The organism is Nitrincola lacisaponensis, from assembly GCF_000691225.1.
Classification (GTDB): Bacteria; Pseudomonadota; Gammaproteobacteria; order Pseudomonadales; family Balneatricaceae; genus Nitrincola; species Nitrincola lacisaponensis.
This window is the reverse complement of sequence record NZ_JMSZ01000032.1, coordinates 460,459-518,129: the sequence shown is the minus strand read 5'-3', so window position 1 is coordinate 518,129 and position 57,671 is coordinate 460,459. Positions and strand designations below refer to the sequence as shown.

40 protein-coding genes and 1 tRNA gene (2 of these 41 only partly in view) are annotated in these 57,671 nt (G+C 51.8%); 18 read left to right on the top strand and 23 right to left on the bottom strand.

Features of this window, described 5'->3' with window-relative positions; all coding sequences use genetic code 11:
* The 5 genes from ADINL_RS12405 to ADINL_RS12385 all read right to left on the bottom strand — a co-directional run.
* Positions 1 to 4,886 carry the beginning of a VCBS domain-containing protein gene (locus ADINL_RS12405; RefSeq protein ID WP_036548339.1) on the bottom strand. Its footprint begins 13,588 nt before the window's first position, so only the first 4,886 of its 18,474 coding nucleotides appear in the window; it begins with the start codon at positions 4,884 to 4,886; its stop codon lies beyond the left edge, outside the window.
* 55 nt (positions 4,887 to 4,941) lie between these two features.
* Positions 4,942 to 7,407, bottom strand: a complete 2,466-nt coding sequence (locus ADINL_RS12400) for a TolC family outer membrane protein (protein WP_036548338.1) — start codon at positions 7,405 to 7,407, stop codon at positions 4,942 to 4,944.
* A gap of 298 nt (positions 7,408 to 7,705) precedes the next feature.
* A complete protein-coding gene (locus tag ADINL_RS12395; protein ID WP_084154503.1) occupies positions 7,706 to 9,808 on the bottom strand; it encodes a PAS domain S-box protein in 2,103 nt (700 codons plus the stop codon).
* Entirely contained in the window at positions 9,795 to 10,502 is a 708-nt protein-coding gene (locus tag ADINL_RS12390; protein ID WP_036548334.1) for a response regulator transcription factor, read from the bottom strand. The genes ADINL_RS12395 and ADINL_RS12390 overlap by 14 nt, the downstream gene beginning before the upstream one ends.
* 43 nt (positions 10,503 to 10,545) lie before the next feature.
* Positions 10,546 to 11,376, bottom strand: coding sequence for a CvfB family protein (locus ADINL_RS12385; protein WP_036548332.1), 831 nt, complete (start codon positions 11,374 to 11,376; stop codon positions 10,546 to 10,548).
* A gap of 155 nt (positions 11,377 to 11,531) precedes the next feature.
* On the opposite strand from ADINL_RS12385, the gene ADINL_RS12380 reads away from it, so the two are divergent.
* From ADINL_RS12380 to ADINL_RS12365, 4 genes are all read left to right on the top strand, one after another.
* Complete coding sequence (locus ADINL_RS12380; RefSeq protein ID WP_036548852.1) at positions 11,532 to 12,323, top strand: ABC transporter ATP-binding protein; 792 nt, start codon at positions 11,532 to 11,534, stop codon at positions 12,321 to 12,323.
* A 39-nt stretch (positions 12,324 to 12,362) separates the two neighbouring features.
* Positions 12,363 to 13,124: an ABC transporter substrate-binding protein gene (locus ADINL_RS12375; protein WP_036548330.1), complete on the top strand. Its 762-nt coding sequence runs from the start codon at positions 12,363 to 12,365 to the stop codon at positions 13,122 to 13,124.
* 83 nt (positions 13,125 to 13,207) lie between these two features.
* The gene (locus tag ADINL_RS12370) at positions 13,208 to 13,882 is read left to right on the top strand and encodes an ABC transporter permease (protein ID WP_036548327.1); all 675 of its coding nucleotides are present in this window, start codon (positions 13,208 to 13,210) and stop codon (positions 13,880 to 13,882) included.
* Positions 13,882 to 14,694: an ABC transporter permease gene (locus ADINL_RS12365; protein ID WP_338036395.1), complete on the top strand. Its 813-nt coding sequence runs from the start codon at positions 13,882 to 13,884 to the stop codon at positions 14,692 to 14,694. Before ADINL_RS12370 ends, ADINL_RS12365 begins: the two co-directional genes overlap by 1 nt.
* Here the strand turns inward: ADINL_RS12365 and ADINL_RS12360 are convergent.
* The 5 genes from ADINL_RS12360 to ppsA all read right to left on the bottom strand — a co-directional run bounded on the left by ADINL_RS12360 (position 14,691) and on the right by ppsA (position 21,548).
* Positions 14,691 to 14,978, bottom strand: a complete 288-nt coding sequence (locus ADINL_RS12360) for a hypothetical protein (RefSeq protein WP_036548324.1) — start codon at positions 14,976 to 14,978, stop codon at positions 14,691 to 14,693. The two genes, ADINL_RS12365 and ADINL_RS12360, sit on opposite strands and share 4 nt — an antisense overlap.
* Positions 14,979 to 14,999: 21 nt before the next feature.
* On the bottom strand, positions 15,000 to 16,823 hold the full coding sequence (locus ADINL_RS12355; protein ID WP_036548321.1) for a Na/Pi cotransporter family protein: 1,824 nt from the start codon (positions 16,821 to 16,823) through the stop codon (positions 15,000 to 15,002).
* Between the two features lie 113 nt (positions 16,824 to 16,936).
* Positions 16,937 to 18,277, bottom strand: coding sequence for an AmpG family muropeptide MFS transporter (locus ADINL_RS12350; RefSeq protein WP_239644384.1), 1,341 nt, complete (start codon positions 18,275 to 18,277; stop codon positions 16,937 to 16,939).
* Positions 18,274 to 19,062, bottom strand: a complete 789-nt coding sequence (locus ADINL_RS12345) for a hypothetical protein (protein WP_036548318.1) — start codon at positions 19,060 to 19,062, stop codon at positions 18,274 to 18,276. Before ADINL_RS12345 ends, ADINL_RS12350 begins: the two co-directional genes overlap by 4 nt.
* A gap of 116 nt (positions 19,063 to 19,178) precedes the next feature.
* Entirely contained in the window at positions 19,179 to 21,548 is a 2,370-nt protein-coding gene (gene ppsA / locus ADINL_RS12340) for a phosphoenolpyruvate synthase (RefSeq protein ID WP_036548315.1), read from the bottom strand.
* 173 nt (positions 21,549 to 21,721) lie between these two features.
* On the opposite strand from ppsA, the gene ppsR reads away from it, so the two are divergent.
* The gene (ppsR, locus tag ADINL_RS12335) at positions 21,722 to 22,543 is read left to right on the top strand and encodes a posphoenolpyruvate synthetase regulatory kinase/phosphorylase PpsR (RefSeq protein WP_036548312.1); all 822 of its coding nucleotides are present in this window, start codon (positions 21,722 to 21,724) and stop codon (positions 22,541 to 22,543) included.
* On the opposite strand, the gene ADINL_RS12330 is transcribed toward ppsR, so the two are convergent.
* Both ADINL_RS12330 and ADINL_RS12325 read right to left on the bottom strand, forming a co-directional pair.
* Complete coding sequence (locus ADINL_RS12330; RefSeq protein ID WP_152547674.1) at positions 22,540 to 23,928, bottom strand: sigma-54-dependent transcriptional regulator; 1,389 nt, start codon at positions 23,926 to 23,928, stop codon at positions 22,540 to 22,542. The two genes, ppsR and ADINL_RS12330, sit on opposite strands and share 4 nt — an antisense overlap.
* Positions 23,925 to 25,526: a sensor histidine kinase gene (locus ADINL_RS12325; protein WP_051632778.1), complete on the bottom strand. Its 1,602-nt coding sequence runs from the start codon at positions 25,524 to 25,526 to the stop codon at positions 23,925 to 23,927. The genes ADINL_RS12330 and ADINL_RS12325 overlap by 4 nt, the downstream gene beginning before the upstream one ends.
* A gap of 175 nt (positions 25,527 to 25,701) precedes the next feature.
* On the opposite strand from ADINL_RS12325, the gene pilB reads away from it, so the two are divergent.
* Genes pilB through ADINL_RS12310 form a run of 3 tightly spaced genes read left to right on the top strand, consistent with a single transcriptional unit; the run spans position 25,702 to position 29,525 of the window.
* Complete coding sequence (pilB, locus tag ADINL_RS12320; protein ID WP_036548310.1) at positions 25,702 to 27,420, top strand: type IV-A pilus assembly ATPase PilB; 1,719 nt, start codon at positions 25,702 to 25,704, stop codon at positions 27,418 to 27,420.
* Between the two features lie 17 nt (positions 27,421 to 27,437).
* Positions 27,438 to 28,673 carry a type II secretion system F family protein gene (locus ADINL_RS12315; protein WP_036548307.1) on the top strand — a complete coding sequence of 412 codons (1,236 nt, stop codon included), beginning with the start codon at positions 27,438 to 27,440 and terminating at the stop codon, positions 28,671 to 28,673.
* A 3-nt stretch (positions 28,674 to 28,676) separates the two neighbouring features.
* Complete coding sequence (locus tag ADINL_RS12310; RefSeq protein WP_036548304.1) at positions 28,677 to 29,525, top strand: prepilin peptidase; 849 nt, start codon at positions 28,677 to 28,679, stop codon at positions 29,523 to 29,525.
* A 26-nt stretch (positions 29,526 to 29,551) separates the two neighbouring features.
* Here the strand turns inward: ADINL_RS12310 and ADINL_RS12305 are convergent, their stop codons facing one another.
* From ADINL_RS12305 to ADINL_RS12295, 3 genes are all read right to left on the bottom strand, one after another.
* Entirely contained in the window at positions 29,552 to 30,619 is a 1,068-nt protein-coding gene (locus tag ADINL_RS12305; protein WP_036548300.1) for an ABC transporter ATP-binding protein, read from the bottom strand.
* On the bottom strand, positions 30,616 to 32,307 hold the full coding sequence (locus ADINL_RS12300; protein WP_084154502.1) for an ABC transporter permease: 1,692 nt from the start codon (positions 32,305 to 32,307) through the stop codon (positions 30,616 to 30,618). The genes ADINL_RS12305 and ADINL_RS12300 overlap by 4 nt, the downstream gene beginning before the upstream one ends.
* A 136-nt stretch (positions 32,308 to 32,443) precedes the next feature.
* Complete coding sequence (locus ADINL_RS12295; protein ID WP_036548834.1) at positions 32,444 to 33,481, bottom strand: extracellular solute-binding protein; 1,038 nt, start codon at positions 33,479 to 33,481, stop codon at positions 32,444 to 32,446.
* A 208-nt stretch (positions 33,482 to 33,689) separates the two neighbouring features.
* On the opposite strand from ADINL_RS12295, the gene ADINL_RS12290 reads away from it, so the two are divergent.
* Complete coding sequence (locus ADINL_RS12290; protein ID WP_051632776.1) at positions 33,690 to 34,844, top strand: DUF3095 family protein; 1,155 nt, start codon at positions 33,690 to 33,692, stop codon at positions 34,842 to 34,844.
* On the opposite strand, the gene ADINL_RS12285 is transcribed toward ADINL_RS12290, so the two are convergent.
* Both ADINL_RS12285 and ADINL_RS12280 read right to left on the bottom strand, forming a co-directional pair.
* Complete coding sequence (locus ADINL_RS12285; RefSeq protein ID WP_036548298.1) at positions 34,806 to 35,576, bottom strand: 3',5'-cyclic-nucleotide phosphodiesterase; 771 nt, start codon at positions 35,574 to 35,576, stop codon at positions 34,806 to 34,808. The two genes, ADINL_RS12290 and ADINL_RS12285, sit on opposite strands and share 39 nt — an antisense overlap.
* Positions 35,573 to 37,228, bottom strand: a complete 1,656-nt coding sequence (locus tag ADINL_RS12280; protein WP_036548296.1) for an HD family phosphohydrolase — start codon at positions 37,226 to 37,228, stop codon at positions 35,573 to 35,575. Before ADINL_RS12280 ends, ADINL_RS12285 begins: the two co-directional genes overlap by 4 nt.
* Before the next feature lie 205 nt (positions 37,229 to 37,433).
* Between ADINL_RS12280 and ADINL_RS12275 the strand changes: the two genes are divergently transcribed.
* Positions 37,434 to 39,665, top strand: a complete 2,232-nt coding sequence (locus ADINL_RS12275) for an NADP-dependent isocitrate dehydrogenase (RefSeq protein WP_036548294.1) — start codon at positions 37,434 to 37,436, stop codon at positions 39,663 to 39,665.
* A 47-nt stretch (positions 39,666 to 39,712) separates the two neighbouring features.
* Here ADINL_RS12275 and ADINL_RS12270 read toward each other — a convergent pair whose 3' ends face one another.
* On the bottom strand, positions 39,713 to 43,096 hold the full coding sequence (locus tag ADINL_RS12270) for a mechanosensitive ion channel domain-containing protein (RefSeq protein WP_051632775.1): 3,384 nt from the start codon (positions 43,094 to 43,096) through the stop codon (positions 39,713 to 39,715).
* Positions 43,097 to 43,201: 105 nt separating this feature from the next.
* Here ADINL_RS12270 and ADINL_RS12265 point away from each other — a divergent pair, with 105 nt between their 5' ends.
* Positions 43,202 to 44,239 (top strand): NADP(H)-dependent aldo-keto reductase, encoded by a 1,038-nt coding sequence (locus ADINL_RS12265; protein WP_036548291.1) that lies wholly within the window; start codon positions 43,202 to 43,204, stop codon positions 44,237 to 44,239.
* A 54-nt stretch (positions 44,240 to 44,293) separates the two neighbouring features.
* On the opposite strand, the gene ADINL_RS12260 is transcribed toward ADINL_RS12265, so the two are convergent.
* Complete coding sequence (locus tag ADINL_RS12260; protein WP_036548288.1) at positions 44,294 to 45,169, bottom strand: DMT family transporter; 876 nt, start codon at positions 45,167 to 45,169, stop codon at positions 44,294 to 44,296.
* A 100-nt stretch (positions 45,170 to 45,269) separates the two neighbouring features.
* Here ADINL_RS12260 and ADINL_RS12255 point away from each other — a divergent pair, with 100 nt between their 5' ends.
* Positions 45,270 to 45,701: a DUF3617 domain-containing protein gene (locus ADINL_RS12255; protein ID WP_036548285.1), complete on the top strand. Its 432-nt coding sequence runs from the start codon at positions 45,270 to 45,272 to the stop codon at positions 45,699 to 45,701.
* 66 nt (positions 45,702 to 45,767) lie between these two features.
* On the opposite strand, the gene ADINL_RS12250 is transcribed toward ADINL_RS12255, so the two are convergent.
* The 3 genes from ADINL_RS12250 to ADINL_RS12240 all read right to left on the bottom strand — a co-directional run bounded on the left by ADINL_RS12250 (position 45,768) and on the right by ADINL_RS12240 (position 48,623).
* The gene (locus tag ADINL_RS12250) at positions 45,768 to 46,958 is read right to left on the bottom strand and encodes an MFS transporter (RefSeq protein ID WP_036548282.1); all 1,191 of its coding nucleotides are present in this window, start codon (positions 46,956 to 46,958) and stop codon (positions 45,768 to 45,770) included.
* 388 nt (positions 46,959 to 47,346) lie between these two features.
* Positions 47,347 to 47,423: transfer RNA gene (locus ADINL_RS12245), tRNA-Pro, on the bottom strand.
* Between the two features lie 60 nt (positions 47,424 to 47,483).
* The gene (locus tag ADINL_RS12240) at positions 47,484 to 48,623 is read right to left on the bottom strand and encodes a PQQ-dependent sugar dehydrogenase (RefSeq protein ID WP_051632773.1); all 1,140 of its coding nucleotides are present in this window, start codon (positions 48,621 to 48,623) and stop codon (positions 47,484 to 47,486) included.
* Between the two features lie 122 nt (positions 48,624 to 48,745).
* Between ADINL_RS12240 and ADINL_RS12235 the strand changes: the two genes are divergently transcribed.
* The 5 genes from ADINL_RS12235 to ADINL_RS12215 all read left to right on the top strand — a co-directional run bounded on the left by ADINL_RS12235 (position 48,746) and on the right by ADINL_RS12215 (position 54,775).
* Positions 48,746 to 49,753 carry a DctP family TRAP transporter solute-binding subunit gene (locus ADINL_RS12235; RefSeq protein WP_036548272.1) on the top strand — a complete coding sequence of 336 codons (1,008 nt, stop codon included), beginning with the start codon at positions 48,746 to 48,748 and terminating at the stop codon, positions 49,751 to 49,753.
* 83 nt (positions 49,754 to 49,836) lie between these two features.
* On the top strand, positions 49,837 to 50,322 hold the full coding sequence (locus tag ADINL_RS12230; RefSeq protein WP_036548269.1) for a TRAP transporter small permease: 486 nt from the start codon (positions 49,837 to 49,839) through the stop codon (positions 50,320 to 50,322).
* Positions 50,319 to 51,623, top strand: a complete 1,305-nt coding sequence (locus tag ADINL_RS12225) for a TRAP transporter large permease (protein ID WP_036548266.1) — start codon at positions 50,319 to 50,321, stop codon at positions 51,621 to 51,623. Before ADINL_RS12230 ends, ADINL_RS12225 begins: the two co-directional genes overlap by 4 nt.
* Before the next feature lie 19 nt (positions 51,624 to 51,642).
* Positions 51,643 to 52,590, top strand: a complete 948-nt coding sequence (locus ADINL_RS12220) for a DMT family transporter (protein WP_152547673.1) — start codon at positions 51,643 to 51,645, stop codon at positions 52,588 to 52,590.
* An 85-nt stretch (positions 52,591 to 52,675) separates the two neighbouring features.
* On the top strand, positions 52,676 to 54,775 hold the full coding sequence (locus ADINL_RS12215) for a diguanylate cyclase domain-containing protein (protein WP_051632772.1): 2,100 nt from the start codon (positions 52,676 to 52,678) through the stop codon (positions 54,773 to 54,775).
* Between the two features lie 26 nt (positions 54,776 to 54,801).
* On the opposite strand, the gene ADINL_RS12210 is transcribed toward ADINL_RS12215, so the two are convergent.
* A complete protein-coding gene (locus ADINL_RS12210) occupies positions 54,802 to 56,925 on the bottom strand; it encodes a methyl-accepting chemotaxis protein (protein ID WP_036548265.1) in 2,124 nt (707 codons plus the stop codon).
* A gap of 63 nt (positions 56,926 to 56,988) precedes the next feature.
* On the opposite strand from ADINL_RS12210, the gene ADINL_RS12205 reads away from it, so the two are divergent.
* Positions 56,989 to 57,671 carry the 5' portion of an urea carboxylase-associated family protein gene (locus tag ADINL_RS12205; RefSeq protein WP_036548263.1) on the top strand. It continues 175 nt past the right edge of the window, so only the first 683 of its 858 coding nucleotides appear in the window; it begins with the start codon at positions 56,989 to 56,991; its stop codon lies off the right edge, out of view.

Sequence of the window (57,671 nt, the reverse complement as noted above, 5' to 3'; positions counted from 1 at the left end):
ACTTTCAGAGCCAGACTGGGGTTGCGACCCTCAGCATTGATTTCACTGTCCGACAGCACCTGACCATCGACACGAATAAATGCACTGACACTGCTATTGATATAGCCGGTCTGAGAGGTCACTGACACCTGTGAACCGGCAGTTGAAGCAAATCCATCATTGGCTGGCTGTGCCGCAACAATATCTGCCAACGTAAACTGAGCACCGTCGATATTAAAGCCAAGCGACAAGGTTTGGTCCACAAGAGCCGGATTCTCAATACTACCGGTTGCAGAACCAGTTACAGGCCCGGCAGCGACGAGTGAAATGGCCTGAGGGCGACTCAAATCAAATCCCAGTGAGCCGGTAAAAAAGCTCTCATGAGTGAGGTCCATCCAGGCATCACTGCTAAAGTCCGTCATGCCTCCAGCGTTTTCATCCAGCAACAGCTGAACTGCATCAATCTGGATACCGGAACCAATAAACAGATCCATCCAGAGCGTTTGAGTGGCCAAATCAAAACGTGGATTGATCGTGAATTCAGCGAAGTCTGTCGTCAGGGTATTATTCAACAAGCGGTGCGTTGCTTGCTGAAAACGATCCATCAGCACATACCAGTCAGAAAATGCAGGCCGGGACTGAGTCTGCATGGAGTCGCCGGTCTTCTGAAAACCTGCCAGCGTCAAATCAGCATAGCCTGTTGTAAAGTCAGATGCTGACAGGATGCGGGTTTTATTAATGGCCAGTGTATCTATATTCTGTCCGGACAGTTGACCGCCAAAGCGTACATCAAACGTATATCCCTGACCGGCAACCACAGATACCTCAACAGCATCCGGACTCAGGTCTTCATATACCTTGACCAGCATCTGGTAAAGTGTATCAGCCAGATCACTGGCCAGTTGACTGGCGGTTTTAAGAGAGCCGGATGCAGTTAAATCCAGCACATCAGACTCGAGAGGCTGACCCGCCAGATTCAGCAACAGCTGCAGACTGCCACCCGCCACATTGGCAAATGTCAGGCGCTGAATTTCATCCAGCTTACCTTCCGGGGTTGTCCCGACTCTGCCCTCTTGCAGGTTACTGACAAACACCTGGACACCAGGCTGGGAACGCAGTTCGCTGATATCAGCAGAAAAATTTCCCAGAGCTTTACCCGCACTGACATCCAGAATATTAGCGGCAATAAAAAAGGACTGAATGCCATCATTGGTCGTCCCTTGCTGGGCCAGTTCAACGGTCAGATACACCTGATCCTGATGTTCTGTATCCAGTTCACGGTAAGCATCATTAATGGCTTTATTGAGCGCCAGCGCAATACGATCACTCCAGGTACCAGGCCCTTCCAGACTGATGGATGCTGTCTCAAATGCCTGGCCATCATAGGCAAAGCTGATTTTGAACTGACCACCCGCAACATGTATCAACTGCATCTGATACACCGCTGGCTGTACCGGCGTATCCTCATCAACATCCAGCGCTGCTGCCTGTTCTTCAGCAAATTGCACACCCATGGAAGGTGCTATCTGTAACCGCTCAAAGGTGCCCGTTTGGGTTTGCGAGATTACCAGACGTCCATACGTCAGCCCATCGACACGATCCAGGTCTCGTGCCGAGACCTCCAGCAAACCACCTGCTTTGGCATTTGCAGAAAACTCAATCTCGAGAGGTACAACATCCTGACCGGACAGTGCACCGGTAAAGGTAATTTGCCAGTTACGCGCTTCACCCGTAACCTGTACGTTACCCTTACCCACTTCTGGCAGGTTCTCAAGTACACGCTGTAACTCTATGGCACTGCTAAAGCTGGAAATATCAGCTGACCAGCTACCCTCACCCAAGCGTACACGGAAATCACCACCACTGGTGTGTAACCGAAGCTGCTGTTGAGCATTGGTATAACGTCCAGACTGGAATATGCCACCTTTGACCAATTCCGTTACCACTGCAACGGGCAGTAAGGCTGTGACGGGCACTCCCTGCTCCATCACCTGCCAACCCAGCAAGGAATTGGCAGCCTGTGAAATTTTTTGGTCAATCAAACTGGCCAATTGGTTAATATGCGTAAACTGACTGGTTTCACTCGCCAGTACAGTTATGGTAACGACGGAGAGAGCGGACTGCCCTGGCAATTGTAATTGCAAATCAAAAGAAAGATTCTCAGGCAGGCGTGGCGAAACGGCCTGACTAGCCAGAATTTCCTGCCGCGCGGCTTGCAGCCCTTCATTGAACAACGCCGCAAGTCCTTCACTAAAGTCCAGCGTCTGCCCGAGATTCACATTGGTAAACGGCAGCAACCCGTCAAACTCACCTGAATCACGCAAGGACTCCAGATAAAGCACCACATCCGAGAGCATATCCATGAGCTGTTGCGGTTCAAGGCTGCTCAGTGCACTCAAGGCAGTAAAGTTGGTGATGCTGGTATCTGGCGTGTAACTGGCAATCGCTGCCCAGTCTGTTGCCAGTCCGTTATTGAAACTGATCGTCACACCGGGAACACCCCCTGCCAGGGTTTCCAGCGAGACACCAAACAGATCACCGCTCAGCGTCATCGTCAGACCAGCTGTTACCTCAGTTGTGGATGTATCGGCGGTAACAGAACTCCCATCGACAGTCACAGTCACCCGGCCGGAGTCAAACTCCAGCTCGCCAGTGGCAACTACCGGCAAAGCGCCCAGCAATGCTGGCGCATGGAAAGTGCCATCGGGCGCCTTCACCTGCAACTCAAGCTTGTTGAGCGCAAACATGGCTGAAGACGTCGTAATCCGATGATCAAAGGTGAGATCCATCAGGGCATTCAGGGCAATACCCTGCCCATCACCCCAGGCAAAGCCAAGGTTGGCAAGGGCATCACCAAAGCTGAGTTGTGCCAGAAACTCACGGCTCAGCGCAAAATCCAGCCCTAATGCCAGCTCAGTGCCATCAGTGTTCAGGCCGCCAGTGACAGTAAACAACGAATCACTGAAATCACTTGAGATTAAAGCCTGCAGGCTACTGTAGGCACCACGGCCGTATAAATAGCCTTCAATTTCCTGAATCAAGCCACTATAGGTGGCACCCGCCTGAGCAAAATACTGTTGCAATACCGTGGTAAATTCACCACCCGGCTGGTAATACCCCAGTTGGACGATATCACCCAGGGTTCGACCATCCTCAGTGATCATCAACGACAGGAGTGACTGGTCCACCAGTGGCAATTGCAAGGATAGAGCTTCAAGCTGATCCAGTTGAGTAGCCACCTCTGCCCAATCCGCCAGCAGAGACTGAAGTTGTGTCTGAATGGCAGCATCACTCAAGCTGGCATCACGGTAAAAATTGAAACTCAGTGCATCCTCAGCCAATACCCCCTGCAACGCCAAATAGGCCTGAGCCCCAAAGGCTGCCTCCTGCGAGACACCACTCAAGGCAAAGCGCCCCTGGGCATCAGCAGTCACATGACGCTGAATCAGAGAGTCAACATACTCAGAATTGGTAATCTGGCGAGTGTTATCCAGATTATTGGGGTCCTGCAGGGTGAAGCTGGCACCCAGGTTCAGGCTAAAGCCGCCCTCACCCGTCATCTGCGTGCCAAGGTGTAGCTGCTCTGCCCGGATAAAACCTTCAGGCGCTACACCTGGATCTGTATTCATGCGAATACCGGCTTCAAGCACCATCTGCAGACGTGTCACCGCCTCAGCATTGATAGCATCCAGCGTATAACCCGCTGGCGTCAGCGAAACTGTATGCGATGAATCCCGCTGCAAGTCGGCCGTCAAGCGCAGGCCGTAGATGGGCATCGCCGGGTTGCTGGCATCAACAGTCAGCGCCCCTTGTACTCCATCAATCAGCAACAGGCTGCTATTGCTATTCAGATAGCTGATCAGGCCAGAGAGAGTATGTGAGCTTCCTTCGCCAAAATACGCATTGGCTTTATCGTGCAGATCAAAGTCTGCTCCACTCAAACTCAGCAGATCAAGAATACGGGTACTGGTGAGCCCGGCGATATCGGCATGGATTAACGCATCAGTGAGCGCCCGGTTACCTAATGCATCCAGGTTTTCCAACGCCTGCAAAAGTACAGTCTTGGTTTCATCTGTAAAGGTCAGATCGGCCAGTAGTGCGTCATAGACCGTGTGGCCTGCACTGAAGAGCGCCTGGGTTTCAATGACGCCCGTGGTGTATTCAAATACCCAGTTACCGCCCAGTGATTCAGCACCGGTCATATCATCTGACGCAGCGACATCCGCACCTGTCAATGCCGCAATGCGCTCAACAAATGCGCGCCCTGTTTCACCTTCAGCAACGGAGCAACCGTAGAATAACAGATCAGCACCTTCGGCCAGCGCCGACTGCCAACCTGAAAGCGCCTCGGCATAAGCATCGAGGGACGTATTATCCAGCGTGGTATTGCCCAGCTGCACACTGGCGGCCTCACCATGGGAGATAATATGTATCGCTTTCAGGTTTGAATACTGCGTCAGCCACTGCGTGATCTGCTGTACGCCGTCTGCACCGGCATCCAGATACACAACTTCAACATGCGACTGCTCATCACCACGCTGCCCCAGAGCCTGTTCAATCAGGGATTCAGGTTGCTCAACAGCTGTGTCAATAAAGATCAGCTCATGAATCAGACTTTCCTGCTGCAAACCACCGAGAGAGTAGTCGGCCAACAGATCAGCTTCAGCCTGATGCTGCAGGTTAATCACTGAATCCTGAGGATCCTGAGATGTCGGAGGGATTACCAGCAGATCACCGGACAGCATAAAGCGCTGTTCCAGCAGCTCCACTTCAGTGGCAGGCATACGCTGAGTATTCACCCGCTGGGTATCCAGCGAGCGCTTGATCAGGCTATGCCACTGTTGCAGTGCCCGGTGCTTCCAGGATTTACCAGCCGCATGGTGCAGATAGCGTGCTGCGCTTCCCATGTTGTTACCCCCCAGCGATTCGAATCGCTTTTATATCGACGTATCACGCAGCAGCTCAGTGCTGCTCCAATAGACGATCAAGATCGGCCAGATCCTGGCGACTGAGCGTACCCACTGACTGCTTCAATACCAGTCGATTTATCAAATAGTCGTAACGAGACTGCAAAAAGTCGCGCCGTGCCGCGTAGTAGTTCTGATAGGCATCCAGAACCGCGACTGTTGACTCCAAGCCAGCCTGAAAGCCTCTCATCCGTGTGGCCAGCCTGACCTCTTGTGCTAGAACACCCTCACGCAAAGCGGCCAGCATTTCCGCACTGCTGGTGACTCCATTGAACGCGGAGCGAACCGTGCGCTCAGTACGACGATATTCTTGTTCTGCTTCATAGCCGGATTGCTCATAACGTGCCGTCGCCTCTCGTACCAGTGAGGAGGTACGTCCGCCGGTAAAGATCGGCACATTCACACGAACACCTATCTCATAGTTACTCACTGTTTGACGGCTGTCACTGTATAGCGTTTTGTCAGCATCCTGATAACCGGTCGATGCAAACAGATCCACGGTTGGCAGATGATCAGCGCGCTGGCGGCGGATCTGATCACCCGCGATCTGCTCGGCCATACGACGAGATTGCAACGACAGATTCTGGTCCAGAGCAGCACTGATCCATGGCTCAACCTGAGCCGGAAATGGTGGAGCAGCACGAAAATCTGCACTGAAACTATGAAGGCTGTCGACTTCGGCACCTATGATCTCTTTAACTGCCAGTTGAGCATCATCCAGACGATTCTGAGCTTCGATCATGCGCGCACGGGTCAACGCAGTCAGACTCTGAGCCTCATTCAAGTCACTGCGACTGGCAAGACCACTACGGAAACTGATTTCTGTCTGACGGAACTGAGTTGCTATCGCCTCATGCTCTGCCTTTGCCACTTCAAGACCATCTTGTGCCGACAATACATTCAAGTAGGCCTCGGCAATACGCATAATCAAAGCCTGCTCAGCTGCCAGCAAAGCCAACTCGGCCTGCTGTACAGCCTTCTCCGCCTGACTCAGACCGATCAGACTGGAAGGACGATAAATGGGCTGAGTCAGAGTCAGCGAAGCATTTTGTGCCGACAATGAAGTGCGTTCTTCCGGAATAGACCCTGAACTCAGTACATTCTGGTTCTGTGCCGAATACTGATAAGAAAAACTGACTTGCGGAAGATATTCTGAGCGAGCCTGCGGTATTAACTCTTGAGTCGCACGAAACTCTGCCCGGGCGGCCTGATAGGCCGGGTCTTGCGACATTGCCTGATCCAACGCCCCCATCAAAGAAAAGCGCTGCCCTGGTTCAAGAGCCATCAAGGCACTGCCATCCCGGTATTCAGCACCTGAGAGGGTGACTGAGCCAATTGTCAGGGAAGGCTGAACACTGAAATCAAAGCGTGGCAGATGACGTAAGGTATCGCGTTCAAAATAGGCAATACCCTGTAGATCATCCGGGTAGTCACCTTCCGAAAGTACCCGACTGGCTTCAGGCAAAGACACCAGCGTACCAAACTCGTAATTGTCACGATGTGCAACGGTCTGACGTGATAGCTGCTCTGCATAACCAGGATGCAGGGTGAGTTCAATTCGTGCGGATCCCAGGCGCGTTTCACCATAACGGATGCGCTGAACATAGTTGGCATCAGGAGCAAAATCAAAAACGGCTTGCTCCACAGCTTCAGGACTGACCCCCGGAAAGTCCACCATCAGGCGTCCGGGGGCTTCAAGAAAATAGCTGTTTACACGTGATTCACCCACACGTCCTATAATCAGGTTCAACCCTCGCCCAGCATCCTGAGTCAGTTCCAGACGATCAAGTTGATCCGTTGCCAGTAATGAACGCTCGGACACGACTCCATCCGGGACCAGCAACAGATGAATTCGGCTACGCTGTGTTTGAGGATCAATACTGGTATGAGCGTCCACGAGGTCCATGGGAACCTGAGTGCTAAACACCAGGCGAGAATGCCCGTTAGGGGTGCCCTGAACATCTGGCATTCCAAGCAATGCGGGCATTTGCAGGTTCGCCTGACGCAAGTAATGACGTGGATCAACTCCCGGCAATTCAATGATCAATTGATTCGGGTTCTGTTCAAAGCCAACCTCGGTAATCAGATCATGATGACCGGTAAATGTCAGCTCGATTAATCCGCCACGTGAATCAGCACGAATCGAATCCAGCAATGCAGCTGGTGCAATCCGATCATCACGATTGGCAAACACCATTTCCCAATTGACCAACCCCACAACTGACAGACTCAATGTTTCATCAATCAGGTAAACTGGGCGCGCCAGATCAATAATCAGATGAGAGCGTTCCCCCAGCGTCTGCAAACTGGCTGAATGATAGAGGCTATGCTGCTGAACCAGACGTTCTCCGGTTTGACGCCACTCCTGCAGGTCTGCACGTTCTGTCAACGCAATAAACAAACGCTGACCATTTTCCTGCAGGTAGGCACCAGCCATTTCACCCGCTCTAGCGCTGAGCATCAGTCGGTGGTAATCCTGCTGCACACTTGTCAACGAGTCGGTTGGGACAGGCTCTGCTGCTGACAGGCTGGCACCAAGCGCTATAGAGACAGCACCAACGAGCAACAATCTTGCCAGGCGGCATGCTCGGGCTTGAGGGTACGTTCCCTTCCCACACATCAACATTCAACAGACCCTCGACTACGCGGACAAATTTTTATCTCTTTATTATAGAGTTGGCCACACAGACAAGTCCTGAACAATAAATGAATCAGAAATGAACAATTAGAATAGCTGTTTGATTTATAAGCTCACAAAACTAAACAGGGAGCTTCAATGTAAAACAGGCCCCTGCTGCTTCCTTATTGCAGACAGAAACCTCTCCACCATGCAACCGGATAATCTGATCTACGAGGTAAAGACCTAACCCAAGTCCGGGATTCAACTCTGGATCACATCGGTAGTACTTACCAAAGATACGTGCCCGGTCACGCTCAGCAACACCCTGTCCCTGATCAGTCACACTGATACAGATATATCCTTGCACATCCAGATAAGCGCTCAGCAATATATCGCTCTGTTCAGGTGAAAATTTGACCGCATTATCAAGCAGATTATTAATACAGATACTGAGCAGTTCTCGATCAGCCTGAATACGACGAGATTCAGCTTGCACATGAAAATGTCGGCTACCACCGCTTAAAAGCTCTGCCTCGCCCGCCAATTCACGCAACAAAGTATCAATATTGAACCAGGCAGCATGTGCACGCCATGACGCATTTTCGATACGCTCCTGTTCCAGCGCTTTATTAAGCAAATCAGCCATACGCTGAACAGCTGCCCTCAGACGTATCACATGTTTCTGACGTATATCTGCGTCATTACTAATGTCCAGCTCAAGTAAATCGGCCAAAGACTGAATCACTGCCAAGGGTGTTCGAAATTCGTGCGTTACAATGCGAATAAACTGCTTTTGCGCAACCGTCACCTTCTGCTCATCTTCCAGCGCACGTGCAACGCAGGCCTGAGCAGCCTCCAGATCACGAGCCACCCGAGAACGTTCAGAAATTTCTCTTTCAAGTTTTATTTTGGCATCTTCAAGGAGCGTCTGGCGATGCGCCATCTCGGCTTCAATGCGCTTACGCTCAGTAATATCACGAGCAATCCCCATGTAGTAGGAAACCTCGCCCCGAGCATCCAGTACGGATGATTCATTGGCAATCATATCGCGAGCCATTCCTTTTGAATCAATCAAACGAAACGCGATACCTGACAAACGCTCGCCATTGAGGGTCCGCTGATGACATTCATACAGAAAAGGAAGATCATCTGCATGTACAAACTTTGCAAATGGCTGACCAACACCTTCTTCTATAGTGTAACCCGTAGTCTCCGCCCACTCCCCTGACAGATACTCAATTTTTGCATCTGCTGAAATGATATAAATAATATCGTTGGCATTTTCGACCAGACTCTGAAACAGATCCTCTTTTTCACGTAGCACCTGTTTTTGTGTAGAGACCAGATCCTGAATTTCACGGCGCTTTCTGGACAGAAACAGGGTATACGCCGCGAGCAGCATCAGTAGCAAGGTAACCACCAGCATAGCTCTGAACCAGGGCGGTACAACTTCGACAACTAACTCACTGCGCAACCAGCGATGACTCAATCGACTGATTAATTCGGGATCTATTGTGCTCATGGCACGGTTGATTTCATCCAGCAGTGCAGCGTTTTCAGTTCCGACACCTGGACGAAGATAGTGTGTGTAAAGCTGTAGCAACGGATGAAAATCAGAAGGATGACCATAGCGATCCAGTAAATACATGCTAACCGGGTAGTCAGCCACATACGCTGCGACCTCACCGGATAGTGCTGCCATCACCACTTCTTCATTGGATGGGTAGATTTCAATCGGCTGATCCGGATAGTGGCGCTGGACATACTCCATTTCATAGCTACCTTCCGTGACGCCTATTTTCACTGCCCGTAAATTTTCAAAGCCAGTCAGGTTTGAGCCACTTGGCACAAACAAATATGCACTCAGTGTTAAAATATTATCGCCAAATAGCAGAAATTCGGCACGATGATCTGAATAAAACAGCCCACCATGCACATCGGCACGCCCTTCTGCGACCGATTGAATTGATTCGGGCCAGTCAACCAGATGAAACTCAACTGGACGCCCCATTTCAGCGGCAATTTCCTGCCAGAGTTCAATCAGCAAACCATGCGGCTCATCTTCGTCACTTAAAAAAGAAAATGGGCGCCAGGCGCGATCCTGAGCGACAACCAGCGGCAACAGAGGGTCACGTTCCCATGCAGATGCCGCGCTCTCAGCCAATCCGGTACTGGGAGTCGAGACGCCGCACCAAGCCAAAACACAAAAAATGCAATAGCGCCATTTCTCAAAGCACTTCAAGCCGATACCCTACCCCGGAGAGGGTTTTAATCGGGGAATTCAATCCCTTTTGTGCAAATTTGCGGCGCAAACGGTATACCAGTGCAGTAATCGTTTCTGCACTGTAAATATCAGCTACTTTTTCCAGATGACTCAACAAGGTGTCACGAGGTACCACAGCACCATGTGCATTAACCAGCATCAGCAATAACTCATATTCACCACGAGTCAGTGATACCTGTTCCCCTTGCTGATAGCGAATGCTTCGCGTGTCCGCCATCAACTGCCAGCCATGAAAATCCGTTTGCATCACTGGTTGATTTTCAGCCTCCAGCGGCTGAGCAAAGGATTTCTGACGCTGTAATGCATTTCGTACTTTAAGTTCAAGTTCACGAGCACTGAAAGGTTTGGCAATAAAGTCATCAGCACCGAGCTCATACGCACGCAGACGACTGGCCTCATCTTGTCGTCCTGAAACCACATAAAGTAACACTTGCTGTTTTGCGCGTAATGACTGTAACAACTCAAGACCATCCGTATCAGGCAAGTTCAGGTCCAGCAGAATGATGTCAAAGACCTGCTGCTGAATATGCTGATAAAAAGCCGCTCCATCTTGCGCCTTTGTTATTTGATAACCCAGCATTTCAAAAAAATCAGTTACCACCTGACACAGGGATTCATCATCTTCAACCAGCAGGACTTTTGCACTCTCCATGCCTGATACAACCCTTCACATGAAATGTATTATATTTTTAGCGTCACGAACGCAAGCGAATGCCTTGATCATCCATCTGAATGACACCTTGCTTCAACAAGTTACCTATTGCCATTTTGAAGGCTTTTTTGCTCACACCAAATAAGGCCTTGATCTCTTCAGGAGAACTTTTGTCACTTAACGAACACTGTCCGTCACGACGTTTAAGGTATTCCAGTATCTGCAATGCCAGGGGTTCAACACGACCATACCCCGGAGGATCCAGCATCACATCAATTTTGCCATCCTCTTCACGCAGTTGCTTGATATACCCCGTCACACTCAATCCGGCTCGCACCGGCTTGAACAGATCCTGCTGATGCAGCAACCCGACATGCTGATGATTGATGATCACCAGATATCCCAGCTCTGTTCGACGCCAGATCAGCAACCCGACCTCTTCACCGGCACGATAGTGTGCGGGAGATTTGTTCAGATGACGTTCCAGTCGGGCAGATGCGGCCAGGCGGCCTGAATTATCCTGGTAAAGACAAACAATCACTTGCTGACCGGTTTCGACACGCTGAGGCTGTTCGGCAAACGGCAAGAATAGCTGTTTTGGCAGTCCCCAATCGAGAAAGGCACCCACTGAATTGGTGTCCGCGACCCGCAACTGGGCAAACTCACCACGCTGGATGCGTGTTTTTTTCAGGGTTGCTACAGGGAAGTCGTCACTATCGAGATAGACAAACGCGTCCAGCGCATCACCCGGCTGCAATTCCGGCGGCACCTCCGCCTTTGGCAACAGCACCGTGTCGGTTGCAGCAGATTCAAGGTAGGCTCCTTGTTCCACAATACGTTTTACAATCAGTTGATTAACTCGACCCAGCTCCACCGGTGCACCTCACGCCAGAAATTTCGTTATAGACTAGCACAGTTACCTTACCAAACAAGCAGCAACCTAGAGTCCGCTGAGCAGCGCCCGGCGACTTGCGACCTAGGTATAAAAAAGATTACTATTTGATTAACAATTCTTATACGCTGTCTTTCATGAATCCAGAAACTCATATCACTGAACGTCCTGCTACGCTTGAAGTCAAGGATCTGCATAAGCGCTACGGACAAATCGAAGTGCTTAAAGGCATCTCCCTCACGGCTCAGGATGGCGATGTCATTTCAATTATCGGCTCCAGTGGCTCGGGAAAATCGACTTTTCTGCGCTGCCTGAATCTGCTGGAACATCCTTCCCAGGGATCCATTTCCCTGCGCGGTGAAACGCTCGACCTGGTAGCGAATGCCCAAGGCGAGCTGGAAGCGCGTAAACGACGCCAGCTGGAAATGATGCGAGCTCGCATCGGTTTTGTCTTTCAAAATTTCAATCTATGGCCTCACATGACGGTCCTGGAAAACATCATGCTGGCGCCGGTCCTGGTAAAAGGCCGAAGCAAGCAAGCGTCACGTGAACGCGCACTGGCGCTACTGGAGAAGGTCGGTCTGGCTGACAAGGCCAAATCCTACCCTGGCAACCTGTCCGGTGGTCAACAGCAACGTATTGCCATCGCACGCACGCTCGCGATGGACCCTGAGGTGCTGCTGTTTGACGAACCTACCTCAGCACTTGATCCTGAGCTGGTAAATGAAGTGCTTGGTGTCATGCAGAGCCTGGCTGAAGAAGGTCGCACCATGCTGATTGTGACTCATGAAATGCGTTTTGCGCGCGATGTTTCCAGCCAGGTCATGTTTTTGCATCAGGGGCGTGTTGAAGAGTTCGGCCCGCCTGATGAAGTTTTCCGTCATCCAAAATCAGATCGATGTAGAGAATTTTTATCCAGTCATCTATAAAAGAAAGACAACTTAAGAGAACTGAAAGGAAGTTTAACTATGCAATGGTCGAAAAAACTTGTGTCATCTGCCGTATTGATGGCCTCTGCTGCAATGATTGCGCCGGCCGCCATGGCTGACACCATCCGTATTGCCACTGAGGGTGCCTACGCGCCTTTCAATTTTATCGACAGCTCTGGCCAGCCTGGCGGCTTCGATGTAGAAATTGCCAATGCTCTGTGTGAAAAAATGGAAGCCAATTGTGAAATCGTGACTCAGGACTGGGATGGTATCATTCCCGGACTGCGCGCACGTCGTTATGACGCAATTATTGCGTCTATGTCCATCACTGAAGAGCGTGAGCGTGTCGTCGCCTTCACCAATCCCTACTACTCAAACGTACTGGCATTTATCGGCCCCAAAGGCAGCGACATGGCTACCGATGCGGATAGCCTGGCAGGAAAAACCCTGGGCGCACAGCGTGCAACGATTGCAGGTCAGTATCTTGAAGACGAGTTAGGCAGTGTCGTGAATGTGCGCCTGTATGATACTCAGGATAATGCTTATCTGGATCTGGCTGCTGGCCGACTGGATGGTATGGTATCCGACAAGTTCCCGGCCTATGACTGGCTGCAGACAGATGCCGGTGGCAACTTTGAGTTCAAGGGCGACGATATCGATATCGATGACAAGATCGCGATTGCCGTACGCCTGAATGATACTGAGCTGAAAGAGCGCTTTAATGCGGCACTGGAAGCCATTGTCGAAGACGGCACCTATGCCGAAATCAACGCAAAATACTTCCCCTTCTCGATCTACTGATCGCTGAGCGGATTGAAGGGCCGGTATAGCAGTCAAGGCTGTCACCGGCCCTTTGTTTTTTAATTGGCTATGTGAGCATTTGCATGGATTTACACGGTTTTGGTCATCTGCTGCTGGCAGGTACCTGGATCACATTAAAACTGGCATTTACCAGCCTGTTTTTTGGTTTACTGCTCGGTCTGATTGGCGCCGCTGCCAAGCTTTCCCCTGTGCGTGCACTGCGCTGGATTGCGACTACCTATACCACCCTGATCCGGGGCGTTCCGGAACTACTGCTGGTACTGATCATCTACTTCGGCACCACCGAGCTGTTACTGCGCCTGTTTGACCAGTATATTGAAATCAGCGCATTTGCCGCCGGTGTCACAGCACTATCCATTGCTTTTGGTGCGTATGCAACTGAAGTCTTTCGCAGCGCCTTGCAGGAAATTCCCAAAGGTCAGCGCGAGTCCGCCATGGCCATGGGCATGAATCGCTGGCAGACCTTCACCCGCATTCTCATGCCGCAACTCTGGCGTATAGCCATCCCGGGTCTTGGCAATCTGTTCCTGGTGCTGCTGAAAGACACAGCTCTGGTCTCGGTCATCGGCCTGGACGACCTGATGCGCCAGGCGTATGTCGCAGCAGGCTTCACCAAACTGCCCTTTACTTTTTATCTTGCTGCAGCGTTTATCTACCTGCTCCTGACCATTATTTTCATGCAGGTTATACGTCTCCTGGAGATGCGCGCTAACCGCCCCTGGCAGGGAGCACGCTGATGAGTGAGCTGATTATCCAATTCTCGCAATGGCTACTGACCCTGACCCAGGGCGCTGAGCCCTGGGACTCCTATGCCCGTTACCTGCCTCGCCTCATGGATGGCGTCTGGGTCACATTACAGCTGGTGATCGTATCCGGAATTGCAGGGTTTATCATGGCCATTCCCCTGGCATTGATGCGAATAGCCAAGAGCCCATGGCTCTGGGTACTGCCCTACTGTTACATTTTCTTTTTCCGGGGCACTCCGCTCTTAGTTCAGATTTTCCTGGTTTACTACGGCCTGTCGCAATTTGAAAGTCTGCGCAATCTGGGCTGGATCTGGACCGATGTATTATCACAGCCTTACTGGTGCGCCATTATTGCATTCAGCCTGAACACCTCAGCCTATATTGCTGAATTGTTCAGGGGAGCTATCCAGGCCGTCCCCAAAGGCGAAGTTGAAGCAGCTCAATCGCTGGGCATGAGCAGACGCAAACAGTATCAGCATATTATCCTGCCGCGCGCATTTGGCATTATTCTGCCAGCCTATGGTAATGAGGTCATTCTGATGCTGAAAGGCAGTGCACTGGCATCAACCATCACTCTGCTTGACTTGATGGGTGCAACCCGTGGCGCCATCGCCCGCACTTACATGAGCCTGGAGTTTTTCCTGCTGGCAGGCGCGCTGTATCTGATGCTGACGGCCATTCTGATAGGTTTCTTCCGCTTGCTGGAGAACTGGTACAATGCCCATCAACACGCGACGCGGATGCCTGTAAACAAACTGGATGCGCAACTGCGCGACAAGCATATTGAAGACAACGCCCGCTAATCCAGCGGGCGCTGTAATATATCCTCTTCTGGCTTCAGCGCTTCCTTAAGCTGCAACACCCGATCAACACCTTTTTTACGCTGCGCATAAATCACTTCCAGATGCAACTGCAAGGCCTCACGCGCTTCATCATCCTTCTCATGCTCAAGACTGGCCTGCAACTCCCGTTCCTTTTCCTTGAGCGCTTTCAGGACCTTGCGGATTGAGCGTATTTCATGCAATTGGGTCTGCGTATCCGCATCCAGAAACAACCTGACCCGCTCCAGCAGCTTTTTTACGTTCATAACACCACTCCGATAGGTGTTTCAGGGCCTGGAGGTCTCATCAGCCACCGATTCCTTGTCCACCAACTGCGCGATTTCTTCATCATTCAATACCAGTTGCTGCTCTGCTGCACCGGCGACAGGTCGACCTATCAGAGTGGCGGCAGCATCCAACAGATTATTACCAATATCTGTCACATAGGCCTCATCATTCATAATAGAGGTGGCAATCGATGTCGCAATACGACGATGGCGTATCATCTCATCCAGTTCATCCATCAGCTTACGACTGGCTTTTTGCGATGACAAGCGCAAGGCATCCAGTGACAGGTTGGATACCTCATCAGGTTCATCTCGTAACAACTGACGCAGCTCGCGCAATAGCTTTGCCAGATGCAGGCGTATCTGATCGTAGCGCTCGCGTACTGCCAGGTTACTGGACAAACCATACTGTGAAAGATTGGTATGTAAATGCTTCATCCCTTTCACTGCTTCCACAATATCACGACTGGCCTGTCGCAACACATACAGCTCTTCAGTCGCCAAACGTGTTGACTCACGCAACTGAGCATCCGCTATAAAGGCTACAATTTCATTATGCAGGCTTTTTATTTTTTCTTCATAGGCGTCTTCGACGTCAATCGGAAAGATTCGTCGGGTATATTTAACCGCCTCACTGAGGGATTCCTGGGAGTCTATGGTATTGCGCTTGAGGCTCAAACCATGCGCCAGCAAACCATAGGCATTATCAAACAGGTGTCTGACCTCTTTTCGTACTGCATTCACGGCTGTCAAAGGAGTTTCCAACGCCTCAGGCATCAGATAAAGCGGCTGCTCGATACCCTTCGGTTTGAACTGAATATGGCGAATCAGCAAACCTTCCAGCCGTGAGACCCAAGGCGTCAATAGCACCACTCCCAATACGTTAAACAACGTATGGAACAGCGCCAGCTTCAACAGATAGTCATCTGCGCGAATACCCAACAGCGCCGCCAGATGGTCCACCAGCCAGGCCAACTGACTGATAAACACAATCGCAACACCGGCTGTAATAACGTTAAACAAAACATGAGAGGCCGCCAGGCGCTTGCCGCCCAGGTTGGCCGCGATACTGCCCAGCACAATGGTAACAGTACTGCCCAGATTGGCACCGATCGCCAATGCCAGCGCATTTTCATAACTGACCTGACCGGCTGACAAGGCAGTGATGATAATCAGTAGTGTGGCATGGCTGGATTGCATCACCACAGTCACCAGCATGCCCATCAGGGTAAAGACCAGCAATCCGGTCAGCCCGGTCATGCCATAGGCAGACAGATCAAAGCTTTGCTGAAAGGACTCAAACCCCTCTTTCATGTAGTGGATGCCAAGAAACAAGAAGGCGAAGCCCAGCATCAGATAACCCAGCCCGCGCAGCGTCTTGCCCTTCTGCATGACAAACACCATGCCAAACACCAGAACCGGCATGGCATAGGCTGCTATATCGACCTTCAAACCCAGTCCGGCAATCAGCCAGGCACCTGTCGTCGTCCCGATATTGGCGCCCATGATAATACCGATTCCGGCAGCCAGCGTGATCATTTCTGAACTGACAAAGGACACCGTGATCAACGAGACGAGTGAGCTGGACTGCATCAATGTCGTGCTGCTGATACCAAAAAGCAGACTTTTCCAGAGGCTATCAGTCGATTTCCTGAGGATGGTTTCCAGCGTGCCTCCGGTAAAGGCCTTAAAGCCATCCTCAAGGCACAGCATGCCAAACATGAACAGTGCAACGCCCGCAGCGATCTCCGTAAAGTCAGCACTGACCCAGAAGGCATAAACCAGCACTGAAACAACAGCAATCAAGGTGATTTTTTTTAGCATGGGCAGCGCTTCCTGCAATGGATTCTTATAGCTATCAGACTCTTACTATGATTGCGGCACTGAAGAAAAGCAAATAGGAAAGCAGATCCGTCAAGTCGGATCAGAACCACAGGTCAACTCAACGTGCGGATTGGATAGCGACGCATAATCATCAGCAACAGTGGCAAACCAACCAGTGCAATCACCGCACACAGCAGGAAGAATACCGCCCAGTCCCCGTCCAGAGAATCAACCATGAAACCACTGGTTGCCGAGAACCAGATGCGCGCCAGATTGGCGAGTGACGCCAGCAAGGCATACTGGGTAGCCGTGTAGGCACTGTTACACAATGAAGACAAGTAAGCCACCAGAGCCACCGTCACCAGCCCTGTCGTAAAGTTGTCTGAAGCGACAGCAAAGATAAACACTTCCGTAGACTGCCCCGATAATGCCAGCCAGGAGTAAGTCAGATTGGTCGCCGCAGTCGCCAGTCCCGATAAAAACAGCGCCTTGAGAATGCCGATTTTAGCCACCAGCACACCGCCCAAAACAATGCCAATCAGGTTGGCAGTCAAACCATATACCTTGGCCACTTCAGCAATTTCCGAGAGACTGAAGCCCAACTCACGATAAAACACACCCGACATACGGCCCAACAGGGCATCACCCAGCTTGAAGACAAAGATAAAAATCAGTATCAGCAACCAGCCTTTACGCCGGGTAAACTCCAGTAACGGAGCCGCTATGGTCAGGTAAAACCAACCCACTATACGCCTGGGAATTTCAGGCAAGAACGTCCAGCGTTCCAATAATGCCAAGGCACGCTGCTCTTCTGCGAGCGTCTCGGCCGGGGGCATCACTTTGGGCTCAGGACTCATCAATACCGCCATCATGCCGATCAGCACACCGACAGACAGCAGCAAATAGGCTGCATTCCAGCCAAAGGCTTCAGCCAGATACAGGCCGCCAGCACCACCAACCAGGGTACCTCCCAGGTGCCAGCCCCAGATACCCGCTGCAGAGCCACTGCCATACTGATGCAATTCCAGTATCTCGATACGGTAAGCGTCAATCACAATATCCTGAGTTGCGGAAATAAAGGTCACAAACAGCACCGCGGCCGCCATCAGCCAGAGACCTTCAGATGGATTGGTATAGGACAGCAGGATAATCGCCAGAATCAGCAGGCTTTGTGTCATCAAAGCCCATCCTCGCCGACGACCAAAACGTGCAGTCAGCCAGGGCAAGCGCAGACGATCAATCAGAGGAGCCCACAGAAAATTGATCGCATAAGGCGTTGCAGCAAGGGCAAACAAACCGATATCAGAACGGCTGACGCCCTCATCTCGCAACCAGATAGACAAATTGGAGAATACCAGAGGTGCCGGCAAACCACTGGAAAACCCCAACGCCAGCAGAGTCAGCATACGTCGGTCGCGGTATGCCTCTAACCAGGGTGTCAGCAGTGAAATCAACTGGATTTCGATCCTTCGCCAATCACATCACTGACCTGCGCCATAAAATACACAGGGTCAAATTCAGGTGGCAGCTGCTCATGAATAACAAAATACATGAACACTGCGTGCAACACCCCGTAGCGCAGAAAAATACCACTGAACCAGCCTGTCCAGCGTGAAGGAGGTATACGCTTCAAGCCCAACTTGCTGCGGGCAGCACCAAACAGATAGCTGTAGGTTGCTCCTACAATTGGCTGATCCGGCTGCAACTGGCCTTTACCCACCAACTGTCTGGATAGCTGGACTGCATCACGGATTGAGCGCGCCAGCGAAGTTGCCAACTGACGACTGATGTTGCTGGTTTTACCGGCTGTTTCCTTCAACAAGCAATGCTTTTCATGCAGCAGCGTATGCGCCTTGGCCAAATGAAGCGTAATGCTGCCATTACGATTCTTGCGGTAAAAAACATGCTGACTCAGGTCATTGAACAGACGACGACGTGTCAGCCAGTGGGCTAATGCGTTGAACAGGTCTTTAAAGGAAAAAAACGGCATGGTTGCCAATGGCATTACCAGTAAAAACAGGTAAAGCGATAAGAAGGTGGTACCGAGATCACGACGACTGGGCAAATAACCATCGAACAGGGCAAAAAATGCCAAAACGATGCCCATCAGAATCATGCCAGCCAATACCAGCGTATTCAGCAGATGGATCATTAAAATTCGCCGACCCGCGGCACTGGAAAAAATTACCAGCAGGAAACGCCTGATCTCACGAATCCGAAAAGAGAGTTCTGCAGTCATGTGTGTTCGTGCTCCCAATACAACCTGCCTAGTGTAACAGAAAATACTCAGGAGACAGGAAGCTTTTCGCTTCCTCAACATTAACAGGCGCCCCGTGGGGCGCCTGTTTTCAGCATTCACTCACCCTTTTCATTGGCCAGGAAAAACCAGGTATCCAGAACCGAGTCAGGATTCAGCGATACACTGGAGATTCCCTGCTCCATCAACCAGCGTGCAAGATCAGGATGGTCGGAAGGCCCCTGACCACAAATGCCGATGTATTTATCTGCGTCTCTACAGGCTTTGATCGCCATACCGAGCAAGAGTTTCACCGCTTCATTCCGTTCATCAAACAAATGCGCAATGATGCCCGAATCACGATCCAACCCAAGGGTCAACTGAGTCAGATCGTTGGAACCAATAGAGAAACCATCAAAGTATTCCAGGAACTGCTGAGCCAACAGCGCATTCGACGGAATCTCGCACATCATGATCAACCGCAAACCATTGTCGCCACGCTTCAAGCCATTATGTGCCAACAGCTCCACAACCTGACGCGCCTCACCCACGGTACGCACGAAAGGCACCATGATTTCGACATTGGTCAGTTTCATTTCATCACGCACCCGCTTCAGAGCACGACACTCCAGTTCAAAGCAGTCCTGGAAGGTTTCAGAAATGTAACGTGCAGCACCGCGGAATCCCAGCATCGGGTTTTCTTCTGCCGGCTCATAACGGTCACCACCGATCAGATGTCCGTACTCATTCGACTTGAAATCTGACATACGCACAATGACCTTGCGCGGATAAAAGGCTGCCGCCAGGGTCGAAATCCCTTCAACCAGCTTGTCGACATAAAAATCGACAGGCGACGCATAACCGGCAATTCGACGTGTGATAATCTGTTTAATATCACGTGGTTGCTGATCAAAGTTCAACAAGGCCTTGGGGTGAACACCGATCATCCGGTTAATGATAAACTCCAGGCGTGCCAGACCAACACCGGCACTGGGCAGTGACTGGAAGTCAAACGCCCGGTCAGGATTACCAACGTTCATCATGATTTCAAATGGCAAGGCTGGCATGGACTCGACACTGCTGGTCTGATGCTCAAATGCCAGCCGCCCCTCATAGGCACGTCCGGTATCGCCCTCGGCACAGGAAACAGTGACCAACTGACCATTAACCAGACGTTCAGTTGCATCGCCACAACCGACGATAGCCGGAATACCCAGCTCTCGTGCAATAATCGCTGCATGACAGGTGCGCCCGCCCCGGTTGGTGATAATCGCAGCCGCCCGTTTCATCACAGGCTCCCAGTCAGGGTCCGTCATATCCGTCACCAGCACATCACCTGGCTGCACGTCATGCATCTGATCAATCGACTCCACGACACGAACAGAACCCGAGCCGATACGATGGCCAATTGAACGCCCCTCAACCAGTACCTTACCCTTTTCTTTCAACAGGTAACGTTCCATAACTGCAGAAGAGTTCTGACTTCTGACCGTCTCAGGGCGAGCCTGAACAATATACAACTCGCCATCATCACCATCTTTGGCCCACTCAATATCCATGGGCCGACCATAGTGCTGCTCAATAATCACGGCGATTCGGGCCAGCGCCTCAACATCTGCATCATTGATGCAAAAACGGTCACGAGCCTCCCGTGGCACATCCACGGTTTCAACGGCACCGGCTGTGGTACCATCGCCGCCATACACCATCTTGATAGCCTTGGAGCCCAGATTACGACGCAGTATCGCAGGCGCACCCAGATTTAACGTGGGCTTGTAGACATAAAACTCATCTGGATTCACGGCACCTTGCACAACCGTTTCACCCAGACCATAGGCGGCCGTAATAAAGACCACCTGCTTGAAACCTGACTCGGTATCCAGCGAGAACATCACACCAGATGCACCGGTCTCGCTACGCACCATACGCTGTATACCCGCCGAAAGCGCAACCTCGCTATGGACAAACCCACGATGGACACGATAGGAAATGGCACGATCATTGTAGAGTGAAGCGAATACCTGTTTGATCGCCTGCTTGATATTGTCCAGGCCACGAATGTTCAGATAGGTTTCCTGCTGACCCGCAAACGAGGCATCAGGCAAATCTTCCGCTGTAGCCGAAGAGCGTACTGCAACAGAAATGTCCTGACCTTCAGACATGGTCTGGTAGGCTTCGGTAATGGCAGCATCAAGTGCTGGCTGAAACTCACCTGCCATAATCCATTCGCGCAGTGTCCGCCCCGTATCTGCCAATGCGCGGGTATCATTACTGTCCAGCTGATCCAGAAGTGCATTGATCTTATCAACCAGACCGTTATGCTGCAGATAGTCCCGATAGGCTTGAGCCGTGGTTGCAAAACCACCCGGCACCCTGACGCCCATATCCTTCAATTGATGGATCATTTCGCCTAGCGATGCGTTCTTGCCGCCCACCTTATATACATCGCCCATGCCTGCCTGATCAAGACGTATGACATAATCCTGCAAGGTAAACTCTCCTGTCGTTTGAGTGATTATCCGCCGCGAGTCATTTTTGTATCGGCACTAAAACAACGATGATACTTCAGTTAAAATAAAAAATCCTTGCCTCAGCCGTGATGTAAAGAAACTACATCAACAGACTGAAGACAGCTATTTAATGGACTGAACAGGTATCCTGCGTGAACAAACGAACGGCTTTTTTTATCTCCGACGGCACCGGTATTACTGCGGAAACACTTGGTAACAGTCTGCTGACCCAGTTTGAAGGCATACAGTTCGATATGATCACCCTGCCCTATATCGATACTCTTGAAAAAGCCCGGAATGTGGTCATCAAAATCAACGATGCCTGCCAGAAAGACGGTCAGGCCGCTATCGTATTCGACACCATCGTCAACCCGGACATCAGGGAAACCATCGCCTCATCAAACGGTTTCAAAATTGATGTATTCGAAACCTTCCTCAAGCCACTGGAGCAGGAACTGCAGTTACATTCCTCCTACTCTGTCGGGAAATCCCATGCCATCAATGAGTCCAGTCGCTACAAAGAGCGCATCGCATCCGTTAACTTTGCACTGGATAATGATGATGGAGGACGGGTACAGCAGTACAGCAAAGCTGACCTGATTCTGGTCGGAGTCTCCCGCTGTGGCAAGACACCCACCTGCCTTTATATGGCACTGCAATTTGGCATACGCGCAGCAAATTACCCCATCACCATCGACGATCTCGAAACAGCAGGACTGCCGGACATTCTCATGCAACACCGGGACAAACTGTTTGGCCTGACCATTGATCCGTTTCACCTGGCTGCGATCCGACACGAACGCCGCCCCAACAGTCGCTACGCATCACTGGAACAATGCGAATTTGAAGTACGAGAGGTAGAAAGGCGCTTCAAACAACTGAATATCAGCATGATCAATACGACACACTTTTCCGTCGAAGAAATTGCAACCCGAATTATGGCGGAGGCAGGACTGACCCGCCGCATCGTTTAATCCATCTGGAGCTTTTTCAATCGGTAGCGCAGTGTTCGGAACGAGATACCCAGCTGACGGGCCGCTGCGGTTTTATTGAAATCAGCCGCAGCCAATGCCCGCTTCAGTATCTGTCGTTCAACGGTTTCCATATAAGCCTCAAGCCCTACCTGACAGATCGCGTCCAGATCATCAGCGACCATCACACTTTCTGATGTGGGCACTGAACGGCCATCGGTCTGAATATCTTCAGCTTCTATTACATCGCTCTCGTTCAGCGTAATAGCACGTGCCAGTACATTTTCCAGCTCACGCACATTACCGGGAAAGCGGTGCTGACACAGGCGCTGTAGCGCTGTTTCAGAAAGCCGGGGTACAGGCCGTCCCATCTCAAGCGCCATCTGCGACAAAAAGTGTGCCGCCAGGTATGGCAGGTCCTCCAAATGCTCACGTAAAGGAGGAACTTTAAGCTCTATAACATTGATTCGATAATAAAGATCTTCTCTAAATTCACCCTGCTCTACCTTGGTTGCCAGGTCTTCATGTGTTGCACTGACGATACGTACATCAACATATTCTTCCTTCTGCGCCCCCACAGGACGCACCGACTTTTCCTGGATAGCACGCAGCAGCTTAACCTGCATATCCAGAGGCAGATCAGCGACCTCGTCCAGAAACAGGGTTCCGCCTTCAGCCGCCTGAAACAAGCCCTCCTTGTGCTGTATCGCACCCGTAAAGCTGCCCTTCCGATGACCAAAAAACTCACTTTCCATCAGATCAGCCGGAATTGCGCCACAGTTCACCGCAATAAAAGGCTTATCACAACGATGACTGCGATGATGCAGCATACGCGCAACCAGCTCTTTTCCGGTACCTGACTCGCCATGTATATGCACTGGCGCCAGACTTCTTGCCAACCGGCTTACCAGTGTACGGATCTTTTCGACCGCCTCCGAATTTCCCATCAGTTCAGGACCCGGATCACACGCTGGTGTGATTTCAGCGCTGTGGTCCAGACGCACGGCTGAGCTGACCAGATTACGCAGCGTTTGCAACTCTACCGGCTTGTTCAGAAAATCGAACGCGCCCGCTTTCAAGGCCTCTATCGCACTGCTCATGTTGCCATGTGCCGTGATCATCGCTACAGGTATCTGCGCGTAATAACGCTGAATGCGATAAATCAGATCCATGCCGTTACCATCCGGTAAGCGCATATCGGTCAGACACAACTGTATACCCCTGGGGCCTTGCTGCTCCAGTAACACCAGCGCCTCTTTGAGCGTCGAGGCTTCGAGGCAATCCACCTGCATACGTTCAAGTGTCAGGCGAATCAACTCGCGGATATCCGGCTCGTCGTCGACAACCAGAACCCGAGGGCGTCCATCAGTAATATTCAGTGATTTCATTCAGTCTCCCCGAGAGTCGCCTGAGCACTGAAGCTCAAACGAAAGCAGGTATAGCCTTGCAGTTGTTGATGCGCCAGATGGCATTGATTGGCTTGCGCCAACTCGCGTGACAGATACAAACCCAGGCCGGTCCCCTTGGCTGTAGTCGTAAAAAATGGCTCAAACAGTCGTTCACGATCCTGCTGAGCAACTGGTGGGCCGTTATTCACCACCTCAATAAAGGTCATTCGCCCTCCACCACCAGACAGCCGTACTATCACTTCCGGTACATCAGTCGAGCACGCGGCAAAATCCAGTGCATTGCGACACAGGTTACTCAGGATCTGATGCAGGTGCCCGCTATCAAAATAAACACGAATCAGTCCGTCACTTTGATCATCCAAACGCACTACGTCAGATACCTGCGGATAGATACAGGCCAGCTCATCGAGAAAATGTCTCAACCAGTGATTCAGCGTCAAGGCTTCACGCGATATCCGATCTCGATTTCCAAGCTGCAATACGTCCTCAACAATTCGGTTCACCCGTGCAGTGTTGTCCTGAATAATATCGGTCAGACGCTGATCTTCTGCAGGCAGATGACTGGACTCAGACAGCAAGGCACCGGCATGGCGAATAGCACTTAGCGGATTACGAATTTCATGCGCTATCCCCGCCGTCAAGCGTCCCAGGGCAGCCAGGCGAAGTTGCTGTGACTGATCCTCAACCACAGCGGCATCTTCCAGAAAAATCAGCACCCCGGCCTTACGACTGTCGCCACCACTGCTGATACGGACAATCTGCACCAGCAAACTGGCAGGCAGCGTATCGATACGACGTTTCTCATGCTGATGAATCGTTTCATCACACCAGAGGTGCAGCTGCAAGTTTAATTCAACACTGAAATGCTGCAGTGGTGCGCCCAGACTCTGAGATGGAGCATCCAGCAAACGCCTTGCAGCCTGATTAATCAAGCGCACGTGCTGTTGCTGATCCACCACCAGGACACCCGTAGACATCTGACTGATCACCTGCTCAGTCAGCTCCGACATATTGGCAAGATCCAGACCGCGCGCATGCGCCAAATCCGCATTTTCACGCGCCTGACGAGCCAAAACAGCCGCCAACACCGAGGTCACCAACAGGGTTAAACCCAGCAAACCAGCCATCGAATAGTTATACGCACTCGGCGTACCGTGTATCTGACTGTAAAACTGCTCTCCAAGAACAGCCAAAGAGGCCAAGGCAGCAAAGAAAACCGACAAGCGTCCCGCCAACAGCATACTGGCATTGGCAATACTGACGACCAACAGCATCCCGACACCACTGCTGACACCGCCACTGGCATGCATCATCAGGGTAAACAGCAGGATATCGACACAGGTGTGTACATACACTTGCCAGGTAAAATCTGGCGTTCGCAGCAGCAAGGGATAAATCTCCAGCACCGCAAACACGGCATAGGCGAATACAGCGCCGAGAAATAACCCCGGATAACTCTCACCCAGAGGCTCAGGAAGATAACCGGTATAGATCAACGCAACCAACAACAGCGCCAGAGCAATGCGATAAACCGTCAGCAGACGCATAATACGCCAGGCTTTTAGGTTCTGTTCCATAAACTGCGTATCCTGTTGTGGCGTCACCTGAAATCCTTGAGCCGGATCAATCCCTTGGCAAATAATACCGGGTTACCCATCTCAGGAGAATACAGGTCATTGATAACTGTGATTAACTGTGATTTGATTGCTATGCTATAAGATTATAAACCACTAGATTAGCTTGGGAGTTACTGTGGCACAAGGGGCTCAACCACTCAGCGGACTGGCCAGACGTCTGGTTATGGACGGCGTTTTTTCCTCCGAGGTTGCCACGGATGCTATCCAGAAGTCACGTGACGCCAAACAACCCTTTGTCAGCTATATCATCAAGCAGCGCCTGGTCAGTGCGCACCGCGCCGCATCGGCAGCGGCTGAAGAGTTTGGCTTGCCCCTGCTGGACCTGGATGCCATTCCCAGCGATACCCTGCCAAAAGAAATTGTTTCTGACGCACTGATTACCAAGCACCATATCCTGCCTCTGATGAAACGTGACAACCGTCTGTTTGTCGCCGTTGCCGATCCAACCAATATGCAGGGCATTGATGAGATCAAGTTCCAGACCGGGATTATCACTGAAGTCGTTATCGTCGAAGAAGACAAGCTCTCTGCTGCACTGGATATCTATCTGGACCAACAGCAGAGTTCCGCACTGGGTGACCTGGAAGATGCCGATCTCGACAATCTGGATATTGAAGACCCCAGCAAACAGAAGGATGAAGAACAGTCAGCAGAAGATGCCGCCAGTGAAGCGCCAATTGTGCGCTTCATTAACAAGGTCCTGATGGATGCCATCAAAACCGGTGCATCCGATATTCACTTCGAACCCTATGAGAAAAGCTATCGGGTACGTTGTCGTATCGATGGCATTTTGCAAGAGGTGCATCGTCCACCGATGAACCTCGCCACCCGCCTTGCGGCGCGCCTGAAGGTCATGTCTCAGATGGACATCTCAGAAAGACGCGTACCTCAGGACGGGCGCATCAAAATGAAAATTTCCAAAACGCGCTCGATTGATTTCCGTGTAAACACCCTGCCAACACTCTGGGGTGAAAAAATCGTACTGCGTATACTCGACCCCACCAGTGCACAGATAGGTGTTGAAGCACTGGGCTTTGAACCTGACCAGAAAAAAACCTATCTCAACACTCTGGAGCAGCCTCAGGGCATGATTCTGGTCACAGGCCCCACAGGTTCAGGTAAAACTGTCACCCTCTATACCGGCCTGAACATTCTCAATACCGCGGAACGTAACATTTCAACCGCTGAAGATCCGGTTGAAATCAATATGGACGGTATTAACCAGGTCCACGTAAATACCAAGGTCGGGCTAACCTTTGCCGAAGCGTTGCGCTCATTCCTGCGTCAGGACCCGGACGTGGTCATGGTGGGTGAGATACGTGACCTGGAAACCGCTGAAATTGCCATTAAGGCAGCACAAACGGGCCACATGGTCCTTTCGACACTGCACACCAACAGCGCTCCAGAAACGCTGACCCGACTCCGTAACATGGGAGTTCCGGCCTTTAACGTAGCGACCTCGGTCAGCCTGATTATTGCTCAACGTCTTGGACGGCGCTTATGCGAATCCTGCAAGCGCCCAATCACCCTGCCTGAAGCCACATTACTGGAAGAGGGCTTTAAACCTGAACAGATTCCCGACCTGCACCTCTATGAAGCCAACCACGAAGGCTGCTCCAAGTGCAATAAGGGCTACAAGGGTCGTGTCGGCATTTATGAAATGCTTTCCATGACTCAGGAGATCGCCGAATGTATCATGGAAAATGGTACCTCACTGGATATACTGCGTGTTGCGCGAAAGCAGGGATTCAAAACGCTACGTGAGTCGGGGCTACTCAAAGTAGCCAACGGCCTGACCAGCCTTGAAGAAATGAATCGCGTGATTAAAACCTGACCAGGGAAATAACTCAGATGGCGACAGCAGCAGCGAAAAAGGAAAAGAAAAAAGTTACGTTCCAATGGGAAGGGAAAGATCGTAGTGGCAACCGCAGCAAAGGCAAGATTGATGCGGAAAACATTGCTATAGCCAAGTCCTTGCTGCGCAAGCAGGGGATCAATCCCAGCAAGGTTGCCAAACAGAGCAGTCTGTCATTGCTGGGCAGCAAAAACAAGCCGGTAAAACCCCTGGATATTGCCTTCTTTACCCGGCAAATGGCTACCATGATGAAATCCGGCGTGCCCTTACTGCAGGGGCTGGAAATCGTTGCCAATGGTACCGAGAAGGTGAAACTCAAAGAACTGACCTATGAGATTCGTAACGACGTCAACGGTGGCAGCGACTTCTCAACCGCCCTCTCACGTCACCCGAAATACTTTGATGACCTGACCTGCTCACTGGTCCGGGCTGGAGAACAATCCGGCGCACTGGAAACCATGCTGGATCGTATCGCCACCTACAAAGAAAAAATTGAGTCACTGAAAGCCAAAATCAAAAAAGCAATGACCTATCCCGCAGCAGTTGTCGTGGTAGGTATTATTGTTTCTGCCATTCTACTGGTAAAAGTGGTGCCTCAGTTTCAGGATATTTTCCGCAGTTTTGGTGCCGACCTGCCCGCTTTCACTCTGTTTGTCATCGGCTTGTCAGACCTGGCACAGAAATACTGGTTTTTTGCCCTGATCGGCTTTGTGTTGCTGGGCTTCGGCTTTACCAAAGGCATGGAAAAATCACAGAAATTTCATGATGCAGTCGATCGTTTTGTTCTAAAAATACCGGTACTGGGTGAGATTCTGTACAAGGCCGCCATAGCCCGGTTTGCCCGAACCCTGTCCACAACCTTTGCCGCAGGTGTACCCTTGGTATCAGCACTGGATTCCGCTGCAGGGGCTTCCGGAAACGTAGTATTCAGAACTGCGATTATTCAGATACGCAATGGTGTCTCTACCGGTCAATCCCTGCAGAATGCGGTCACCATGACCGGCATCTACCCGGCCATGGTGACACAAATGATAGCCATCGGAGAAGAAGCCGGTTCGCTTGACACCATGCTGGACAAAATCGCCAGCTTCTATGAAGAAGAAGTCGACAATGCCGTAGACAACCTGTCCAGTCTGCTCGAACCGCTGATCATGGTGGTACTCGGAACCCTGGTCGGCGGTCTGGTCATTGCAATGTACCTGCCAATCTTCCAGCTGGGTAACGTTGTCTAACACATGATTGCATTTGAACTCTTTGCGGCTCACTCAGGGTGGGCCGTTCTATTTTCAGTGACCCTGGCGTTATTGGTCGGCAGCTTTCTCAATGTAGTCATTTTTCGACTACCGGTGATGATGGAGCGTGAATGGCACGCAGCCACCCATCCTGAAGAACCTGCAGCAACCGACACATTCAACCTGGCAGTTCCAGCTTCCCGCTGCAACCAGTGCGGCCATCAGATTCGCTGGTATGAAAATGTCCCGGTCATCAGTTGGCTGATACTCAAAGGTCGATGCAGTCAGTGCCATGCGCCGATCAGTGTGCGCTACCCTGTCATTGAGGCTCTGAGCGGCCTGTTGTGCGGCATTGTCGCCTGGCAGTATGGCTTCACGACCCAGGGGCTGGCGCTGATGTGCCTCACCTGGGCATTAATTGCACTGACATTTATCGACATAGACCATCAACTCCTGCCCGACAGCATCACCTTACCCCTGCTATGGCTGGGACTGCTGCTGAACAGTTTTGAACTGTTTACCACGCTCAGTAGTGCGGTCTGGGGCGCAGCGCTGGGGTATCTGGCTCTCTGGAGTGTCTACTGGGGCTTCAAGCTGCTGACTGGCAAGGAGGGTATGGGTTATGGAGACTTCAAGCTTCTGGCTGCCCTGGGAGCCTGGGGAGGCGCCATCAGCCTTCCGATGATCATCCTGTTTTCATCCATCGCAGGTGTCCTGCTGGCAGGTGTACTGATCGCACTGCGCAAACACCAGGCAGCTAACCCCCTGCCCTTCGGACCTTATCTTGCCATCGCTGGCTGGTGTGCCATTCTCTGGGGTGAACCAGTGATGCGCTGGTATCTGGGAGGCTAATAGGGGCTAAATCAGCCAGCTGTTTATTAGCCCGGGAACACAAACGCCAGATCCGGATCTATAGCCACACGGTGTTTACCTTCAGCCACCGGATGCATCGGCCCCAGAATCCGCGCCTTATACTGCCCTTCGACAGGGCAAATACCGGTCTCCATATCACACGGACGAATCGTAATTTCTTTGGTAACGCCCAGTTGACGTACTGACACCAGATCCACCAGTACGCCACCGGCCACACCGATTTTCAACCCTTCAGGCCTCACCAGTATTTGTACTGGCGCACCATCCGCATGCCCCGGCGCAGGAACACGACCCAGAGGTGTGGGTACATATCCCTGTTCGACATAGCCCGACAGACGATTAATGGGACCAAAAAGCCCGGCAACAAACGTATCAGCAGGCCGGAAATAGACCTCATCCGGTGTGCCTGATTGACGCAGATGCCCATCGGCTCCCAGAATTTTGATGCGATCTGCCATCGCCATCGCCTCTTCCGGATCATGGGTGACCAGCAAGGTCGCCACCCCTCGCTCTTTCAGCACGTGAGCCGTCTCTTCACGCACCTGTGCACGCAGTGTTGTATCCAACCCGGAGAACGGCTCGTCCAGCAGCATGACCCGAGGCTCGGGAGCCAGGGCTCTGGCTAAAGCAACTCGCTGCTGCTGTCCACCTGAGAGCGTGTGCGGATAGGCCTGCTGATAATCTGCCATACCCACGCGTTCCAGCAATCGCTGAGCACGCACCAGTGCTTCCTTGGGCGCAATCCCGCGCAGACCAAACATCACGTTCTGAATCACATTGATATGCGGAAACAGTGCAAAGTCCTGAAACATTAAACCAACGCCACGACGCTCCGGAGGAAGCTGGTATCCAGGTTCAGCCACCAGTTCACCACCGATGGTAATCCGCCCCTGCTGAATGGGTTCAAGCCCTGCAGCCAAACGCAGCAAAGTGGACTTACCACTCCCGGAAGAGCCCAATAAACAGACCAGCTCGCCCGCCTCAGCACCCACAGAAACACCCTTAAGGACTTCCCGGCTACCAAAAGCATGACGTATCTGTTTTAACTGAAGTCCGGTATCCAGCTGTTTCATGGGGTATTTCCTCCGGAACGACTTTGAGAAATGGTGTAAGACAGCAACAATGTCGGGATCAGGCCAACCAGCACGATACTCAGGGAACCCAGCGCAGCCAGTTCAATCTGCTCATCTTTGGCATACTGATACACATGTGTTGCCAGCGTGTCGAAGTTAAATGGCCGCAACACCAGTGTTGCAGGAAGCTCTTTCATGGTATCCACGAACACCAGAATGGCAGCTGTACCCAAACTACCACGCAATATCGGCACATGGACATCACGGAGCACCCCGGAAGGGGTTCGACCCAGCGTTCGGGCAGCGCCATCCAGATTGGGCCGGATACGTGTCAAACCAGCTTCCATGGTGCCATAAGACAAAGCCAGGAAGCGCGCCACATAGGCATAAATCAGAATAAAGACCGTACCGGAAAGCAACAAGCCGGTCGAGATACCAAAATATTCTCGCATCAAACCATCGACAAAATTGTCAAAATAGCCGAATGGAAACAGTATCCCAACCGCCAGAACCGCACCCGGTACAGCATAACCCAGCGATACCATACGCAGGCAACCCGTCAGCAGCGGCCCTCTGCCCAAACGACCAGCATATGCCAGAAATAGCCCCAAGGCCACGGCGATAGCCGCTGCAATCGCTGAAAGCATCAGGCTGTTACGTGCATAGATGGGAAAACCCGCCGCCCAGGAGGCTTCATAGTGGCTTAACGAATAGATCACCAACTGACCACCCGGAATAACAATGCCAAACAGAATTGGCAAACTGCAGGCAATAACGGCTCCCCACGCTTTCCAGCCTTTCAGCTGAATTCTGACGGGTGGCGTACTGCGTGTGCTCGTATGATAGCGTTTCTTGCGTCTGGCCATACGCTCGATCAGAATCAGCACCACGATAAAAATGAGCAGCACCACTGCAATCTGGGCACCACCACCCAGGTTGCGCATATGCAGCCAGACATTAAAAATTCCGGCAGTCAGCGTACGCACTGCGAAATAGTCGACTGTACCAAAGTCGTTCAGCGCCTCCATCAACGCCAGGATGACACCGACAACAATTGAGGGTCTGGCAATAGGCAGACCGACACGCACAAAACTTTGCCAGGGCGAACATCCGAGTGTACGGCTGGCTTCCAGCATGGTGACCGATTGCTCCATAAACGCAGCACGGGACAGTAAATACACATAGGGATAGAGCACCAGCACCATCATGGTAATCGCCCCACCCAGGGAGCGGATATCCGGAAACCAGTAATCCCGGGGCGTGCGCCAACCAAATGTGTCCCGAAGCATAGATTGGAGCGGACCGGAAAACTCCAGCAGATCCGTATACACATAAGCAACTACATACGCGGGCATTGCCAATGGGATCAACAACGCCCATTCAAACACGCCTCGCCCAGGAAAGCGGCACATACTTACCAGCCAGGCGGTCCCTGTTCCGATAATAAAGGTGCCAACACAGACACCCAGCATTAACCAGAGCGTGGTACGGATATAGCCAGGGAGAACGGTATCCATCAAATGCGGCCAGATGTTCTCTGTTGGGAACATCGCCAGGACAATTACAGCAAAAACAGGCAGAAGAACGATAGCCGCAATCAGCAGGCTACCAAGAGTCCAGAAATCAAAATTGAGACGCACCCGCCAGCGTTTGAACATACCGGATGCCAGGGAAGAATAACTACTCATAAACTTCTGTGATTTCCACTCGCCCTCAAGCTCATTCGCTGTTTGCCACACAGACAGAGATAGATAAAAAAATAAAACCGGAGGTGTCGATGACACCTCCAGTCAGGGATTTAGACTTTATTCCAGAGCTCGCCAATCAAGGCCCGGCATTGTAGTCTATTTCGTTCATGATTCTAAGCGCCAATCCTTTGTACTCAGCAATCGCACCCGGAGATTCAGCATCAAATTTTGGCTCGCCCCACATTTTGACAATGTCTGAACGCTCTACACCCTCTTTGACCGGGTATTCAGTATTACCGGCTGCATACATCTGCTGCGCCACGTCGTCTGAGAGGAACTCCAGCAGCTCAATGGCCTGGTCCAGATTAGGTGAATGGCGTGCAACAACAGCACCGGACATATTGATATGTGTACCGACAGTATCCTGATCAACGAACAACAGATTTACTGATTCAGCCCAAGGGCGCTGTTCGTCACTGGCCAGCATCGCACCCATGTAATAGGTGTTTACAATTGCCAGATCACACAGACCATCATAGATATTTTTTACCTGACCACGGTCATTACCCTGAGGTGCACGTGCCAGGTTAGACTTGACTCCCTCAATCCACTCGCGGGCAGTCTCTTCACCATGATGGTAAATCATCGCAGCCAGCAAGCCGAGATTATAGTCGTGATCTCCTGGACGGGTACAGATACGGCCCTTCCATTTAGGATCAGCCAGGTCCAGGTAACTATTAATTTCAGAAGGATCAACACGCTCTTTTGAAGCATATACTGGGCGCGCACGGAAGGTCAGACCATACCAGGAACCATCTTCTGCTCTAAACTCTGCAGGAATGTTAGCCTCAAGAGCAGGACTGGTAACCGACTGAGTCAGCCCTTCATTAACCATATCCACCAAACGCCCTACGTCCACAGTCAACACGACGTCAACAGGACTGTTGCGACCTTCTGCCTTGATACGCTCTTCCATACCACCACTGGCATATACAACATTCACCTTGGTTCCAGTAGCTTCTGTGTAAGCTTCAAGCAGAGGCGCGATCAAGAACTCCTGACGGTCCGTATACACATTCACTTCACTGGCGCTGGCGGCTACAGAAAACAAACTGGCAGCTGCAATGGAGGCTGTCAGAGCAACCTTGGCAGAGCGTTTAAATATTTTTTTCATGGGCATTGCATCTCACTCCATATGCGGACTGATTATAAGGATTGGAATCTGATCAACATTGAGAATCAATCTTGTTAAAAATACTAAAATAGCCCCCGCATAAATGCAACTGATTTTTAATTAGATTCAAGGTATATATTGCAAAGATCATTGCTGCCACTCAGTGCAACACTATAATAAAGCACTCACACTACCCGACAGGCCATATATGCTGGGAAGAATATTCGATTTCGATGCACAGGCGTTTGATCTGAATCATTATCAGGCACTACCTGATGACTGGTATATCGCGATTGCCGATGTTGCATCCAGCACCCAGCTCGCCAGACAGGGTCGTGACAAGGATGTAAATTTTGTGGCTGCCGCCTGTGTAGCCGTGCTTCAGCAACTACTGGAGTCCAAGGGTGAGCCTGCAGCTGTGCAATTTGGCGGTGATGGTGTGATCGCAGCCATCCCCGCAGACCGTCACGAACTCGCACGTACACGCCTGGCAGCACTGGCGCACTGGTCAGGAACCCAATTTCAAATCCCGCTTCGCATCGGCATGGTACCTGTATCCGCACTGCACCAGGCAGGACTGCCCTGCTATGCCAGCTTACAGATACTGGATGATCTTAATGCCTTCGGTGTATTTTTAGGCGACGGTATTCAGGCCGCCGATGACTGGGTGAAGCAGCAATCCATCTGGCAAATAGAAGCATTTGAGGGAGAGCTTCCCGGCCTTGAAGATCTATCCTGCCGCTGGCAACCGGTCAAAAGCCATCGTGGTCTGGTGTTATCCCTGATCATTGATCCTGTTGAACTCGGAAATCCAGGCATTGAAGCACTGGAACAAACAGTACGCACATTGCTGAGCCTGATTGCTGATAATAAAGCCTCTCCGTTAAGCAACTTGAACTCACTTCGCCCACCCGCTATCCCGTCCTGGACAGCTGTTCGTCGGGAACTCAAGACACCGGCTTCAACACCCTCTCTCACCCGGGTATTCAAAGCCTATATGGAATCCTTTATTTTATGGCTGGCCTGGCGCATGGGAGGAAAACTTGGCAAGGTCGATGCCCACCGATATCTGAACTCGCTGTCACGAAAAAGTGACTATCGTAAACAGGCTGGCGGTGCACGCATGGTACTGGACTTGACTGCCGCTGAAGCAACCGCTGTTGAACAAGCGCTTGAAGCGGCTGAACTGCGGGGTGCTATCCTCTATGGTGTTGCACGCAGTGATGCTGCAACGCTCACCTGCCTGGTAGGCGACTTCCAGGCCGATGACCACGTACACTTTATCGATGGTGAAGGCCTGGGTTTCTGGCGCGCATCGGTGATGTTAAAGGATAAACGTATCACCAGAGCTCAGAAATTTTAAATCTACTGGCAATTTACACTGCGTCAACTGCGCCTGAATTTCATCACGAAAAGCAGGCTTCAGGTGTGTAATCCAAAGTGCTCCGGGTGGCTTTTTTAAGCTTCGAATAAAACCAGCCAGACTGTGCGGCGTCAAATGCCGACTCTGATCTGCAATATGTTGAAGCCGGTCAGGAAAGGCGCATTCCAACATCAGGCAGTCAATGCTCCCCAATTGGTCATAGGCATCCACAACCTGCGGATCAAAGCTGGTATCACCACTGAAACAGAACACCTTACCCTCGTCCGACTCAATCCGGTAACCACAAGCAGGCACCACATGATGCGCCTTGATCGGGCTGACCTGCTTCACACCCGCTACCACAGCATACGCCCGATCAACCGGCACAAACTCCAAAACCGGTGATTGCGTATTTGGCAGAGTGGTAAAGTCAGGCCAGATTGACCAGTTGAACAGGTGCGTTTTCAACACTGCAATCACTTCAGGCAGAGCACAGACCTGAAGTGGCGAGTGTAATTGTTCAAACAGGTTGTCCAGTAACAAAGGCAGAAAACAGACATGATCGAGATGCGCATGTGTCAGATACACCTGTTGAATCTTCAGCATCTCACTCTGGGACAGAGTGCCCAGACCACTCCCTGCATCAATCAGCAACTGATCATTGATGCGGACACAGGTAGTATATTCCCCCGCCCCCATGCCCCCACTGCATCCCAGCACTTCGACCTTCATTCTGCTGCATCCTTTTTTACCACTGACTTCAATCCATTCAGATGCGCAAGATCAGGCAGATCAATCTGTTCAGGCGCCAGATGAATGGCTGCATAACGCTCATAAACCCTTTCGTCTACAAACACCGCAAACAAATCAGGATCCAGATGCCCCTCTTCAGCCATACGCCCCATAATTGCCAGTGCCTGTGACAGCTTCATCGGCTCCTTGTACGGACGCTCCTTGGCTGTTAAAGCCTCAAATACATCCGCAATTCCCATAATCCGCGCCGGTATCGACATTTGTTCGCGCCTCAGGCCTCGAGGGTAACCCTTGCCATCCATGCGCTCATGATGGCAACCGGCATACTCCGGAACCCGACGCAGGTGACGCGGAAAAGGCAGTTGTTCAAGCATCTCCAGTGTGGCGACCATATGGTCATTCATAATCTGGCGTTCTTCAGCATTCAATGTACCGCGACGCACTGACAAATTTTTCAGTTCATCCTCGGTCAGCAAGCCCTGCTCAATACCCGCAGCATCAATCCAGCGATACTCGGCGATGCTGGCAATACGCTGCAGGTCATCATCGGTGACAAACTCGGCACCCACGTTTGTGCGACGTAAAAAAGTCAGATCATCAATCAACTGCTCCCGTTGCGCATTCAGCTGCAACGTGTGTTGCTGCCCGCCCTCAAGCTGCTGCCTGAGTGCCTGGATTTCCAGATCACGCAGAAGTATTTCAACACGGGCTGCAACCAGTTCAATCCGGTCAAAGACTGTTTCCAGCTTGCGTGACTTTTCCATAACATGATGTGGTGTAACAACCTTGCCACAGTCATGCAGCCAGGCGGCTGTTCGCAGCTCATAAAAGTCGGCTTCCGTCATAACAAAATCCCTGACCGCCGGGTGATCCGACGCAGAGACGGCCTCAGCCAGAAATAATGTCGCATCGGGTACCCGACGACAATGATTACCGGTATGCGGTGATTTTTTATCAATCGCCGTCGCCAGAACACGGGTAAAGCTGTCGAAGAGCCCCTTCATCTCATCAATCAGGCGCTGATTGGTCAGGGCAACTGCTGCCTGGGACGCAAGGGACTCAGCCAGCTCCTGATCAGTATCACTGAAAGGCTGTATCTGATCAGCATCTGCACGCTTATTGATCAACTGAAGTGCAGCAAATACCTCTCCCTCATGATTGATCAGCGGCACCGTTAAAAAAGAGTGCGAACGATATCCGCTCTGAGCATCAAAAGCACGCGTGCCACTGAAATCAAACTCAGTCGGATCGTATGCATCACGTATTCTGACTGTCTGTTTATTCAACACCGACCAGACTACTACCAGAGGCTCCCGTGTCTCATCACCTGCAACAGACATCGGGATGGGTTGAAACAGCTCTACTCCCGGCTGGCCTGGACCACCCAGATAGATGCCCAGCTGATCATTCTGGACCAGTGCAAACCTCAGCAGTTGTGTATCCGCATCCAGCAAATACAATGTCCCTGCATCAGCAGCTGTCAGCTCCCGCGCACTGGACAGAATTTTCTCTAACAGCCGAGACTGATTGCGCTCAGCGGACAGCGCAATGCCTATCTCGTTAAGTCGACGGATACGCTGCTCCATGGACGGCTGTTCGCTACCTTGGAATCTTGAATGTTTGTCAGTCATAGGGATATCGCTCTATTCAAGCCTATACTCTATTAATAGCTGTTATCCCATTGTCTAACAAACCGGCATGTAAAAAAATGCCGCAATTGGATACAATACCAGTGTAGTTTTTTTACCAGAATAATAGAATCAACACCTAATAAAGCGAATCCGGCGCTTCAGACAGGCGTCAGAAGCGATTCATCCATGCAATTTGGGGAATAAAATGACAGAAAAAAGTCCGAAAATTATCTATACGCTCACTGATGAAGCACCCGCACTGGCAACCTGTTCCCTCCTGCCGATTATCAGAACCTTTACTGCCGCTGCTGAAATCAGTGTTGAAACCAGCGATATATCTGTTGCTGCTCGTGTACTGGCCGCGTTCCCTGAAAAACTTTCTGAAGAACAACGTGTCACTGACACCCTCGCTGAGCTGGGTGAGCTGACCAAAGATCCTTCAGCCAATATCATCAAGCTGCCGAATATCAGTGCTTCCATTCCGCAGTTGAAAGCCTGTATTACTGAACTCCAGTCTCAGGGCTATGACATCCCGGCCTTTCCGGACGACCCAAAAACTGACGAAGAGAAAGAGATTCGTGAGCGCTATGGCAAAATTCTCGGCAGTGCTGTCAACCCGGTTCTGCGCCAGGGTAACTCTGACCGTCGCGCACCCCCTGCTGTAAAAGCCTTTGCCCGCAAGTTCCCGCACTCCATGGGCCCCTGGAGCAAGGCTTCCCGCTCTCATGCAGACTACATGCGTGGCGGTGATTTCTACTCCAGCGAGCAGTCCACCACCATGACCGAAGACACCGATGTGCGCATTGAGTTTGTCGACAAGAGCGGCCAGGTCAAGGTCAAAAAAGAGCTGCACCTGGAAAAAGGCGAAGTGCTCGACGGCATGTTTATGAGTGCCAAAGCACTGCGTGCATTCTTTGAAGACACACTGAACGACTGCAAAGAAAGCGGCGTTATGTGGTCTCTGCACGTCAAAGCCACCATGATGAAGGTTTCACATCCGATCGTGTTTGGTCATGCAGTCACCGTATATTACAAAGATCTGTTTGAAAAACACGGTGAGCTGTTCAAAGAGCTGGGCGTTAACCCGAACAACGGTCTGAACAGCGTATATGAAAAAATCAAATCTCTGCCGCATTCCAAACAGGAAGAGATCGAAGAAGATATCCACGCCTGTTACGCCAACCGCCCTGAAATGGCGATGGTTGACTCAGTTAAAGGCATTACCAACCTGCATATCCCAAGTGACGTTATTGTTGATGCTTCCATGCCGGCAATGATCCGTAACTCAGGTCAGATGTGGGGTCAGGATGGCAAGCCCAAAGACACTAAAGCAGTAATGCCGGAAAGCACCTACGCGCGCATTTACCAGGAAATGATCAACTTCTGCAAAACAGAAGGTGCATTTGATCCAACTACCATGGGTACTGTGCCTAACGTCGGCCTGATGGCAATGAAGGCTGAAGAGTACGGTTCTCACGACAAGACTTTCGAAGTGGAAACCGATGGCACTATGCGCATTGTCAATGCGGCTGATGGCAGCGTCATCATGCAGCATGACGTGGAAAAAGGTGACATCTGGCGAGCCTGCCAAACCAAAGATGCGGCGATCCGCGACTGGGTCAAACTGGCAGTCACTCGTGCACGTCAGTCGAACACACCTGCCATCTTCTGGCTCGACAAAGAGCGTCCACATGATGCTGAGTTGCGCAAGAAAGTTGAGCTGTATCTGCAGGATCATGATACAGAAGGCCTGGATATTCGCGTCAGCTCCTATATTCCGGCGATTCGTCGCACCATGGAGCGTCTGGTACGTGGCAAGGATACCATTTCCGTCACCGGTAACGTCTTGCGTGATTACCTGACTGACCTTTTCCCGATCATGGAACTGGGTACCTCTGCGAAAATGCTGTCTATCGTGCCCATGCTGGCAGGTGGTGGCATGTACGAAACGGGCGCGGGCGGTTCCGCTCCGAAACACGTACAGCAGGTTCTGCAGGAAAACCACCTGCGCTGGGATTCACTGGGTGAGTTCCTTGCGATTGCTGTGTCTCTGGACGAGCTGGGCCTGAAAGAAAATCTGCCCAAAGCACGCGTGCTGGGACAGGCTCTGGACCGTGCAACCGAAACACTGCTGGAAAACAACAAGTCACCTTCTCGTCGTACCGGTGAACTGGACAACCGTGGCAGCCATTTCTTCCTGGCCATGTACTGGGCACAGGAGCTGGCCGCTCAGGATGAAGATGCTGACTTGAAAGCTCGCTTTGCACCTCTGGCCAAAGCCCTGAGTGACAATCAGGACACTATTTTGGCTGAACTCAGCGAAGTTCAGGGCAAGCCTGCGGATATCGGTGGTTACTACCACCCGGATCCAGCGAAAGCATCTGCTGTAATGTGCCCAAGCAAAACCTTGAACACTATCCTGGCAGACTTCCGCTAAGTCCACCTTCGCCTCTTTCGCCCGGCTTCACCGGGCGAAAGAGGCTCTTAACGACTCACTCGCCCTTCAGGCAAATCCCGGATATGCAAGTCCAGCTGCGGGAAGGCAATCTCAATACCTGCCTTGCGGAATGCTTTCAATATCTGCACATGTAACTCACTGGTTGTTACCATGCGATCCTTCATCTGACAGACATATACACGTAGCTCAAAGCTGAGTGAACTATCGGCAAAATTCAGAAAGTACACATTCGGTGCCGGATCTTTCAACGTTAGAGGGTGGTTATTGGCAATTTCCAGCAACAATGACATCACCTCTTCAGGATCTGAAGCATAACTGACGCCCACAGGTATCACGATACGGGTTGTATTATCCGACAGCGTCCAGTTAATCAAACGTTCGGTTATGAAGTTTTTATTAGGTACGACAATTTCACGGTTATCCCAATCAATGATCGTCGTAGCACGGGTACGAATACGCGCCACTGTGCCGCTGTATTCGCCTATCGTAATGGTATCACCTACACGTACCGGACGTTCAAACAGCATTATCAGACCGGAAACAAAGTTGGCAACCACTTCCTGCAAACCAAAACCAAGACCCAGCGTCAGGGCGGCAACCATCCACTGCAACTCACTCCAGCGCAAACCCAGGAGTGAAAAGATAGAGACGACTGCAACAACAGTAATGGCATAACGTACCAGCGTGGTGACCGTATAGCTGTGTACCTGATCCACCAGATGGCTGCGAGACAGCAAGATTTCTATCAGGCCCGGCAAGTTGCGGTTGGCAATAACAAAGAAGGCACCCAGTAGCAACGCCAGTAACACATCCTGCAAACTGACTCGCGACAGAATCTCTGTTTCACCCAACACAATCGTACGCGACCAAAGCGTGACATTATCCAGCCAGTTCAAGGCAGGCAAAACATCCGCCCAAACCATAAACAGGGCAATCAGCAACCCGGTAAAGACGGATGTCTTCAGCAGAGTCTGTGTCTGCTGACCAATATCTTCAATACTCAGATGAGGTTCAGGTAAATCCGTCGCCCCTTCACTCTCGCTTGAAGCGGCCTCCAACGCTTCACGGGCACGCTGCTCCTTCATGCGACGAATACGCAAACGCGTTTCGCTCAGCACCAGAGCTCTCACTGCCAATGAATACAGCAGCAGTACCAGGCTGAATACCACCAGCGTATCGACAAAACGTGGCAACAGCTCACTGACCGTGAGCAGGTATCCAGCCAGAGTTAACAGCAGTGCAGTAACAGAGACGAACACAAAACCAAAGCGCAATAAACGACGCTTCAGACTCTGAAAGAAGGCCCCCTGATCTTCACCAGCCGGTGCCAGTATCCGCCAGGCGATCAGCTGATTCAACAGAATGATCAACACCAGCCCCAGGCGTCCAAACACATCGTATACCAGATCATCAGGATGGCCATAGGTCAGCGCGACCAGAATAATCAGCACCAGCTGAACAGGTAAAAACCAGATTAAGTTCCGACGCATACGTGACAGAATTAAGGGGTTCCACTCAAAATGAGCTCTTCCCACCCCCTGTTCACGAGTAAAGATTAAAAACAGATGGCCCGCCAACCACCAGCCAGCGGAGGCAGAGAGCACATAAGATAATGTTTCAATACCTGAGGTAATACTGTCTTGAAGCAGCAACCACGACAGCCCATATAACAGTACAGGTACAGGCAGAACACGAACCAGGCTCCAGCCCATAGCCTTGACCGTCAAACCGATATTATCGGTATACTTGTGCGTGGTCTGTTCTGCTATTTCCCGAAGATAAACATCCGTTTGACGACCCGAGATATAAAGCCCACCCACCAGTATCAGAATCAGCAAACTGCTGACCGGTGCACCGATGACAGAAGCAACGATACTCTGAAACATGCCCTGCCAGGCCGCTGGGGCTAACAAAGAAGCCGAGGCATCTGCAAAGCGATTTAACCAGGCCCGATTTACCGGACCATGACTTGGCCACCACAGCAGAGTCTCTCTGAGTATCTGCTCCAGGCGTCCTGCCAGTTCCGATACCTGGCGCAAACGGTACTCATTTTGGCGCAACTGCTCGGTGAGCTGTTGCTCTGACTGCATCTGCAGATTGAGCAGCTCTGTGCCAATCCGAACCAGCTCCTGCAAATCCCCCACCACTGCCCTCATTTCCGGCAACTGACGCAGACGGCGCAAATCATCACGCAAGCTGATGCTACGCAGCCGTGACTGAGCCAATTCCCGCTCCAGCACCTGCAAAGTCACACGCGGATCACCATACTCCTCCAGTCGCTTCTGCTCATCGAGGAACTGAGTACCAACGGCCTCCGTCAGACCTCCGATTTCAAGACGCTCTTCAACCGCACTGAGTGAGTGAGTCAGCTCACTGATCCAGCGTTCGTAGTCCGCCCGCTGTTCCTGCAGGACACGCAATCGTTCATATTGCTGAGCCACACTGTCCAGCCGCGAGCGCATATCCTGAATCTCTTGGGAAAACTGCCCGGCCAAATCTGGCTCTCGCTCCAGCAGGCGTGTCAGAGCTGTATTCAGATCGCGCAGCTCCTGAGTGGAGCGTGCATTAAACTCGGATTCCAGCCACTGTTGGGCAGATGCCAGCAAGGCAGATTCCAGCTCCGCGGCTTCAATTTCCAGACGCAACACCCGTATACGTGGTTGCAATAATGTCTGATCCAGACGGGCGGCCAGCAAGCGTGCCTCATGACGACGCTGGGCCGATTGAACCAGAGCTTCGATGGCCTCAGACAAACGGACATTTCCCGGATCTTCCGGTAGCTCTACTGCTTCTGGCCGTGGCTCCTGCAATAGCTGGTCCAGTGTCTCGGTCTGGGTACGTGCCTGATCCTCCAGGCGCTGCAAGCTGGTACGTTTCTGATCCAGCTCCAATACCAACTGTTGCTGACGCCCCCGCATCTCTGTAATCAGTGCTTCCAGTTGCGACAGACCTGGCTCCTCTTCAGCCCACTGCGCACGCAAGGCCAGCAATTCCGTCAAGCGTTGCTGCCAGACATTGAAGCGCTCCGCATAGCCTTCCAGTTCCCGCAGACGCTGTTGTGCCCCGGACAGGCGTTCAGCTGCCAGGCGCTCGTTTTCAAGTGCTTGCAACCAACGCTGATGTGCCGCATCGCCAGTCTCCGCTGAATTTTCTATTTCAGCTTCGGCTTCAGCCTTCAACGAGCCATCAAACCACTCTTCCAGCGGAACCGTATCCACCTGCTCTAACGCATTGCGAATTTGATCTGCAGTCCCTTCAAGCTGTTGCAGAAATGCCGAAACCTGAGCTGATACATCCGGACGCACGGCAGACGCAGGTGTATTTGCCATCACCCCGGGTGATCCCAATACACAGATCAAAACGAAGATCATCAACATCCAGCCTGAACGGGAACTCAGGGTCGCTTGCATAGTCAATCGCCTGTTACTAGAGTAGTTTGATTCAGTATACCATTGACAAGCTGTGTCGTTGGATAGTCAAAAACAGATGAATTTAACCAGATAAAAGAAGGTGTTATGCAATACAGACCTCTTGGAAACACCGACCTGACCGTATCCGCACTCACCCTGGGCACCATGACCTGGGGTGAGCAAAACAGCGAACGTGACGCCCATCAGCAAATAGAAATTGCTCTCGATGCCGGTATCAACTGCCTGGATGCAGCTGAAATGTATCCAGTACCACCAAAAGCCGAAACTCAGGGGCTGACGGAAACCTATCTGGGAAATTGGCTGGCCCGCAGCAGTCAACGCCAGCGTCTGATCATCGCTACCAAAGTCACCGGGCCCGGTGCAAGCTTTCATTATCTTCGTCAAGGAACCCGACTCAATCGCCAGCAGATTCTGGAAGCCTGTGAAGCAAGCCTCAAACGCTTGAAAACAGATTATATAGATCTGTACCAGATCCACTGGCCAGAGCGTCAAACCAATTTTTTTGGTCAGTTGGGTTACCGCCATCAAACCGATGACCAGAGCGTCTCCATAGAAGAAACCCTGCGCGCCTGCGAGGAACTGGTACGCAGTGGTAAAGTCCGCCACCTGGGTATCTCCAACGAAACGCCCTGGGGAGTACACGAATACCTGCGCCTGAGTGAGACAGAAGCCTTGCCCAGAATCGTTTCAGTTCAAAATCCCTATAATCTGCTCAACAGAATCTACGAGGTCGGTCTGGCTGAAATGTCGATCCGTGAGCAGGTAGGCTTATTAGCTTACTCACCACTGGCGTTTGGCGTATTGAGTGGCAAATATCTAGGTGGACAGCGCCCCGCCCAAGCGCGCCTGACACTTTATGAACGGTTCCAGCGCTATACGTCACCCCTGGCAGAACAGGTCACTACCGCCTATGTTGAGTTAGCCCAACGCCATCAGTTGAGCCCCGCACAAATGGCGCTAGCCTTTGTTACGCAACAACCCTTTGTCACCAGCAACATCATTGGTGCAACCAGTGTTACGCAGCTGCAGGAAAACCTGGCATCCAGCCAAGTGCAACTCAGCGATGAGCTGCTCTGTGAAATTGACCAGATCCATCAACAACACCCCAACCCCTGCCCGTGAAAAATCACGCACCAGTCCCTCTGTCCCGAGGGGCTGTTTCATTCTGTTCAAAAGCTATGCGAGAATAACGCAGACGGCACCAACAACAATCAACCCCAGGCCGATTAAATCCCGTCGGCTGAGTGATTCACGAAACCAGCGTGCCGAAATAATCAGGGTAAACAGTATCTCGATCTGCCCCAGTGTTTTAACCAGCGCTACCGTCTCCAGGCTCATTGCGGTGAACCAGCCCAATGAACCGAGAAAACTGCACAGACTGATCGCCATCGTTAACTGAGGGCGCCGCCAGAGCTGTGCCAGAGTAGCAGGCTCACGCAAAACAACCCACACCAGCAACAACAACGTTTGTAGCAGAATGACACTGAGCAATACCCAGGCAGCGCTGTGCAGAAATGGCAAGCCCAGCATCAGGCTGGCTTCTCGCACCCACAAGGTGGTTAACGCAAAACACAAGCCACTCCCGAGCCCCGTCACCAGCGTGGGCAAAGAAATTGACTTCAGGTGTGCCGGGTTTGCCATCAACCAGATCGCCAACCCGCCAATAAAGACGCCCAACCAGGCAAGTGGTGTCAGCAAGGCACTGAAAAACAACGCCCCCAGAATAGCCGCAATCACAGCTTCACTCTTGGCCAGCCCGACCCCCATGGCATAGTTACGCAGCCGAAACAGCATCACCATTAACACAGTGGCCGCAATTTGAGCCAACGATGCCAACAGAATCAGCAGCCCGTAGGTCGGCGTAAACACCGGCATATCTGCGCTGCCAAACTGATACAGGAAGATCAGATAGATCACAGCCAGTGGCCCCGCATAGAGAAAACGGGCCAGTGTTACACCGACACTGCTGACGTCCTGACTGAGCTTTTTCTGAAACGCATTACGCCAGGCCTGCATAAATGCAGCGAAAATTGTAAAAGGTATCCAGAGCATTCTGATGAAGCATCCCGTCCAGGGTTGCCAAAGCCCAAGTCGACAGGCAAGATAATCGAATATATCTACCAGCCGGTATCACTCAGGGAGACAACAAAAGATGCGATTCTACGCTTTATTACCCGCCATGCTAACCGGCGCACTCATATTTTCAGCCTCCGCGATTGCAGAAACCCCAAATATCAATCCCGGCTTGTGGAAGCACACAACCTCCATGAGCCTGCAAGGTCCAATGAATATGCCACCGCAGATCACCACTGATCAGGAATGTATTACTCAGGCCGACATAGACAAGGGTGCTGATTTTGTTGATATGCCCAGTGGCTGCAATCTGACTCAAATCGACATACGGCGTGACAGCATGGACTATGGCATGAGCTGTGACATGCAAGGTATGCGTGCTACCTTTCAGGGGCAGATGACATTTAACGGCAATCGGATGCAGGGATCCATGGCCAGTGAAGTCGACACGCCAGTAGGGAAAATGATCATGCAAATGGAAACTGAGGCTCAGCGTATAGGAGATTGCTGATCACAGGCTTTTATAGCAGGACAGCAGCTTTCAGGTGCTGCCCTTTCATGGATCATGAGTTGAAGACTAAAGTTCCTTTAGATCCTTCTGCATTACTCTGGTAATAGCCCAGAAACCGACCAACGGCCCCGGTAGTAACAGATAGATAACCCAGAGCTGCAAAGAAGGCCACAGCGCCATGACCATCGCAATAGACGGCAGTGTCAGTGCAAAACCGATAGAATTCATCATGGCAAGTGCTGATCCCAGATGTTCACGCGGGGCGTTGGCCGAAGCCAGAGCTGAAAACTGGGGGGAATCGGCAACGACTAATATGCCCCACAAAACCAGCAAAAAGAGTAATAAAACTGGAGATAGCTCACCGATCCATGGATAAAAAATACACAGCGCTCCAGAGCCACCCAGCGACACGCGGGCAACCGTTAAACTTCCGCATACCCGACTGAAATAACCACCCAACACACAACCCAGCATACCACTGGCGACAACCACAAAGGCCATCCAGCTCACCCAGCCCGGCGAAGCATCCAGTCTCAATACTTCACGGGTCACCAGAATAGGTACCAGTGTCCAGAAGGCATAGAGTTCCCAACAATGCCCAAAATACCCTAAGCTGACCTGTCGAAACCCTTTATCCCGCCAGGCTGCAAGCCCTCTGAATGGGAAGCCTCGCCCGGTACTGGCAGGCAGTTGCCGTCCTTCTCCCAACAGATAGATTATGGCAGCAGCCAACACTGCCAACAGAGAAGCCAGCATCAACGGGACATGCCAGTCCAGTCCGGGTGTCACTGCCCTCAACAGATGCGGTGTCGCAATACCCAGCGTTAACATGCCCACCAGCCAGCCCAGCGCAGTACCGGCATACTGGGGCGTCCAGCTGATCACCAGTTTCATGCCCAACGGATACACTCCGGCTAGACTCAGGCCGGTCAAAAATCGCAGTAGCAATGCCCCGGAAGTACTGTCAACAGCATAAATAAACAATACATTGGTGAGTGCGCCGAAACAGGCAGATACAGCAAACACGCGACTGGCACGAAAGTGATCTGCCAGTCCAGTGGTTGCCAGTAGCAGAGTACCACTGATAAACCCGAGTTGAACCGCCAGCGTCAAATGCCCCAGTCCGGCTTCTGTCAGACCGACCGACTGCATCAGATTCAGGGCAACTCCATTCACACTGAACCACAGGGATGTACCCAATAGTTGGGCAATGACGATCACAGCCAGAGGATGGCGGGCAAGTATCGTACTGCACAACTCTATGACTGACCTCAAACGCAACCGCCTGTCAGAAATTCAACCAGTTTGCCTTGCCTTTAACAAAAGAATCAATACTAAAAACTTATGGCAAGATAACTATAAAAAAACCGCCTGTACAGGCGGTAGGTTTTCTCTCTGGGCTCAGCATTTCTTACTTGTATGTCGGTGGTTATAGCCATGTGCTGCTATCCATTCAACGCATAGCGGGGCATCTCAAAGGCTGGGGGCATCGATTGGGGATACAAGGTGTTGTGCCCCTAAATTTGCCCCCATTATGCCCCTGCTTTAGCGGGTAATTGTGAGAAGGTGTAAGAACAAGAATAGGCCTGAAGGCCAGGTATTACAATGGGGTTAAGAATGCAAGGGAACTGCTAAGACTTGATAGTGGTCGGCGTGAGAGGATTCGAACCTCCGACCCCTTCGTCCCGAACGAAGTGCGCTACCAGGCTGCGCTACACGCCGTAATGCGGTGCGTAATTTAGACAAACCCCGCTGAAGTTTCAAGCCCCTGTGCCTTATCTTTTAATCCGTCACCGGACGCAAGCGCACTACCTGACCGGGGCTCTGATCTGTCAGCAGCCAGATCTCACCTTCTGGCGACTGGCGAATATCCCGGATGCGCTGTGCGAAGCCTTGCAGCATCCTCTCCTCTTCCTGCAACTGGTACTCGCCCTGCAGTTCAGTTATCGATACTCGCGAGATCAACCGGTCGCGCAAGGCTCCGTTCAGTATTTGCCCGCGCCAGCTTGGAAACTCATCACCGGTGTAAAACACCATGCCGCTGGGTGCAATCGAAGGTGTCCAGTCCAGTAACGGTGACTCCATCCCGGGTAGCTCGGTATGTTCAGTGATACGTGACCCACTATAATTAATACCGTGGGTCACCTCAGGCCAGCCATAGTTAAGTCCAGCCTGAATGCGGTTGACTTCATCCCCTCCTCGAGGGCCATGCTCATTAGACCAGACCTCTCCAGTCTGAGGATGCAGCGCCATGCCCTGCGGGTTACGATTTCCCAGGGTATAGATTTCATCCAGAACCGAGCTGTCTCCAGTAAAAGGGTTGTCTTCGGGGATACGGCCATCATCATGTAACCGGATGATACTGCCCGCATGATCCAAGCCATCCTGCGCTTTCTCCATTTCGCCCCGATCACCCACAGACAGATAGAGATAACCGTCTGAATCAAACACCATCCGACCACCAAAATGACGCCCACCCGATGCACGCGGCAAGGCCTCAAACAGCAGTTCGGTATCCACCAATGCATGATCTTCAAAGCGGGCTCGCATCACACGTGTTGTCAGCCCCTCATCGGTCTGATCAGAATAGGACAAATACACCCAGCGATTCTGTTCAAACTCCGGGTGCAATACAATATCCAGCAAACCACCCTGACCAACGGCTGCGACTTGAGGTACTCCGGCAATTGGATCAGGGTGCAAGCGCCCCTCTTGAATCAGACGTAAGCGCCCATCCCGCTCGGTAACCAACTGCTCCCCCGTCGGCAGAAAGGCAATCGACCATGGATGGCTCAAACCGTCAGCAACAATTTCGATACCTACCCGGTAGTGCTCTGTCTGAAATTGCAAACCGGCCCAGGATGACTGAGCACAACAGGTCAGCACACCAACCAGTAGCAGTCTTACCATGGGAATACGCATAAGCACCTCTTTTGTATTGATAACTTTTTTAACCAGATGAGCGCCTTTCAAAAACCTCAAGGGTCTTCTACTATTAGCGGTCAATCTGAAAAACCCAGTAATCGAGTGTTTAAGGATAACCCATGAAATTAAAACAACAACTAACAGCTCTGGCAGCGGCTGCCTGCCTTTCCATGAGTGCCACCTCATTCGCACAGGAAACACGTGAATTCTCGGTATCCACCGTACTTGGTGATGCCTTCCCCTGGGGACAAGCGGCTACGAAGTGGGCTGAACTGGTCGAAGAGCGCTCTGAAGGTCGCATGAAGCTGACGGTCTACCCGAACGCACAGCTGGTATCCGGAGATCAGACGCGCGAATTTTCAGCCATGCGCAGCGGTCTGATTGATATGGCCGTTGCCTCTACAATCAACTGGTCACCACAAGTTCCTGAGCTGAACTTGTTCTCCCTGCCCTTTCTGATGCCGGATGAAGCGGCGATTGACGCCATCACTCAGGGTGAAGCCGGTGAAGATATTTTTGCAGCCATTGAGCGTCGTGGTGTGATTCCGTTAGCCTGGGGAGAAAACGGCTTTCGTGAACTCTCCAATTCACGTGGCCCAATCGCAGAACCCGCCGATATGCGTGGTTTGAAGGTGCGTGTTGTCGGCTCACCTCTATTCCTGGATACCTTCAACACACTGGGCGCTAACCCAACTCAGATGAGCTGGGCTGATGCTCAACCAGCCCTCACCACCGGCGCCGTTGATGGCCAGGAAAATCCGCTGTCAGTCTTTGATGTAGCGCGCATTGATCAGGTAGGTCAAAAATACCTGACACTCTGGCGCTATATGGCAGATCCGCTAGTATTCGGTGTCAATCAGCGCGTCTGGAACTCCTTGTCTGAAGAGGACCGTGAGATTCTGCGTGAAACCGCGATTGAAGCAGGTGCCTGGGAAATCGCCAAGTCACGTGCGGAGCTGGCTGAAACCCTGGAGCGCATCAAAGAGCGCGGTGTCACTGTCAATGAGCTGACGCCCGAACAACACCAGGCTTTTGTTGATGCCACACAGGCCGTGTATGAAAAATGGGTGCCGCGTATCGGCGCAGAGCTGGTTGAAAAAGCCCAGGCTGCAATTGATGCACGCTGATTGAATGTAAGGATGCGCCATCGTATCCGGACGGCAGTGCCGGATACGATGTTTCAGTCACCACTGTCAGATTATATCCCGATATGTCAAATCCAAAATCCCGTCCTGAGGCCTGGCTCGCGGCGCTGGCTTTATCAGCAATCTGTCTGATCAGCCTGGGCAATGTCCTGGTGCGCTACACCACCAACGCATCTTTTGCCTTTACCGAAGAGTTCTCGGTATTTTTGCTGGTGGTACTCACCTTTGCCGGTGCAGCCGTTGCAGCACGCCGACATGAGCATATTCGTATCATTATGCTGGAAGAACACTTGCCCCATGCGCTAAAGCGCCCTTTGTATCTTCTGCAGTGGTTACTCAGCATGCTGCTGTTAGGGCTGATTGTCTGGTACGGCGGTTTGCTGACCTATGAAGAATATCAATGGGAGTCTTTATCTCCCGGTCTTGGGTACCCTACCTGGATCTACCTGATCTGGTTACCCCTGTTAAGCCTGGCGATCATGTTCCGCCTGACACAGAGCCTGGTTGAACGCTGGAAGCAGAGTAAAGCACTTGAGCGAGGTGACCCATGAGTCCGGATCTATGGATGCTGCTTATTTTTGGACTTGCAATGCTATTAGGGGTGCCGGTTGCCTTCGCGTTGGGCCTTGGTGGTGCCGCCGGTATTCTGGCAGGACTGTCGCCAGATATGCTGGCCACGCTGGGAACCAACACCTACAACAGTATTGCCAAGTATCCATTGATTGCGATCCCACTGTTTATTCTGACCGGTTTGATCTTTGAACGTGCGGGCGTTGCCGCCAGTCTGGTACGCTTTGCCCAGTCACTCATCGGACCGCGTCACGGCGGACTGGCACTGGTCGCGGTGCTGGTGTGCCTGATCATGGGGGGGATGAGTGGATCCGGCCCTGCCGATGCCGCTGCAGTTGCCATGGTAATGTTACCCAGTATGACCAAGGCAGGCTATCCCAAGCCTTTTTCAGCCTCACTGATTGCCGCATCCGCCTCCACAGCGATTCTGATTCCACCATCCATTGCCTTGATACTCTATTCCGTGGTGATGCCCGGTGTTGATCTGCGTGCGCTGTTCGCAGCGGGCCTGTTTCCCGGCATTCTGGCAGGCCTGTCATTACTGCTGCCCGCCTGGTGGTTGTCCCGTCGCTATGGCTGGGAAGGTCCGGACAGTGGAGAACGTCCACCCATTCGTGAAAGCTTTATCAAAGCCCTGCCTGCCTTGTTTGCCCCAGTCCTGATTCTGGGTGGCTTGCGTTCAGGCCTTTTTACCCCGACTGAAGCGGCTGTTGTGGCCGTCACCTATGGCTTGCTGATCGGGATCTTTGTCTATAAACAACTGTCCCCCAAAGGTCTGCTAGACCTGATGGTGGAGGCTGGCAAAATTTCCGGTGTGGTGATGATCATCATCTCCCTGGCAGGCATTTTCGCCTGGGCAGGCACAACACTGGGCACTTTCAGTTCACTGGCAAATGCCATGCTGTCCATTTCAGATAACCCCTGGACGCTGTTGTTGCTGATCATGCTGCTGGTATTGATTGCCGGCATGCTGCTGGATGCGGTTTCCATCTATCTGATCATCACGCCCATTCTGATTCCTCTGGTCCACCATTTTGGCTGGAACCCGGTCTGGTTCGGCATTTTGCTGGCAATGAACATTGCCATCGGTCAGTTTACACCACCCGTCGCTGTCAACCTGATGGTCACAACCAAGGTCGCCAATATCCGGCTGGAAAAAACTTTTCTCTGGTCGCTGCTGTTCATGGTAACCATGTTCTCATCCCTGCTGCTGGTGATGCTGGTACCCGGTATAGCACTCTGGTTGCCGGACAGGCTCGGCTTTGTCGTTGGCCCCTGGTAACGAACTCAAGGACGCTTAGATGCAAAACGAACACACACGCGAGCTGGCCGAACAGGCAACCGTGCAGGTAAACCCTTCTGTCGAGTTAAAACTCGGCATTCTGCTGGTCGCGGCGGCGGCTATCGTCTGGAGCTTTGGTGGCGCCCTGGGACGGATCGTCACAGCAGAAGACAGCTGGACGATTATTTTCTGGCGCTCTATCTGGGCCAGTGTGTTTCTGTTGGGCTTTATGCTCTATCGCAACCGACTGAGCGGTACCTATCGGATGTTTCGCTACATGGGGCTGCCTGGTCTGGGCGTTGCACTATGCTTCGCCACAGCCTCAACTTCCTTTATTGTCGCGCTCAAGTATACGACTGTCGCCAATATTCTGTTGATTCAGGCAGGTGTTCCCTTAATTGCGGCTTTAATGGCGTGGATTATTTTCCGTGAAAAAGTCAGTCTGCCAACCTGGATTGCCATCGCAGTAGTCATTCTCGGTGTTGGTGTGATGGTATCGGAATCCTTTACCGGGCAGGTCTCTCCCATCGGTGACTCTCTGGCCTTACTGATTGCCTTCTGTTTTGCCACGGCCACCGTCATTACCCGACGTTATGCCCATGTACGCATGGCTCCGGCAGTCTGTACCGGCACACTGATAGCCGCCGTTGTGTCAGGAACCCTGGCGTCTACACTGGTCACCAGCACCTATGATAGTGGTATTCTGTTTGCGTTCGGCGCCTTGAACCTTGGTCTCGGGCTGGCCCTGTTTGTCACGGGTGCCCGACTTCTCCCCTCACCTGTTGCGGCATTGATTGGAACTGCAGAGCCCATGTTAGGCCCCGTTTGGGTCTGGCTGTTTCTGAACGAAATCCCCAGCCATATGACGCTTATCGGGGGGGCGATTATTCTGGCTGCTCTGCTGGCTCACCTGACCTGGCAAATGCTGCATCATCGGCGTGTGATGGTGGGCCCGACTCCCAATTAACCCAAATACTCATGCGTTCTTTAGCGCGTACAAATCAACTATACTGTGTTTGAAACCATATCATATGCGACCAGGGGTTGATGTTTTGCTGAAAGCCGCTGCCTTAGGCAAACACCTGACAGCCCTTCTTTTGGGCTTGTCCGGCTTGTTTTTGTCATTCAGTGCCCTCGCATTGGAACCGGTACGGTTGCAGTTAAAGTGGACACATGCCTTTCAGTTTGCCGGTTATTATGCAGCACTGGAACAAGGCTACTACCGTGAAGCGGGTCTGGATGTAACCCTCATCGAAGGGCAGCCCGGCATTTCAGTCATCGATGAAGTGCTGTCTGGAAATGCCGATTTTGGTATTGGTACCAGCAGCCTGTTATTGACACAACCCACCGCCGAAATCGCCCTGCTGGCCAATATTTTCCAGCACTCACCCCAGGTACTGGTTGCAGTCAATCACAGTCCTTTTCAAGGCGTACACGATCTGGCAGGTAAAACCCTGATGCTGGAAGATGGTGCTGATGAGTTGATCGCCTATCTGATCAGTGAAGGGGTAACACCGAATACCTTTCAGCAAGTACCGCATGATTTCAGTATCGATAGTCTGATAGAGGGCCGTGTGGATGCCATGTCAGCTTACCTGACCCACGAACTCTACTATCTTGATAAAGCAGGTCTGAGTATTCAGATTTACACACCGCGCTCGGTTGGCATCGATTTTTATGGTGATAATCTGTTTACCCGACGTGAACTGGCTTCACAGCACCCGGAACGGGTTGAAGCGTTCACACAGGCCAGCCTGCGTGGATGGGACTATGCACTGAACCACATAGATGAAACCATTGAGCTGATACGTCAACACTACACCACAGCACATTCGGCTGATTTCTTGCGCTTCGAAGCAGAAGGTATGGTCCAGCTGATTCGCCCGGATCTGGTCGAGCTGGGCTACATCAACCCTGGGCGCTGGCAGCATATTGCCGAGATCTATCAGGACCTGGGATTACTGGACGCCATACCTGACTGGAACCAGTTTTTCTTTCAGCCCGAAAAAGAAAAGCTCAAAGACTGGCTGACACTGTTGATTATCTCATCTATTCTGGTGGCGCTGCTTTCTGTGATTGCACTGTATATCTATCGTGTTAACAGGCGATTGCGCCAGCTGTTAACAGAGCAGCGCCGTGATCATCATCTCAAGCAGGATCATAATCACATCCTGGCAATGATTGCCGCAGATCAGCCACTGGATGCAACTCTCGAAGCCATAGCTCTCAGTATTGAGACCTATCGCCCGGGTTACCTCTGCAGCATTCTGTTATGTGATACTGAACAAAACTGTCTGGTGCAAGGTGCTGCTCCCAGTCTTCCGGAAAGCTATAACTCACGCATCCGCCAAGTGCCAATTAAAGTAGGTGCCGGTTCCTGTGGCACTGCGGCGGCCACACGCCAACGGGTCATCGTTTCAGACATACAATCACATCCCTACTGGAAAACAGTTCGTGAACTGGCTGCCTCTGCTGGTCTGGCTGCCTGCTGGTCACAGCCCGTACTGGATAAGTCCGGACAGGTATTGGCAACCTTTGCCCTGTATCATCGCCAGCCGTGCGAACCCTCTGAAGAGGATATCCGTCTGATCGAAGAGGTTGCCCAATTGGCGGCAATCGCCATCGAGCGTAACGAAGTGATGCAATTGCTTCGAACAAGCGAGCAACATCACCGTTACCTGGCACAACACGACCCCCTGACCGGACTCGCTAACCGCCACCTATTCAGTGACCGTGTTGAACAGGCTATTCGCCTGGCAGAGCGGGATCAGTCACATCTGGCACTTTTGCTCATCGATCTGAACGACTTTAAACTGATTAATGATGCCCACGGGCACGCAATTGGGGATGCACTGCTCCAGGCCATCGCGACAAGGCTCCGGGAAAATGTTCGCAACTCTGACACTGTCTGCCGTTTCGGGGGGGATGAGTTCATTATTCTTTTACAAGGCATTCAGCAAACTGCAGAAGCCTTCTCCATTCGTGAAAAACTGTTGCAGGCAATGGATGAGCCCTTTCAGGTTGAAACACTGCAGATTCAGTCTGGCTGCAGTATTGGTGTTGCTTGTTATCCTGAGGATGGACTGGATGAATCCAGCCTGACCCAGATGGCAGATCAGCGTATGTACGATGAAAAACGCCGGTCAAAATAACCGGCGCCTGAAGGTCGATTTAGTCATCACACCTTAAACTTGCCAAGCTGCTGCTCCAGAGCATCGGTGATCTGACTCATCGTATCACTGACTTCACGCACATCCCCTGCCAAACTGGCCAAACGTGCACTGGCATCCTCAACGACCGTGATATTTCGGTTGATCTCTTCACTAACCTTGTCCTGCTCTTCAGCAGCGGTCGCTACCTGGGTCACGTTGTTGGTAATCGCTGCTATGCTTTTAGCCGCAGACTCCATCTGCTCGTACGCCTGACGGGCATCTTCAACCGTTTTGGTGACCCGTTGGGTGCTGGCTTCCATATCACGCACAGATGCAGTCACATCCTTCTGCAGCGTCTCAATCAAGGCATGTATTTGCCCGGTCGAATCCTGGGTACGCTTCGCCAGTCCACGTACTTCATCTGCGACCACCGCAAAACCGCGCCCCTGGTCTCCGGCACGAGCTGCCTCTATGGCCGCATTCAATGCCAACAGGTTGGTCTGCTCAGCAATGCCCTGAATCACCTCAATAATGCCATAGATGTTCTGACTACTTTCGGCCACACTGGCAACACGCGTACTGGCCTGATTGATCTCATCTGCCACACTGCGTACTTCGTCTACCGTGTGCCTGAAAGCTTCACGTGCATCGCTGAGCGCATCATTGGAGTCTTCGGCCTGCTGTGCAGTGCGTGCAGCCAGATCAGCAACTTCGTTTGCAGTCGCCGACATCTCGGTCATGGCAGAGGCGACACTTTGCATTTCTTCCTGTTGCGAACGCGTGGCAGCCGCAGTTTGCTGCGAGGCCTGTACCAGTGACTGGCTCTGTTGCCGTAATGCCTGCGCGGATGCATTCAGGTCCATGATCATCTGACGTAACTTGGCTGTAAATGCATTAAAGCCATTCGCAATACCGATCAATTCGGCATGACTGGTCACCTGCAGCTGACGAGTCAAATCGCCTTCTGCTCCAGACAGGTCTTCAACCAGGGCACGCATAGTCACCATCGGCTGAGTGGTGAAACGCAACCACAGCGCCAATGCCAACACGGCCAGCAACAACAAGCCCCCACCCAGAGTAACCATGGTCATGGCCGTGCGCTGAAAGCCCGACAACAAATTGGATTCCAGTTCACGAGTCGCAGCAAACGCCACCTCGGTCGGCAGACTGATAACAACCTGCCATTGTTGATCAAACGCTTCGAAAGGTACTGCTGTACGCACCAGTGTAGTCACATCATTCTGAAGCAGGTCTCCCTGCATGGATGTCAGGGTTGACTGCAACTCAGGGCTGACCTGATTCAGACGCTGACCCAATGCATCCGGAAACGCACTGCTCGCAATCACAAACCCCGCCTGACTGATCAAATGAATCTCGGCCTGGCCATTAAACAGACTCTGTTGATAGGCCTCCACACGCTGCTGTATCACCGGCAGGTTGATATCGACACCGACAACACCCCGGAACTCCTGGTCGACTACCACCGGATAGACCAGGGATGTCAGCAACTCCTCATAACCTTCCGATATTTCATACAGATAAGGCTCCATCAGGCAGGGCTTCAGCGTATCACGGGGACACAGATACCATTCTGATTCACGGATACCGTTGGCATTCAACGTTTCATCATATTTAAAGCTGCTATCCGCTGTTGGAAAAAACGTCAGCTCACCAGAATCTCTGACCCAATAGAGTTCCAAAACACCTTCATCAGAAGAATGCTCAAGATGCGGGCCAATGTTAAACGCATCCTGCCAGTCATATCCATCCGGTTCAAAATGTGCATAGGCGGCGCTGATGGCCGGGTTCGCGGCCAACGTATCCCTCACCATCTGCATCACCGTAGAACGCTGGAAAGGTGGTGCATTGGAGCCACTGCCACTGGCCGTAGCACTGACCTTGTAACCCAGCGTTTTCGGAATATCGAAGCTGCGGTTAATAAACACCGAGACTTCCGTTGAGACAGAGGCTGCAGAATCATGCAGGTTGGCGACCATCTGAGCCTCAAATGAAGTCGCTGCCAACTCCACTGCTTCCTGCCCACTTTTCTGCATGGTCATCCAGCCCACTAAAATCACAGCCGTCAGTGTCAGGGTCAGCCCCAGCACTGCGCCAAGAATCAACTTGAATCTCAGTGACAAACGCTTCATGCTCATAGCCTTATTTATATGAGTTAGTGTGAATTAAACATAACACATTTTCAGGACAACGGAATGACAAAAATGCTTGTAGAACATCAAGAACCAGAGGATGCGGAAACACGTCGAGCGATCAAACCCGTCATCTGTTATCCGACTGACACCCTGCCTCCGGCAGATCTGGCAGGCTATCAGGTGGCCAGAAAACACCTGACCTGTACCAGCACCCTGCGTATCCCGCCCAGAGAAGCACGCAGCTTTACAGTACCCGCAGGCACCTTCTTCCGTATTGTCAGTGTCGAGGGGCCACAAGTCGGCGACCTGAACCTGTTTAACCAGCACAATCTGCAAGAACGTTTCTATGCTGGCAAAACCAGAGCCTTACACGGCACGCACCTGTCGACCGGTGATCGCCTGTGGAGTACCTTTCCCTATTTGCGTCCACTCGCGACGATCACTTGTGATACGCTGGACTGGTATGGCTTTGACGCAGATGGCGGCAGTGTTCACGATGTGATCGGCACACGCTGCGACCCCTATACGCACCGACTGCTCAGTGGACAGGACTATGATCATTGCTGTCATTCAAACCTGTATCAAGCAGTACGACAAACCAGTCATCTGCCTGATCCGCAAGCAGAACAGCTGGTGCATGATGTGTTGAATGTGTTCATGTGTACCGGCTTTACCCGGGATACGCATCAATATTTCATGAAGGCCAGCCCGGTACGTCCTGGTGATTATCTGGAGTTTTTTGC

Excerpts from the sequence above, each read along its gene's own strand:
- ADINL_RS12400 (WP_036548338.1), bottom strand. The coding sequence starts at position 7,407 with ATGCTCAGCGCTAGAGCGGGTGAAATGGCTGGTGCCTACCTGCAGGAA.
- ADINL_RS12230 (WP_036548269.1), top strand. The coding sequence starts at position 49,837 with ATGTCAAATCCAAAATCCCGTCCTGAGGCCTGGCTCGCGGCGCTGGCT.
- ADINL_RS12270 (WP_051632775.1), bottom strand. The coding sequence starts at position 43,096 with ATGCAAGCGACCCTGAGTTCCCGTTCAGGCTGGATGTTGATGATCTTC.
- ADINL_RS12360 (WP_036548324.1), bottom strand. The coding sequence starts at position 14,978 with ATGAACGTAAAAAAGCTGCTGGAGCGGGTCAGGTTGTTTCTGGATGCG.
- ADINL_RS12355 (WP_036548321.1), bottom strand. The coding sequence starts at position 16,823 with ATGCTAAAAAAAATCACCTTGATTGCTGTTGTTTCAGTGCTGGTTTAT.
- ADINL_RS12330 (WP_152547674.1), bottom strand. The coding sequence starts at position 23,928 with ATGAAATCACTGAATATTACTGATGGACGCCCTCGGGTTCTGGTTGTC.
- ADINL_RS12260 (WP_036548288.1), bottom strand. The coding sequence starts at position 45,169 with ATGCTCTGGATACCTTTTACAATTTTCGCTGCATTTATGCAGGCCTGG.
- ADINL_RS12345 (WP_036548318.1), bottom strand. The coding sequence starts at position 19,062 with ATGACTGCAGAACTCTCTTTTCGGATTCGTGAGATCAGGCGTTTCCTG.
- ADINL_RS12365 (WP_338036395.1), top strand. The coding sequence starts at position 13,882 with ATGAGTGAGCTGATTATCCAATTCTCGCAATGGCTACTGACCCTGACC.
- ADINL_RS12285 (WP_036548298.1), bottom strand. The coding sequence starts at position 35,576 with ATGAAGGTCGAAGTGCTGGGATGCAGTGGGGGCATGGGGGCGGGGGAA.
- ADINL_RS12380 (WP_036548852.1), top strand. The coding sequence starts at position 11,532 with ATGAATCCAGAAACTCATATCACTGAACGTCCTGCTACGCTTGAAGTC.
- ADINL_RS12210 (WP_036548265.1), bottom strand. The coding sequence starts at position 56,925 with ATGAAGCGTTTGTCACTGAGATTCAAGTTGATTCTTGGCGCAGTGCTG.
- ADINL_RS12265 (WP_036548291.1), top strand. The coding sequence starts at position 43,202 with ATGCAATACAGACCTCTTGGAAACACCGACCTGACCGTATCCGCACTC.
- ADINL_RS12315 (WP_036548307.1), top strand. The coding sequence starts at position 27,438 with ATGGCGACAGCAGCAGCGAAAAAGGAAAAGAAAAAAGTTACGTTCCAA.
- ADINL_RS12240 (WP_051632773.1), bottom strand. The coding sequence starts at position 48,623 with ATGCGTATTCCCATGGTAAGACTGCTACTGGTTGGTGTGCTGACCTGT.
- ADINL_RS12225 (WP_036548266.1), top strand. The coding sequence starts at position 50,319 with ATGAGTCCGGATCTATGGATGCTGCTTATTTTTGGACTTGCAATGCTA.
- ADINL_RS12325 (WP_051632778.1), bottom strand. The coding sequence starts at position 25,526 with ATGGAACAGAACCTAAAAGCCTGGCGTATTATGCGTCTGCTGACGGTT.
- ADINL_RS12220 (WP_152547673.1), top strand. The coding sequence starts at position 51,643 with ATGCAAAACGAACACACACGCGAGCTGGCCGAACAGGCAACCGTGCAG.
- ADINL_RS12290 (WP_051632776.1), top strand. The coding sequence starts at position 33,690 with ATGCTGGGAAGAATATTCGATTTCGATGCACAGGCGTTTGATCTGAAT.
- ADINL_RS12300 (WP_084154502.1), bottom strand. The coding sequence starts at position 32,307 with ATGAGTAGTTATTCTTCCCTGGCATCCGGTATGTTCAAACGCTGGCGG.
- ADINL_RS12305 (WP_036548300.1), bottom strand. The coding sequence starts at position 30,619 with ATGAAACAGCTGGATACCGGACTTCAGTTAAAACAGATACGTCATGCT.
- ADINL_RS12310 (WP_036548304.1), top strand. The coding sequence starts at position 28,677 with ATGATTGCATTTGAACTCTTTGCGGCTCACTCAGGGTGGGCCGTTCTA.
- ADINL_RS12255 (WP_036548285.1), top strand. The coding sequence starts at position 45,270 with ATGCGATTCTACGCTTTATTACCCGCCATGCTAACCGGCGCACTCATA.
- ADINL_RS12295 (WP_036548834.1), bottom strand. The coding sequence starts at position 33,481 with ATGAAAAAAATATTTAAACGCTCTGCCAAGGTTGCTCTGACAGCCTCC.
- ADINL_RS12370 (WP_036548327.1), top strand. The coding sequence starts at position 13,208 with ATGGATTTACACGGTTTTGGTCATCTGCTGCTGGCAGGTACCTGGATC.
- ADINL_RS12390 (WP_036548334.1), bottom strand. The coding sequence starts at position 10,502 with ATGGAGAGTGCAAAAGTCCTGCTGGTTGAAGATGATGAATCCCTGTGT.
- ADINL_RS12275 (WP_036548294.1), top strand. The coding sequence starts at position 37,434 with ATGACAGAAAAAAGTCCGAAAATTATCTATACGCTCACTGATGAAGCA.
- ADINL_RS12375 (WP_036548330.1), top strand. The coding sequence starts at position 12,363 with ATGCAATGGTCGAAAAAACTTGTGTCATCTGCCGTATTGATGGCCTCT.
- ADINL_RS12280 (WP_036548296.1), bottom strand. The coding sequence starts at position 37,228 with ATGACTGACAAACATTCAAGATTCCAAGGTAGCGAACAGCCGTCCATG.
- ADINL_RS12235 (WP_036548272.1), top strand. The coding sequence starts at position 48,746 with ATGAAATTAAAACAACAACTAACAGCTCTGGCAGCGGCTGCCTGCCTT.